General features: G+C 62.7%; 32 protein-coding genes, 11 tRNA genes and 4 other RNA genes (1 of these 47 only partly in view). 32 read left to right on the forward strand and 15 right to left on the reverse strand.

The genetic code is table 11. From position 1 onward, the window contains the following. The 5 genes from ppx to ABB26_RS08060 form a co-directional block, all read right to left on the reverse strand. Positions 1–870: the 5' portion of an exopolyphosphatase gene (gene ppx, locus ABB26_RS08040; RefSeq protein WP_057633154.1), read on the reverse strand. It extends 657 nt beyond the left edge of the window; 870 of the gene's 1527 nt are visible here — the first part of the coding sequence; it begins with the start codon at positions 868–870; its stop codon lies off the left edge, out of view. 343 nt (positions 871–1213) lie between these two features. Then, positions 1214–3295 (reverse strand): polyphosphate kinase 1, encoded by a 2082-nt coding sequence (gene ppk1, locus ABB26_RS08045; protein ID WP_057633155.1) that lies wholly within the window; start codon positions 3293–3295, stop codon positions 1214–1216. After that, entirely contained in the window at positions 3292–4632 is a 1341-nt protein-coding gene (gene phoR / locus ABB26_RS08050) for a phosphate regulon sensor histidine kinase PhoR (RefSeq protein WP_057633156.1), read from the reverse strand. The genes ppk1 and phoR overlap by 4 nt, the downstream gene beginning before the upstream one ends. 79 nt (positions 4633–4711) lie before the next feature. Further along, positions 4712–5401 carry a phosphate regulon transcriptional regulator PhoB gene (gene phoB / locus ABB26_RS08055; protein WP_057633157.1) on the reverse strand — a complete coding sequence of 230 codons (690 nt, stop codon included), beginning with the start codon at positions 5399–5401 and terminating at the stop codon, positions 4712–4714. Positions 5402–5515: 114 nt separating this feature from the next. Continuing rightward, positions 5516–7171 (reverse strand): M48 family metalloprotease, encoded by a 1656-nt coding sequence (locus ABB26_RS08060; protein WP_057633158.1) that lies wholly within the window; start codon positions 7169–7171, stop codon positions 5516–5518. A 152-nt stretch (positions 7172–7323) separates the two neighbouring features. Between ABB26_RS08060 and grxC the strand changes: the two genes are divergently transcribed. The 3 genes from grxC to ABB26_RS08075 all read left to right on the forward strand — a co-directional run bounded on the left by grxC (position 7324) and on the right by ABB26_RS08075 (position 9148). Next, complete coding sequence (gene grxC, locus ABB26_RS08065; RefSeq protein WP_057633159.1) at positions 7324–7617, forward strand: glutaredoxin 3; 294 nt, start codon at positions 7324–7326, stop codon at positions 7615–7617. Continuing rightward, the gene (locus ABB26_RS08070) at positions 7614–8006 is read left to right on the forward strand and encodes a carboxymuconolactone decarboxylase family protein (RefSeq protein ID WP_057633160.1); all 393 of its coding nucleotides are present in this window, start codon (positions 7614–7616) and stop codon (positions 8004–8006) included. Before grxC ends, ABB26_RS08070 begins: the two co-directional genes overlap by 4 nt. Before the next feature lie 137 nt (positions 8007–8143). After that, complete coding sequence (locus ABB26_RS08075; RefSeq protein WP_057633161.1) at positions 8144–9148, forward strand: isocitrate dehydrogenase; 1005 nt, start codon at positions 8144–8146, stop codon at positions 9146–9148. 211 nt (positions 9149–9359) lie between these two features. Here the strand turns inward: ABB26_RS08075 and ABB26_RS08080 are convergent, their stop codons facing one another. Then, on the reverse strand, positions 9360–10121 hold the full coding sequence (locus ABB26_RS08080; RefSeq protein ID WP_057633199.1) for a Bax inhibitor-1/YccA family protein: 762 nt from the start codon (positions 10119–10121) through the stop codon (positions 9360–9362). A gap of 139 nt (positions 10122–10260) precedes the next feature. On the opposite strand from ABB26_RS08080, the gene ABB26_RS08085 reads away from it, so the two are divergent. From ABB26_RS08085 to ABB26_RS08160, 16 genes are all read left to right on the forward strand, one after another. After that, positions 10261–10337, forward strand: a tRNA-Pro gene (locus ABB26_RS08085). Positions 10338–10382: 45 nt separating this feature from the next. Next, a tRNA-Arg gene (locus ABB26_RS08090) sits at positions 10383–10459 on the forward strand. A gap of 35 nt (positions 10460–10494) precedes the next feature. Continuing rightward, positions 10495–10571, forward strand: a tRNA-His gene (locus ABB26_RS08095). Positions 10572–10652: 81 nt separating this feature from the next. Further along, a tRNA-Lys gene (locus ABB26_RS08100) sits at positions 10653–10728 on the forward strand. Between the two features lie 112 nt (positions 10729–10840). Continuing rightward, positions 10841–10916: transfer RNA gene (locus ABB26_RS08105), tRNA-Lys, on the forward strand. 103 nt (positions 10917–11019) lie between these two features. Beyond that, a tRNA-Leu gene (locus ABB26_RS08110) sits at positions 11020–11104 on the forward strand. Between the two features lie 178 nt (positions 11105–11282). Beyond that, positions 11283–12578 (forward strand): trigger factor, encoded by a 1296-nt coding sequence (gene tig / locus ABB26_RS08115; protein ID WP_057633162.1) that lies wholly within the window; start codon positions 11283–11285, stop codon positions 12576–12578. A 67-nt stretch (positions 12579–12645) separates the two neighbouring features. Next, a complete protein-coding gene (clpP, locus tag ABB26_RS08120; RefSeq protein WP_057633163.1) occupies positions 12646–13272 on the forward strand; it encodes an ATP-dependent Clp endopeptidase proteolytic subunit ClpP in 627 nt (208 codons plus the stop codon). Between the two features lie 126 nt (positions 13273–13398). Further along, complete coding sequence (gene clpX, locus ABB26_RS08125) at positions 13399–14688, forward strand: ATP-dependent Clp protease ATP-binding subunit ClpX (RefSeq protein ID WP_057633164.1); 1290 nt, start codon at positions 13399–13401, stop codon at positions 14686–14688. A 144-nt stretch (positions 14689–14832) separates the two neighbouring features. Next, positions 14833–17289 carry an endopeptidase La gene (gene lon / locus ABB26_RS08130; protein WP_057633165.1) on the forward strand — a complete coding sequence of 819 codons (2457 nt, stop codon included), beginning with the start codon at positions 14833–14835 and terminating at the stop codon, positions 17287–17289. A gap of 210 nt (positions 17290–17499) precedes the next feature. Beyond that, positions 17500–17772 carry an HU family DNA-binding protein gene (locus ABB26_RS08135; RefSeq protein ID WP_057633166.1) on the forward strand — a complete coding sequence of 91 codons (273 nt, stop codon included), beginning with the start codon at positions 17500–17502 and terminating at the stop codon, positions 17770–17772. 12 nt (positions 17773–17784) lie between these two features. After that, positions 17785–17859 (forward strand) — tRNA-Val (locus tag ABB26_RS08140). Positions 17860–17886: 27 nt separating this feature from the next. Beyond that, positions 17887–17963: transfer RNA gene (locus ABB26_RS08145), tRNA-Asp, on the forward strand. A gap of 79 nt (positions 17964–18042) precedes the next feature. Next, positions 18043–18119, forward strand: a tRNA-Asp gene (locus tag ABB26_RS08150). Positions 18120–18182: 63 nt separating this feature from the next. After that, a tRNA-Asp gene (locus ABB26_RS08155) sits at positions 18183–18259 on the forward strand. 129 nt (positions 18260–18388) lie between these two features. After that, the gene (locus ABB26_RS08160; RefSeq protein WP_057633167.1) at positions 18389–20362 is read left to right on the forward strand and encodes a peptidyl-prolyl cis-trans isomerase; all 1974 of its coding nucleotides are present in this window, start codon (positions 18389–18391) and stop codon (positions 20360–20362) included. Between the two features lie 340 nt (positions 20363–20702). Here ABB26_RS08160 and ABB26_RS08165 read toward each other — a convergent pair whose 3' ends face one another. Together ABB26_RS08165 and gloB are read right to left on the reverse strand one after the other, a co-directional pair. Continuing rightward, on the reverse strand, positions 20703–21878 hold the full coding sequence (locus ABB26_RS08165; protein WP_161809021.1) for a lytic transglycosylase domain-containing protein: 1176 nt from the start codon (positions 21876–21878) through the stop codon (positions 20703–20705). 29 nt (positions 21879–21907) lie between these two features. Continuing rightward, positions 21908–22672, reverse strand: a complete 765-nt coding sequence (gene gloB, locus ABB26_RS08170) for a hydroxyacylglutathione hydrolase (RefSeq protein ID WP_057633169.1) — start codon at positions 22670–22672, stop codon at positions 21908–21910. Between the two features lie 62 nt (positions 22673–22734). On the opposite strand from gloB, the gene ABB26_RS08175 reads away from it, so the two are divergent. Genes ABB26_RS08175 through dnaQ form a run of 3 tightly spaced genes read left to right on the forward strand, consistent with a single transcriptional unit; the run spans position 22735 to position 24545 of the window. Continuing rightward, positions 22735–23337, forward strand: coding sequence for a class I SAM-dependent methyltransferase (locus ABB26_RS08175; protein ID WP_245626166.1), 603 nt, complete (start codon positions 22735–22737; stop codon positions 23335–23337). Between the two features lie 17 nt (positions 23338–23354). Next, the gene (gene rnhA, locus ABB26_RS08180; protein ID WP_057633171.1) at positions 23355–23807 is read left to right on the forward strand and encodes a ribonuclease HI; all 453 of its coding nucleotides are present in this window, start codon (positions 23355–23357) and stop codon (positions 23805–23807) included. A 9-nt stretch (positions 23808–23816) separates the two neighbouring features. Continuing rightward, the gene (gene dnaQ, locus ABB26_RS08185) at positions 23817–24545 is read left to right on the forward strand and encodes a DNA polymerase III subunit epsilon (protein ID WP_057633172.1); all 729 of its coding nucleotides are present in this window, start codon (positions 23817–23819) and stop codon (positions 24543–24545) included. Positions 24546–24715: 170 nt separating this feature from the next. Here dnaQ and ABB26_RS08190 read toward each other — a convergent pair whose 3' ends face one another. Next, positions 24716–25420, reverse strand: a complete 705-nt coding sequence (locus tag ABB26_RS08190; protein WP_057633200.1) for a PP2C family protein-serine/threonine phosphatase — start codon at positions 25418–25420, stop codon at positions 24716–24718. A gap of 202 nt (positions 25421–25622) precedes the next feature. Here ABB26_RS08190 and ABB26_RS08195 point away from each other — a divergent pair. From ABB26_RS08195 to ABB26_RS18600, 4 genes are all read left to right on the forward strand, one after another. Further along, positions 25623–25713 (forward strand) — tRNA-Ser (locus ABB26_RS08195). A 78-nt stretch (positions 25714–25791) separates the two neighbouring features. Beyond that, positions 25792–25917: non-coding RNA, RtT sRNA (locus ABB26_RS18590), on the forward strand. Positions 25918–26010: 93 nt separating this feature from the next. Next, a non-coding RNA gene (locus ABB26_RS18595) (RtT sRNA) lies at positions 26011–26119 on the forward strand. Between the two features lie 81 nt (positions 26120–26200). Continuing rightward, positions 26201–26325: non-coding RNA, RtT sRNA (locus ABB26_RS18600), on the forward strand. Positions 26326–26395: 70 nt separating this feature from the next. Here ABB26_RS18600 and ABB26_RS08200 read toward each other — a convergent pair. Next, on the reverse strand, positions 26396–26773 hold the full coding sequence (locus tag ABB26_RS08200; RefSeq protein WP_057633173.1) for a hypothetical protein: 378 nt from the start codon (positions 26771–26773) through the stop codon (positions 26396–26398). A 180-nt stretch (positions 26774–26953) separates the two neighbouring features. On the opposite strand from ABB26_RS08200, the gene ABB26_RS08205 reads away from it, so the two are divergent. Next, on the forward strand, positions 26954–27352 hold the full coding sequence (locus ABB26_RS08205; protein WP_057633174.1) for a DUF6165 family protein: 399 nt from the start codon (positions 26954–26956) through the stop codon (positions 27350–27352). A gap of 72 nt (positions 27353–27424) precedes the next feature. Here the strand turns inward: ABB26_RS08205 and ABB26_RS08210 are convergent, their stop codons facing one another. Then, positions 27425–28471, reverse strand: a complete 1047-nt coding sequence (locus tag ABB26_RS08210; protein WP_057633175.1) for a glycosyltransferase family 9 protein — start codon at positions 28469–28471, stop codon at positions 27425–27427. A gap of 21 nt (positions 28472–28492) precedes the next feature. Between ABB26_RS08210 and ABB26_RS08215 the strand changes: the two genes are divergently transcribed. Genes ABB26_RS08215 through ABB26_RS08225 form a run of 3 tightly spaced genes read left to right on the forward strand, consistent with a single transcriptional unit; the run spans position 28493 to position 30392 of the window. Next, entirely contained in the window at positions 28493–29242 is a 750-nt protein-coding gene (locus ABB26_RS08215; RefSeq protein WP_057633176.1) for a 3-deoxy-D-manno-octulosonic acid kinase, read from the forward strand. Then, entirely contained in the window at positions 29242–30009 is a 768-nt protein-coding gene (locus ABB26_RS08220) for an MBL fold metallo-hydrolase (protein ID WP_057633177.1), read from the forward strand. The genes ABB26_RS08215 and ABB26_RS08220 overlap by 1 nt, the downstream gene beginning before the upstream one ends. Before the next feature lie 35 nt (positions 30010–30044). Next, positions 30045–30392: a nuclear transport factor 2 family protein gene (locus ABB26_RS08225; RefSeq protein ID WP_245626167.1), complete on the forward strand. Its 348-nt coding sequence runs from the start codon at positions 30045–30047 to the stop codon at positions 30390–30392. A gap of 26 nt (positions 30393–30418) precedes the next feature. Here ABB26_RS08225 and ffs read toward each other — a convergent pair. After that, positions 30419–30515: signal recognition particle sRNA small type (gene ffs / locus ABB26_RS18605), an RNA gene on the reverse strand. A gap of 311 nt (positions 30516–30826) precedes the next feature. Between ffs and ABB26_RS08230 the strand changes: the two genes are divergently transcribed. Further along, the gene (locus ABB26_RS08230) at positions 30827–31144 is read left to right on the forward strand and encodes a DMT family transporter (RefSeq protein ID WP_057633178.1); all 318 of its coding nucleotides are present in this window, start codon (positions 30827–30829) and stop codon (positions 31142–31144) included. On the opposite strand, the gene ABB26_RS18610 is transcribed toward ABB26_RS08230, so the two are convergent. The 3 genes from ABB26_RS18610 to ABB26_RS08245 all read right to left on the reverse strand — a co-directional run bounded on the left by ABB26_RS18610 (position 31107) and on the right by ABB26_RS08245 (position 34868). After that, positions 31107–31604, reverse strand: a complete 498-nt coding sequence (locus ABB26_RS18610) for a GNAT family N-acetyltransferase (protein WP_083490730.1) — start codon at positions 31602–31604, stop codon at positions 31107–31109. The two genes, ABB26_RS08230 and ABB26_RS18610, sit on opposite strands and share 38 nt — an antisense overlap. Before the next feature lie 39 nt (positions 31605–31643). Then, positions 31644–33995: a GH92 family glycosyl hydrolase gene (locus ABB26_RS08240; protein ID WP_083490731.1), complete on the reverse strand. Its 2352-nt coding sequence runs from the start codon at positions 33993–33995 to the stop codon at positions 31644–31646. An 81-nt stretch (positions 33996–34076) separates the two neighbouring features. Further along, the gene (locus ABB26_RS08245) at positions 34077–34868 is read right to left on the reverse strand and encodes an abortive infection family protein (RefSeq protein WP_057633180.1); all 792 of its coding nucleotides are present in this window, start codon (positions 34866–34868) and stop codon (positions 34077–34079) included. A 138-nt stretch (positions 34869–35006) separates the two neighbouring features. Here ABB26_RS08245 and ABB26_RS08250 point away from each other — a divergent pair, with 138 nt between their 5' ends. Further along, complete coding sequence (locus ABB26_RS08250; RefSeq protein WP_057633181.1) at positions 35007–40586, forward strand: DUF3320 domain-containing protein; 5580 nt, start codon at positions 35007–35009, stop codon at positions 40584–40586. Positions 40587–40624: the final 38 nt, after the last annotated feature.

Here is a 40624-nt window from a genome sequence, read left to right on the forward strand (position 1 = left end):
TGCCTGGAATGCGGCCTCCAGTACCAGCACGCCACCGGCGATGATCGGGCGACGCTCGTTGGACAGCGTGGGCAGAGTGATGTCGTCGATGTGCTTGGCGCGCAGCAGCTCTTCGCGCAGCTGTGGCAGTGCCTCTGCGGTGATCGCGCCCTTGCTCAGCTTCATCGCCGCGCAGATTTCGCTGATCGCCTTGTGCGTACCGGATGAACCCAGCGCTTCCTGCCAGCCCAGCGCCTTGTACTTGTTGGCGAAAGGCTGGAACTCGGCGCCGATCTCGGTCAGTGCATCCTTCCAGCGCTTCTTGCTCAGCTTGCCGCCGGGGAAGAAACGCCGCGTGCTGGCGATGCAGCCGGCCTGCAGGCTTTCGCGTTCCAGCGTCTGCATGCCCTGGCCGATGATGAATTCAGTGGAGCCGCCGCCGATGTCGATCACCAGTCGGCGTTGGCCCGGCTTGGGCGGCTGCGCGTGGGCAACGCCGAGATAGATCAGACGGGCCTCTTCGCGGCCACTGACCACTTCGATGGCGTGGCCCAGCGCGGTTTCGGCCGGCATCAGGAACGACAGCGGAGAGCGCAGCTGGCGCACGGTGTTGGTGGCCAAGGCACGCACGCGATACGGCGGGATGTTGCGGATGCGCTGGCCGAAACGGGCCAGGCATTCGAGCGCGCGCTGGCGGGCCTCCGGCGACAGGCCGCCCTTGCCATCCAGGCCATCGGCCATGCGCACGGTCTCGCGCAGACGGTCGACCACTCGCAACTGCCCGAGCAGATAGCGCGCGATGACCATGTGGAAGCTGTTGGAACCCAGATCGATGGCGGCAAGCAGGTCGCCGTCCTGCAGGGGCGGTGGGGTCATTGAGGACTGGGGCATGGCGGAATGGTACTGGCAGGAGTACGTGAAGGGACAGTAGCGAGTGCAACGGAATGAGGCGTGAGGAGCGGCAGTGGCCACGGCAACCGCGCCGTTGTTTCAGCTCCGTTGGCGCATTGCCGCAGCTTCGGGGGTGTTCACCGGATGGCACGCCTATGGCGTGCCGTCGATCTGCCTAGCCTCTGCGAGGTGAAAGGGGGCGGTGCTTGCATGGCCCGCCCTGCGGTTTCCTCAGGCGGGCCCATTCGCATGGCGCGAGCGGGAAAGGCGGCAGGAGTGGGGATGCGGCGTCGCTCACGCCTCACCCTTCTTCACTCACTCCTGCCTTTTCTCACTGCTGCTTTCACAATCCTTCGAGCAACGTCTGCTGGGCCGAATGCGGGGGCTGGCCCGGGGCCGGCTCGCATTGGCGATAGCGGCCGTCGGCCTGCAGCTCCCAGGCATTGAGGTTGTCGTCCAGGTAGTTCTGCAGCACGTCGCGGTAGATGCGTCGGGCCAGGTCGTTGTCCAGGATCGGGAAGCAGGTTTCCACCCGGCGCAGCAGGTTGCGTTCCAGCCAGTCGGCGCTGGCACAGTACAGTTCCGGCGCACCGTTGTTGCCGAACCAATAGACGCGGCTGTGCTCCAGGAAGCGACCGACGATGGAGCGCACGCGGATGTTGTCCGAGACGCCTTCCACGCCCGGGCGCAGGGTGCAGGCGCCGCGCACGATCAAATCGATCTGCACGCCGGCCTGCGAGGCCGCATAGAGCGCGCGGATCACCTGCGCCTCGTTGAGGGCGTTCATCTTGGCGATGATGCGGCCCGGCTTGCCGGCGAGTGCCAGTTTGGTCTCGCGCTCGATGCGCTTGATCAGGCCCGGATGCAGAGTGAAAGGTGACTGCAGCAGGCACTTGAGCTTCATCTTCGGCGCCAGCCCGGACAGCTGCTGGAACAGCAGATGCACATCGTTGCCGATGTCGGCATCGGCGGTGATCAGGCTCAGGTCGGTATAGGCGCGCGCGGTGCCGCTGTGATAATTGCCGGTGCCCAGATGCACATAGCGACGCAGCTTGCGGCCCTCGCGGCGCACGATCAGCAGCATCTTGGCGTGGGTTTTGAAACCGACCACGCCATAGACCACCTGCACGCCGGCATCCTGCAGGCGGTCGGCCAGGCCGAGGTTCGCTTCTTCGTCAAAACGCGCGCGCAGCTCGACCACCACGGTCACGTCCTTGCCGTTGCGTGCGGCCAGGATCAGCGCCTCCACAATTCCGGAGTCCTTGCCGGTGCGATACAGGGTCTGCTTGATCGCCAGTACGTTCGGGTCAACCGCCGCTTCACGGATCAGCTCCAGCACGGTGCTGAACGAGTCGAACGGGTGGTGCATCAGGATGTCGTTGCGCGCGGCCATCTCGAAGATGCCTTCGGGCGTCTTGAGCACGCGCGGCACCATCGGCGGGTACTTCAGGTCCGGCCGTTGCAGCAGGTCGTAGACCTGGATCACCCGGTTGAGATTGACCGGCCCGTTGATGCGATACGCGGCGTTCTCCGGCAGGCCGAAATTCTGCAGCAGCGTCTGCATGATCGGCTTGGGGCAGTCATGCGCGATTTCCAGCCGGACTGCCGGCCGGTAGCCGCGGTCGACCAGCTCATCACGCAGTGCCAGCGCCAGGTTCTCGACTTCTTCCTCGTCGACCACCAGCTCGGAGTTGCGGGTGACACGGAACTGATACGCGCCCTGGACTTCCATGCCCGGGAACAGCTCGTCGACGAAGGTCGACAACACTGCCGACAGCAGCACGAAGTTCTGCGGGCCGCCCAGTGATTCGGGCAACTGGATGATGCGCGGCAACGAGCGCGGTGCGCGCACCAGCGCCAGATGGCCGGTGCGGCCGAAGGCGTCGGTGCCCTTGAGCACGACGACGATGTTCAGGGATTTGTTGAGGATCTTCGGGAATGGATGCGACGGGTCCAGTCCCAGGGGCGACAGCACCGGCATGATGTCGTTGCGGAAATAGGCTCGCAGCCAGCGGCGCTGGCGCGGTGTCCACGAGCGCTGCGCGAGGATGCCGACGCCTGCATCGGCCAGTGCCGGGCGAAGTACTTCGTTCCAGCAGCTGTACTGCTGGTCGACCAGCTCGGCCGCACGATCATGGATGGCGTTGAGAATCGCCTGCGGGCTCATGCCGTCCGGCGCTGGCGGCAGGCCGAACTCCTGCGCGTGGCGTACCGCGGCGGCGCGAATCTCGAAAAATTCGTCCAGATTGGTGCAGGAAATGCACAGGAAGCGCAGGCGCTCCAGCAGCGGCACCTGTTCGTCCATCGCCTGTGCCAGCACGCGGAAGTTGAAGTCCAGCTGTGACAGTTCCCGGTTGATGTACAGCGCCGGGTCCCGCAGTGGATCGGAAGCGATGGCAACGGGGGCAGGGGCGGGAGGGTTCATGCCGGGAAGTCTTCCGTGGGGGCAGTCGTGGAGGTGGAACTACGCGGGCGTACGTGTTCGGCGTCGAAGTGGCAGGCAAACGTGCTGCCCTTGCCCACTTCGCTGCGGATGTCCAGCCGCGCCTGGTGCAGGCCAAGGATGTGCTTGACGATGGACAAGCCCAGCCCGGTGCCGCCGCTTTCGCGCGAGCGGCTGCTGGACACGCGATAGAAGCGCTCGGTCAGACGCGGCAGGTGATTGGCGGGAATGCCGTAACCGGTGTCGGTCACCGACAGCACGGCGCCTTCGCCTTCACGGGTGAACGTGAGCGAGATGCGGCCGCCGGCCGGGGTATAGCGCACCGCGTTGGTCAGCAGGTTGGAGAACGCGCTGTGCAGCTCCTTGTTGGAGCCGGCCAGGTCCACGCCAGCCTTGTCTTCAACGGTGATGGTGTGGCGGCCCTGGCTGTGCGCCTCGGCTTCACGCCGCAGTGACGCGAGCATCGAGGTCATCGCCACGGTTTCCAGTTCGGTGTGCTGTTGTGATTCCAATCGCGACAAGGTGAGCAGGTCCTCGACCAGCTGTGCCATGCGTTGCGATTGCTTGCGCATTTCCGACAGCATCGGGCCGGTATCGGGGAAATCCTCCGGCTCCATCATGTCCAGGTAGCCATGCACCACGGTCAACGGCGTGCGCAGTTCGTGCGAGACATTGGCAACGAAGTCGCGGCGCACCTGTTCCAGATGCAGCAGCTTGGTGACGTCACGCGCCACCAGCAGCCAATGGTGATCGGAGTAGGGAATCAGCCGCAGGTGCAGGCGGATGCCGGGGTCAACCGGCGAATTCGCATCGAGGATGGGTTCGGCATTGCGGCCACCGGCCAGCCAGTGCGCCAGTGGCAGCGGCTGCAGCCGTTCAACCAGCGCGGCTTCCATGTCGGCCGGATGCTGCAGGCCGAGCAGGCTGGTGGCGGCCTCGTTGAACCACTGCACACGTTGCGTGTTGCGGTCCACCACCACCACTGCATCGGGCAGGGCGGCGGCCGCGGCGCGGTAGCTGCGCAGCATGTCGATCAGGCGTCGCTTGCGCGTACGCATTTCCTGCTGGTTGCGGTACAGCAGCCGGTCCAGTTCATTCCAGACACCGGTGCCTTCGGAGGTTTCCCAGCGTTGGCGTGCGGTGAGCCGCAGCAACACCTGCCGCAATCGCCAGTAGTGCCACGTGAGTACCGCCAGTGCCGTCACTGCCACCGCCAGCGCCGGATGTCCGATCAGCAACCCCACCAGTCCAGCCAACAGCAACAGCACGGCCACGGTGGCCAGTGTCTTCAACCAGGCGGATCGGAATTGACGGGGCATTGCGCTCTCGGGGTATTGCAGGTGGAACTGGCAGGAGGAACCCGGGTTATAGCATCAAGCAGGAAGCGAAGCTGGCCGGTCAGGTGGAAGCGGAGAAGCGATAGCCGGCACCGCGCACGGTCTGCACCATGTCTTCGGCGGCAAACGGTTCCAGCGTTTTGCGCAGGCGACGGATGTGCACGTCGATCGTGCGTTCTTCCACATAGACGCTGCCGCCCCACACGTGGTCGAGCAACTGCGAGCGTGTATAGACCCGCTCCGGGTGCGTCATGAAGAAATGCAGCAGGCGGTATTCGGTCGGCCCGATCGGCACCGGCACGTCACCGGCGAACACGCGGTGCGCGGCGCCGTCGATGCGGATGCTGCCGACGGCAACGCTGCCGTCTTCGTCATCATCGCGGGTGCGGCGCATCACCGCGCGGATGCGCGCCAGCAGTTCACGCGCCGAGAACGGCTTGACCACATAGTCGTCGACGCCGGCTTCCAGGCCGCCGACACGATCATTCTCTTCGCCACGGGCGGTGAGCATGATGATCGGCACATCGCGGGTCAGTGCCTCCTTGCGCCAGCGCCGGGCCAGTTCCAGGCCGCTGGTACCGGGCAGCATCCAGTCCAGCAGGATCATGTCCGGCACGCGGTCGGCAATGGCGGTCTGGGCCTCCAGTGCGTCGCCGGCATGCACCGGCTCGTACTCGCCCTTGCGCAGGGCGAACGCGACCATGTCACGGATCGCGGGTTCGTCATCGACAATCAGGATGCGTTTCTGCACGTCGTGGCTACCGTAAAGCCCATCAAGCGGGGGAATGCGCTCAGTAGACTACGGTTTGATGACCGGTTTGTGACATCGGCTGAACATGGCCGTTGCCGGCCATGCAGGATGCGGTCAGTTGCGTGACATGTCCGGGTCACGCACACCCAGCCGGCGCATTTCCAGCACCGTGGGCATGATCGATTCGATCCTTGCATCCACCCGTGCGCGGCTTACGTAATCCAGCCCCGGCTGCTTGAGCAATGCCTGGAACTGGATCAGGGCCTGTTCCGGACGCCCGTTCAGATAGGCCGCCTCGGCATAGGCCTCGCTGGCGCGGGTGGGGTCACCGGCAAGTTCGCTGGCGCGGCCGAAACTGCTCTGCAGCACCGGGTCGTCACTGTTCCTGGCCAGCAGCGGCCGCAGCATCGCCTGGGCGCGCTTGCCGGCGGCTTCGCCGCCCTGCTCATTGAGAACGTTGGCGTAGGTCAATGCCACCGGCCGGCTCTGCGGCAGGCGTTTGAGCAGGGCATCGAAGCGGCGGTTGGCCTCGGCATGCTGGCCGCTGCGGGATTCGGCCTCGCCCAGTGCCAGCGCGACCCAGAGGTTGTCGGGGTACTCGGACTGCAGCTGCCGCAGCTCCTGCGCGGCCTGTGCGGTGGCCACGCCGCCGTCGCGCAGGCGGGCGATCGCCACGCCATAGCGCTGTGGGTCGGTCAGGCCGTTCTTCTGGCTGCGCTTGAGGTTTTCGTACTCGCGCACCAGCTCCGACGGGGTCGGCGCGCTGAGCACGCGCAGGCGTTCACGGGCCCAGTCGAACAGCCCGGTCACGCCACGCGGCAAGCCGGCATCGGGCAGGGTCAACTGCAGCCCGGCCGGCAGCAGCGGGTTGCCCTGGTTGCCGAGCGGGTCGCGGCTGGTGTCGGGCTCGGACGGGTTGACCCGCTCCTGGCGGACACCGGTCGGGGTTTGCGTGGTCAGCAGCACCGTATCCTTCTTCATCTGCTCGGCGCGGGCCTTGGCTTCGCTGATGCGGGTGATGTTGACCGGGTGGGTGCGCAGGAAATCCGGGGTCGAGTAGCCGCCCTGGTTGCCGCGCATGGCGGCGGACATGCGTTCGAAGAAACCTGCCATGGCATCCACGTCATAACCACTGCGGGCCAGCGTGCGGATGCCCAGGCGGTCGGCTTCGGATTCGTTGGAGCGGGTGTAGTTGATCTGGCGTTGCTGCATCAGCCCCATGCCGGAGGTGATGGCGGCCATCGTGGCATCGCCGGAGGAGTTGCCGCCGGCCTGCTGCGCGGCGACCACCGCTGCCAGCATCCCCAGCAGGATCGGAATCTGGTCACGCTGCGCGCGTTCCACGCCGCGCAGCACGTGCTGCTGGGTGACGTGGGCGATTTCGTGGGACAGCACGGCCGCCACTTCGTCCTCGCGTTCGGCCGTCAGCACCAGCCCGGCGTTCATGCCGATATAGCCGCCCAGCGTGGCGAAGGCGTTGATCTGCCGGTCCTTCATCATGAAGAAGGTGTACTTCTGCTGCGGCTGGGCGCTGTTGGAGCCCAGTCGTGTGCCCATGGTGCCGAGCCAGTCATTGACCAGCGGGTCGTCCAGCAGGTAGCCGTAGTTGCGCAGCTCACGCAGCATCATGCCGCCGTACTCGGCCTGCCGGGCCGGGGTCAGCAGCTCGCCCGCCGACGAACCGATGTCTGGCAGTTTGGTGTCGTCGGCGAAGGACGGCGGGACGGCCAGGGCCAGGGTGACGGCGGTGGCGAGCAGAAGCGTGCGCAAGCGGTGGCTCCGAAGAAGGCTGGGCGGAGAATGACGGGGAACACAGTAAGCGATGTGAAGCACAGGTTAATCCGCAGTGTTCTGTTGGTAGCGTCGAAAATCCAGTCGGCCGCTACCATATACAGACATTGTTTCCAGTCAGGAGTTTCCTTGTGAGCAACGAAACCAATGGCGCCGCCGGCGCGCCGGAGATCACCATCTACTCGACCGCCGTCTGCCCGTATTGTGTGGCGGCCAAGAACTTCCTGAAGAGCAAGGGGCAATCGTGGACCGAGGTGCGCATCGACCTGGACCCGGTCGCGCGCGAAAAGATGATGGCCAGCACCCGCCGCACCAGCGTGCCGCAGATCTTCGTCGGCGACGTCCACGTGGGTGGCTATGACGACATGATGGCCCTGCATCGTGAAGGCAAGCTGGAGCCGCTGCTGGCCGGGCAGGGCGCATGAGCGAGTCGACCGACAAGGATCGCCTGGCCGAATTCACCGAATTCCGCCAGCGCATGAACCAGCGCATCCTGGCCGAGCCCAACCAGGTGGTCCGGCGTTTCTTCGCGCTGGACACCCAGACCTACCAGGCCGGCGCGCTCGACGTGAAGACCAAGGAGCTGCTGGGCCTGGTCGCCTCCATGGTGCTGCGCTGTGACGACTGCATCAGCTATCACGTGGCCCAGTGCAAGGATGCCGGGGTCAGTCGCGAGGAGTTCTTCGAGACCTTCTCGGTCGGTCTGGTGGTCGGTGGGTCGATCGTCATTCCGCACCTGCGCCGGGCCGTGGACTTCCTGGACCAGCTCGAAAGCGGCGCGGCCGAAGCCCCGGCCGGGCACGGCCACGGCTGAACCCAGACCTTGGTCGAGTTTGGGGGCGGGGGCGGGATCAGGCATAATTGACAGTTGAAACTGTTTACAACGCGCCGGAATCCGGGCACCCCGCCGGACGGGCGCTTTCTCTCCTCCCTGTTCGGAACACCAAGAAAATGACGCAGACAATCACCGTCATCCGCGGCGATGGCATCGGCCCGGAAATCATGGACGCAACCCTGTTCGTGCTGGACAAGCTCGGCACCGGGCTGCAGTACGAATACGCCGATGCGGGTCTGGTCGCGCTGGAAAAGCACGGTGAACTGATCCCGGCGACCACGCTGGATTCGATCAAGAAGAACAAGGTCGCCCTGAAGAGCCCGCTGACCACTCCGGTCGGTGGCGGTTTCAGCTCGATCAATGTGGCCCTGCGCCGCCAGTTCGACCTGTACGCCAACGTGCGTCCGGCCATCTCGTTCCCGAACACCAAGTCGCGCTACGAGAACATCGACATGATCACGGTGCGTGAGAACACCGAAGGCGCCTACCTGGCCGAAGGCCAGGAAGTGTCCGCCGACGGCGAGACCGCGTTCTCCGGCACCCGCATCACCCGCAAGGGCTCCGAGCGCATCGTGCGTTACGCCTTCGAGCTGGCCAAGAGCACCGGCCGCAAGAAGGTCACCGCCGTGCACAAGGCCAACATCATCAAGTCGACCTCCGGCCTGTTCCTGGACGTCGCCCGTGAAGTCGCCGCGCGTTACCCGGAAATCGAATTCCAGGAAATGATCGTCGACAACGCCTGCATGCAGCTGGTGATGCGCCCGGAGCAGTTCGACATCCTGGTCACCACCAACCTGTTCGGCGACATCATCTCCGACCTGTGTGCGGGTCTGGTCGGCGGCCTGGGTCTGGCCCCGGGTGCCAACATCGGCGCTGAAGCAGCCATCTTCGAAGCCGTGCACGGCACCGCGCCGGACATCGCTGGCCAGGGCAAGGCCAATCCGGTCGCGCTGATGCTGGCAGCAGCACAGATGCTGGATCACGTTGAGCAGCCGCAGAACGCCGAGCGCCTGCGCAAGGCCATCGTTGCCACGATGGAAGCCAAGGATTCGCTGACCGGCGATCTCGGCGGCACCGGCACCACCATGAGCTTCGCCCAGGCCATTGCCAGCCGCATCTGATCGCGCCTGTCACCGCCAGAAGCACACGAAACGGAGCGCGCAGGCGCTCCGTTTTTTTGCGCCTCTGCATCATCCCTTTGGGTGCGCCACGATGTTGCTCCCTGCCTTCTGCCACGCAAAGGGGAGGGCGGGGCTGTTCGAGCTGAGTTCTCGACGCCATAAGTAGAAAGGGCGCCTGACGGCGCCCTTTCTTTCCGGCATCACATCAACCTCAGTTGCGCGACTGCAACTTCGACAGCAGGCGCAGGAACTCGAGGTACAGCCACACCAGCGTGACCATCAGGCCGAACGCGCCGTACCACTCCATGTACTTCGGTGCGCCGGCTTCCACGCCGCTTTCGATGAAGTCGAAATCCAGCACCAGGTTCAGTGCCGCGATCACCACCACGAACAGGCTGAAGCCAATGCCGATCAGGCCTGATTCGTGGATGAAGGGGATCTGGATGTTGAACATGCCCAGTACGATGGTCGCCAGGTACACCAGCGCGATGCCGCCGGTTGCAGCCACAACGCCAAGCTTGAAGTTCTCGGTGGCTTTGATCAGCCCGCTGCGGTAGGCGAACAGCAGTGCGAACAGCGTGCCGAAGGTCAGGATCACCGCCTGGAACACGATGCCGTTGAAGCGGGCTTCGTAGATGGCCGAGATCGAACCCAGGAAAAAACCTTCAGCCAGCGCATACAGCGGCGCGCTGACCGGGGCCCAGGTCTTCTTGAAGATGGTCACCAGCGACAGGATGAAGCCGACGATCAAGCCGCCCCACAGATACAGGCGGCCGGCGGCGGCCAGCTCACCGCTGTCGGTGAGCGTGTTGTTCCAGGCGAAAGCGGCCGTGATCACCGCAAGCAGCAACAGGATGCTGGTCTTGCTGACGGTGCCGTTGATGGTCATTGCATCGGCGCCGCGTGAGACCACGCTGCCGCTGCCAAGATCGAGGAAGGTAGATTCGGAAAGGGCTGGATTGCCGCTGCGCATGCCGTGCTCCATGGCGGGTTGTGAAGAGGTACAGCGCAAAAGCATACCCGCATCCATCGAAGTGAAAATTGTCGTTGACAGATTCGGCCGCAGTTCCGACAATAGTCGACTTCGCGGGGTAACCCGAGAGATTCACCGCCGGGGTATAGCGCAGTCTGGTAGCGCGCCTGCTTTGGGAGCAGGATGTCGGGGGTTCGAATCCCTCTACCCCGACCATCCGATGCACTCAATGCGCGTTGGATTGCGACAATCCGGTTCAGAGCGCCCGTAGCTCAACTGGATAGAGCACCGGCCTTCTAAGCCGGCGGTTACAGGTTCGATTCCTGTCGGGCGCGCCAATTGGTGCAAGCGGTAGGTAAGTTGTTTTTCAGTGGTGGCTGTAGCTCAGTTGGTTAGAGTACCGGATTGTGATTCCGGTGGTCGGGGGTTCGAATCCCCTCAGCCACCCCACTGAACAAAAAGAAACAACGGTGTGAAATCCGGGGTTTCAAAAAAAAGAAGGGTGCGGTAAGATTCGCCTCCTGATTTTCAGGGCTGTTAGCTCAGTTGGTAGAGCAGTTGACTCTTAATCAATAGGTCCAAGGTTCGAATCCTTGACAGCCCACCAAATCAAAAAGCCAGCAAAGCAATTTGCTGGCTTTTTCCTTTTTATGTAAGCCCGGTGTTTTGGGGCTGGTGCGGAAATCGCCTCACGGGTAGAATCCGAACCCAGAGTTTCAGGGCTGTTAGCTCAGTTGGTAGAGCAGTTGACTCTTAATCAATAGGTCCAAGGTTCGAATCCTTGACAGCCCACCAGTTTGAAGCCATCGGAGCGATCCGGTGGCTTTTCTTTATCCGCCATGCTGTCGGCTTCCGCTTTGCGGACGTGCCTGCAACAATGGCGACCTGAACCGGCTTTGCGAAAGTGGCGGAATTGGTAGACGCCCTGGATTTAGGTTCCAGTGCCGCAAGGCGTGGGGGTTCGAGTCCCCCCTTTCGCACCATTGCCCGGTCCTCTCTGCCCGCCCTGGGCGTTCCTTGATGTCATTGCCTGCCCGCCACTGCTGGCGGTGACGGGCGATATCGGCCAAACTAAAGGGCTGCGGCGCAGACCCGCTTACTCACAACCGTTTCAACCATCACATCGTGCCGGGGCAGATGCCTCCGGTGGCAGGAGTCCACATGCAAGCTTCGATCGAATCCACCGGCAACCTGGAACGCCGCCTGAGCTTCTCGCTGCCGGAAGACCGTCTGCAGAGCCACATCAATGGCCGTCTGGGCGAAATCTCGCGTACCGCACGGATCAAGGGCTTCCGCCCTGGCAAGGTGCCGGCCAAGGTGATCGAACAGCGTTTCGGGCCGCAGGTGCGCGCCGAGGCGATGGACGGCCTGCTGCGTGAAACCTTCGATGCCGCCCTGCGCGAGCATGAGCTGCGTATTGCCGGCAACCCGCGCATCGACAAGGCCGGCGAAGGCGAATTCGACTTCGTGGCCACCGTCGAACTGATCCCGGACTTCGGCGACGTCGACGTCACCAAGCTGACCGTGGTGCGCCACACCGCTGAAATCAGCGATGCCGACATCGATCAGATGATCACCAACCTGCGCCAGCAGCGTCGCACCTGGAAGCCGGTCACCCGTGGCGCCCAGGAAGGCGATCTGGTTGGCCTGGAGACCTGGTCGCAGGCCGGCGATGAGCGTCTGCCGCCGGAAGGCAGCGAGAAGGGCACCATCATCATCGGCCAGGGCATGATGTTCGAGCAGATCGAGCAGGGCCTGATCGGCCTGGCCAAGGGCGAGGAAAAGACGCTGGACGTCGAGTTCCCGGCTGACTGGCGCGTGCCGGCGCTGGCCGGCAAGACGGTCCAGGTGACGGTCAAGGTCACCGAGGTTTCCGAAGAGGAAATCCCGGAAGTGGACGCTGCCTTCATCAAGAGCTTCGGCGTGAAGAACGGTGATGTGGAGCAGTTCCGTGCCGACATCCGTTCCAACCTGGAGCGCGAGCTCAAGGGCGCGCTGATGAACCGCCTGCGCCGCGAAGTGGGTGAGCAGCTGATCGCCGCCTATTCCTCGGTCGAACTGCCGCCGCGTCTGGTCGAGAACGAAGCCCGTTCGATGCTGGCCCAGCAGGTGGAAGCCATCCGCCGCCAGGGTGGCAACCCGGGCCAGGTCCCGGCCGATGCCCATGAAGGCTTCAAGGACGCCGCTGCCAAGCGCGTGCTGGTCGGCCTGCTGGTCGGTGAAGTGGCCCGCAAGAACGAGCTGCGCCTGGATCCCAAGCGTCTGAACGAAACCATGCGCCTGATCGCTTCCACCTACGAAGAGCCGGACCAGGTCATTGAGATGTACCGCAATGATCCCCAGCTTATGGCTGGCCTGCAGAACCGCGTGATGGAAGAGCAGGTCATCGACTGGATCGCCGAGCGTGCACAGCACACCGAGCAGGCGCTGTCGTTCCAGGAAGCCATCCGCCAGTAATCGGCGGGCGTTACGTCCCCGCGCTTCGGCGCGGGGTGTGTCCTCCCAAGAATAGGTGCCTCACGAAATGGACAACCGAACCAAAGCATTGAACATGGTTCCGATGGTGGTCGAGCAGACCAGCCGCGGCGAGCGCGCCTATGACATCTATTCGCGCCTGCTCAAGGAGCGCCTGATTTTCCTCGTCGGTCCCATCGACGATCACATGGCGAACCTGGTGGTGGCGCAGCTGTTGTTCCTTGAGTCGGAAAATCCGGAAAAGGAAATCAGCATCTACATCAACTCGCCTGGTGGCGTGGTCACCGCTGGCATGGCGATCTACGACACCATGCAGTACATCAAGCCGGACGTGAGCACCACCTGCATCGGCCAGGCTGCCTCGATGGGCGCACTGCTGCTGTCTGCCGGTGCGCCGGGCAAGCGTTATGCGCTGCCGAACTCGCGGGTGATGATCCACCAGCCGCTGGGCGGCTACCAGGGCCAGGCCACGGATATCGACATCCATGCCCGTGAAATCCTCACCCTGCGTTCGCGCCTGAATGAGGTGATGGCCAAGCACACCGGCCAGCCGTTGGAGGTCATCGCGCGCGATACCGAGCGTGACAACTTCAAGAGCGCAGCCGAGGCCGTGGCTTATGGTCTGGTGGACCAGGTGCTGGAGCGCCGTCCGGAAGAGTCGATCCAGCCGTCCTGATGGCGCAAGTGGCCGAAAGTACGGCATTTTTTGCAGGGTCGGAACGGGACTGATGTCCCTCCGGCCCTGTGCTATTCTCGAATTCGAACCCCCTGATCAGAGGGGGAGCAACTGGGTAAGCGAAGCATGAGCGAAGACCGGCAAGGTCGTTCCGGGGACAGCAGCGGCAAGATTCTGTACTGCTCGTTCTGCGGCAAGAGTCAGCATGAGGTACGCAAGCTGATCGCGGGCCCGAGCGTGTTCATCTGTGATGAATGCGTGGAGCTGTGCAACGACATCATCCGTGAGGAGCTTGAGGAAAAGGCGCAGTCGGCACGCAGTTCGCTGCCCAAGCCGCGCGAGATCCTCGAGGTCCTGGATCAGTACGTGATTGGCCAGAATCGCGCCAAGCGTACGCTGGCGGTTGCTGTCTACAACCATTACAAGCGCATCGAGAGCCGTCAGAAGAGCGACGACGTCGAGCTGTCCAAGTCCAACATCCTGCTGGTCGGACCGACCGGTTCGGGCAAGACGCTGCTGGCCGAAACGCTGGCGCGCCTGCTCAACGTGCCGTTCACCATGGCCGATGCCACCACGCTGACCGAAGCCGGTTACGTCGGTGAGGACGTGGAAAACATCATCCAGAAGCTGCTGCAGAAGTGCGATTACGACGTCGAGAAGGCGCAGCAGGGCATCGTCTACATCGATGAAATCGACAAGATCTCGCGCAAGAGCGAGAACCCGTCGATCACCCGTGACGTGTCCGGCGAAGGTGTGCAGCAGGCGTTGTTGAAGCTGATCGAAGGCACCGTGGCCAGCGTGCCGCCGCAGGGCGGTCGCAAGCATCCGCAGCAGGAATTCCTGCAGGTGGACACCAAGAACATCCTGTTCATCTGCGGCGGCGCGTTCGCTGGCCTGGACAAGGTGATCCAGCAGCGCTCCTCGGACACCAGCAGCATCGGTTTCGGTGCCAAGGTGAAGAGCGCCGAACGCAAGCAGGAAATCGGCAAGGTGCTGGCTGAAGTCGAGCCGGAAGATCTGATCAAGTTCGGCCTGATCCCGGAGTTCGTTGGCCGCCTGCCGGTGGTGGCGACGCTGGAAGAGCTGGATGAGCCGGCGCTGATCCAGATCCTGACCGAGCCCAAGAACGCCATCACCAAGCAGTTCAAGAAGCTGTTCGAGATGGAGAACGTGGAGCTGGAATTCCGTCCGGACGCGTTGTCGGCCATCGCCAAGAAGGCGCTCAAGCGCAAGACCGGCGCCCGTGGCCTGCGCACCATCGTTGAATCGGTGCTGCTGGACACGATGTACGAGCTGCCGTCACAGGAAAACGTGAGCAAGGTAGTGGTGGACGAGTCGGTCATCGAGAACAAATCCGAGCCGTACATCATCTACGAAACACCACCGGCACCGGCCAAGGCCGCATCCGGGGACTGAGCCTGCAGCAGCCGGGCATGAATTGGGCTGTTGCCTGTTCACGTTCAGCTTCCAGCGCCTCTTGCAACACCTCGCCGATGGCCCCATAACGGGGCCATCGGCTTTTTTATTTGGCCCTTCCTGATACCTGCGGAGCCCGCCCCCATGGCCCAGTCCCAACTCGAAGTTCTCGACCTGCCGGTCCTGCCACTACGCGACGTGGTGGTGTTCCCGCACATGGTCATCCCCTTGTTCGTGGGACGTGACAAGTCCATGCAGGCGCTGGAGCGCGCCATGGAAGCGGACAAGCGCATCCTGCTGGTGGCCCAGAAGTCCGCCGAGACCGACGACCCGACCGCCGAGGATCTGTACACGGTTGGTACGCTGGCCCAGGTGCTGCAGTTGCTGAAGCTGCCCGACGGCACCATCAAGGTGCTGGTCGAAGGCCTGTCGCGTGTGAGCGTGGACAAGGTCTACGAGCAGGACGGCGCGCTGCAGGGCCACGGTACCGAAATCGAAGCGAACGAGTCGCGTGAATCACGCGAAATCGAGGCGATTGCCCGTTCGCTGATGTCGTTGTTCGAGCAGTACGTCAAAACCAATCGCAAGCTGCCGCCGGAGCTGCTGCAGACCTTGGCCGGTATCGAAGAGCCGGCGCGCTTGGCCGACACCATCTCCGCGCATATCGGTGTGCGACTGGCCGACAAGCAGAAGCTGCTGGAAACACTGTTGGTCGGCGACCGCCTGGAAATGCTGGTCGGCTTGGTTGATGGCGAAATCGACGTGCAGCAGCTGGAAAAGCGCATCCGCGGCCGCGTCAAGTCGCAGATGGAAAAGAGCCAGCGCGAGTACTACCTCAACGAACAGATGAAGGCCATCCAGAAAGAACTGGGTGATCTTGATGATGCCCCGGGTGAGCTGGACGAACTGGCGCGCAAGATCGCCGAAGCCGGCATGCCCAAGGCGGTGGAAACCAAGGCCAAATCCGAGCTCAACAAGCTCAAGCAGATGTCGCCGATGTCGGCCGAAGCGGCCGTGGTGCGCAACTATCTGGAATGGCTGCTGGGCGTGCCGTGGAAGAAGCGCACCAAGGTGCGCAAGGACCTGAAGGCCGCGCAGGACACCCTCGACGCGGATCACTACGGTCTGGACAAGGTCAAGGACCGCATCCTTGAATACCTCGCGGTGCAGTCGCGGGTGAAGCAGATGAAGGGGCCGATCCTGTGCCTGGTCGGGCCGCCGGGCGTGGGCAAGACCTCGCTCGGTCAATCCATCGCCAAGGCCACCAACCGCAAGTTCGTGCGCATGTCGCTGGGCGGCGTGCGTGACGAGGCCGAGATCCGTGGTCATCGCCGTACCTATGTCGGCTCGATGCCGGGCCGCATCGTGCAGAACCTCAACAAGGTCGGCAGCAAGAACCCGCTGTTCGTGCTGGATGAGATCGACAAGATGTCGATGGATTTCCGTGGCGATCCGTCTTCAGCGCTGCTGGAGGTGCTCGACCCGGAGCAGAACAACGCATTCAACGATCACTACCTGGAAGTGGACCTGGACCTGAGCGAGGTGATGTTCGTTGCGACATCGAATTCGCTGAACATTCCCGGTCCGCTGCTGGACCGCATGGAAGTGATCCGCATCCCCGGTTACACCGAGGACGAGAAGCTCAACATCGCCACGCGTTACCTGGCGGCCAAGCAGCTCAAGGCCAACGGTTTGAAGGCTGAAGAACTGGTCATCGAGGAAGATGCCATCCGTGACATCGTGCGCTACTACACGCGCGAATCGGGTGTGCGCAACCTTGAGCGCGAAGTGGCCAAGATCTGCCGCAAGGTGGTCAAGGAGCTCGCTCTGGCCGGCCCGCAGCCGGTGAAGAAGGCAACCAGGAAGGGCGCCAAGAAGCCCAAGGCGCTGGTGGTGGTCGATGCCACGAACCTGGACAAGTATCTGGGTGTGCGTCGCTTCGACTTCGGCCGTGCCGAGGACGAGAACGAGATCGGCCTGGTCACCGGCCTGGCCTGGACCGAAGTGGGCGGTGAGCTGCTGCAGGTCGAATCAACGTTAATTCCGGGCAAGGGCGCGGTGACGTTGACCGGCCAGCTGGGCAACGTGATGAAGGAATCGGCAACCGCTGCATTGTCGGTGGTGCGTGCGCGTGCGGAAGCCCTTGGCATCGACGTGGACTTCCTGCAGAAGCACGACGTGCATCTGCATGTGCCCGATGGTGCTACTCCCAAGGACGGGCCGAGTGCCGGTATCGCGATGGTGACCTCGCTGGTTTCCACCTTGACCAAGGTGCCGGTGAAGGCGGACGTGGCAATGACCGGTGAAATCACCCTGCGTGGCCGCGTCACTGCAATCGGCGGGTTGAAGGAAAAGCTGCTGGCCGCGCTGCGCGGTGGCATCCGGACCGTCGTCATTCCCGATGAGAACCGCAAGGATCTGGTCGACATCCCGGCCAATGTCACGCGCGACCTCAAGATCGTTCCCGTGAAATGGATCGACGAGGTGTTGGACATCGCACTGGAGTCGCCGCTGGCGCCGAAGAAAGCGCGCAAGAATGCGCAGCGTGTCACGGTGCGAGGCAAGGCCAAGGCAGCTCCCACTACGCGCGTCAAGCACTGAAGTGTGAACGCAAAATGCCTTGAAACCCGCGTCATTGCTGGCTTTTCAGCTTGCGCGGGTAGGGAGGCGCTGGTATAAAAGTGCGACTCACGTACCTGCTGATTCATGGCTGACGTGTTTGCATGATCTTCCGGTCATCGTTGTCTTTCCAAAGACCTGCGGTGACCACCAAACTATTCCGCGGATGTACCGCAAAGGGAGTTTTACAGAATGAACAAGACCGAATTGATCGACGGCGTCGCCGGCGCTGCTGACCTGTCCAAGGCTGAAGCTGGCCGTGCGGTTGACGCAGTCATCGCCGAGATCACCAAGGCCCTGAAGAAGGGTGAGACGGTGACTCTGGTTGGCTTCGGTACGTTCCAGGTTCGCGAGCGCGCAGAGCGCACCGGTCGCAACCCGAAGACCGGCGAAGAGATCAAGATCGCCGCTGCAAAAAATCCTGCGTTCAAGGCTGGTAAAGCCCTTAAGGACGCTGTAAACTAAGCGGCTCACCGGGGGTGCTTAGCTCAGTGGTAGAGCGTCTCCCTTACACGGAGAGGGTCGGGGGTTCGAAACCCTCAGCACCCACCAAGCATCACCAGTAAGAGCGTTAGAAGTGGAGCGGTAGTTCAGTTGGTTAGAATGCTGGCCTGTCACGCCGGAGGTCGCGGGTTCGAGTCCCGTCCGCTCCGCCACTTCATACACGCCCCTGAGCAATCGGGGGCGTTGTTTTCTCAAGCCCTCGGGTGAGAGAAAACAAACCAGGTTAAATGCGGAGCGGTAGTTCAGTTGGTTAGAATGCTGGCCTGTCACGCCGGAGGTCGCGGGTTCGAGTCCCGTCCGCTCCGCCATTTATCCAGTCATTCCTCGGAATGCGCATCATCGGTTTACCGGTGGTGGACGAGTCAAAACTCGGAGCGGTAGTTCAGTTGGTTAGAATGCTGGCCTGTCACGCCGGAGGTCGCGGGTTCGAGTCCCGTCCGCTCCGCCAGTTGTCTCAAAAGCCCTCGGCGCAAGCCGGGGGCTTTTTCTTTGCGCCGCACCTGGCCGTGGCCCAGTTGGGACTCGGGCGGGAAGCGGGTTACACTGCCCGGCTCGCCAATAGGCCCTGATTTTTCCCATGCTGCAGAAACTTCGCGACAAGACCTCAGGCTGGATCGTTACGGTGATCATGGGCCTGCTGATGATTCCGTTCCTGTTCGTGATCGACAACAGCTACCTCGGTGGTGTCGGCGCGCAGAACGTGGCCAAGGTTTCGGCACCGCCGTCGTGGTGGCGCTCGGCACCTTCGTGGTGGCCGATGTCCTTCCTGTGGAGCCATCACGAAGTAAGCGTGGATGATTTCCGCACGCGCTTCGAGCAGGCGCGCATGGATGCCCGGGAACAGCAGGGTGAAAACTTCGATCCGCGCGAGTTTGAAAGCACCGAGAACAAGCGTGTCGTGCTGGATCAGCTGATCGACGAGCAGGTGGTTCGCCTGGCTGCCGAAGACGCGCACATCGTGATTGGTGATGCGGCCGTGCGTGAGTACATTGCCGGTATTCCTGCTTTCCAGCGCGACGGCAAGTTCAACCCGGATCAATACAAGATGGCGCTGGCGCAGAGCATGCCGCCGCGTACGCCGGCGATGTTCGAGCAGCTGGTGCGCACCAGCCTGCAGCAGTCGATCATTCCCACCGCGCTGGCGCAGTCGGGTTTCGCCACCAAGGGCGAGGCCGAGCGCCTGCTGAAACTGCTGGGCGAGACGCGTGACGTGGAGTTCGCCCTGCTGCCGGTGGCCGAAGCCGATACCGCGGCGGTCAGCGATGCGGATATCAAGCAGTGGTACGACACCCACCCGAAAGACTTCCTGCAGCGCGAAGCAGTGTCCATCGAGTACGTCGAGCTCAATGCGGCGAACATGCCTGCTGTTGCCGCAGCCAATGAGGCTACGCTGCGCAGCCGTTATGAAGAAGAGAAGGCGCGCTTCGTCAGTGCCGACGAGCGTCTGGCGTCGCACATCCTGATCTCCGCCGGTAGCGATGAGACATCGCAGAAGGCGGCGGAAGCCAAGGCCGCCAAGCTGGCTGCCGACGCCAAGTTGCCGGGTGCCGATTTCGCCGCGCTGGCCAAGGCCAACTCGGATGACGCCGGTTCCAAGGCCGGTGGTGGCGACCTGGGCTGGGTACAGAAGGGCGTGATGGTCAAGCCGTTCGAAGACGCCCTGTTCGCGATGAAGGCCGGTGAGATTGTTGGCCCGATCAAGACCGAATTCGGTTACCACGTGCTGCAGCTGCGTGAGATCAAGGGCGGCGAAGGCCGTTCGTTCGAGGAAGTGCGCGACCAGCTGGCTGCCGAGCAGCTGCAGGCGGACACCGAGCGTGCTTTCAATGATCTGAGCGGCCGTCTGGTCGACCTGGTCTACAAGAATCCGACCGCACTGGAGCCGGCAGCCAAGGAAGTGGGCCTGCCCGTGCAGACGCTGGGGCCGTTCACCGAGGCGACCGCCAATGGCATCGCTTCCAACCCGGCGGTGCTGAAGGCAGCATTCTCTGAGACGCTGGTGGAAGATGGCACGGTGAGTGATCCGATCGAGATCGCACCGAACCACAGCGTGATGATCCGCGTTACCTCGCATACGCCGGAGCAGGCTACGCCGCTGGCTCAGGCACGCGAGCAGGTGATTGCTGCCGTGCGTGCCAACCGCGCCAAGGAAGCACAGAACAAGGCGGCTGACGCGCTTCTGGCCAAATTGAAGGAAGGCCAGACCCTGCAGGCGCTGGCACCGGCGGAGAAGCTGCAGCTGTTGCCGGTCCCGGGCCTGCCGCGCGGTGCACCCATGCCGACGGCGGCTGCCAACCAGGCGGTATTTGCCGCGGCGCCCCCGGCCGCTGCCGACAAGCCCACATACGGCAAGGTCGCGATGGAAGACGGGCGTTATGCCGTATTCGCCGTGACTAAGGTGACGCCGGGCAACATCGCCGAAGTGCCGGAACCGCAGCAGGCCATGCTCAAGCAGCAGCTCAGCCAGATTGACGGCGCCGCTGCGGCCAAGGCTTATGTCGATGGCATGCGCAAGCACTTCAAGGTGCAGGTGCAGGAATCCCAGCTCTGATCCGTCAGCGCTGATTGAAACGAGGAACCCGGCCATTGGCCGGGTTTTTTGTTGGATGAATGTTCTGCGTGGAATGGATGCGGAGCGGGTGCCGCTGGAATTCCATCACCGCACGATTCCATGGCAACCGCACGAACCCCTTTCATGCGTGATCCCGCAGTACGGGCAGCCTCGGCCGCAAAGCACCGCAGACGCCGTTTGCAACGGCAGGATATGGACGGCCGGCTGTGGGATTGTCGACTCTGACAGTTAGGCAGAGCGCGCTAGGGCCTTGCAAAGCAGAAAACGAAAAAGCCCGGCACATGGCCGGGCTTTCCAAGGTGCATGCTGACGGCTGAAATCAGCGCACGTCTTCAAACCTCAACACCATGCCCGGGCGAAGAATCGCGCTGGCTTCAAGGTCGTTGAACGACAGCAGCGTCTTGACCGAAATGCCGTAGCGACGGGCAATCGTCCAGGCCGATTCGCCGTTGCGGACGGTGTGGCGGCGTGCGCTGCTGCTGGTCGATGCAACCGTGCGTACCCGCGCTGGTGCTGCTGCGGCCGGGCTCGTCGCCGGAGCGACAGCGCTTTCAGTCACGCCGGCCACCATTTCGGTTGCTGGCGCGCTGCCGTCATCGATCAGGGTGGGTGCCAGCACGCGACTGCCGGCGCGTGCGCTGGTCAAAGCCGGGTTGAGGCGTGCGATGCGCGACGGATCCAGTGCGTTCTGTGCCGACCAGCTTGCCAGCGAGGTGTTGGCCGGCAGCGTGTGGCCCTTGAGGATCGGCACCGGTCGATTGAGCGAGGCCATCAGGTCCGGCTCTTTCTCCGCCTGCTCCAGTACGCAGGCCAGTGCATGCAGCTTTTCCACGTACGCATAGGTGATCGGAGACAGGCCGGGCAGCTCGGCTGCGCGCGCGTTCTGCGCGTTCATGCCGCCGCGGCGCAGGGCCTGCAGGATGCGGTATTCGCCCGCGTTGTAGGCCATCACCGCCAGTTGCCAGTCACCGGCGAACATGCCGTGCAGGGTCTTGAGGTAACGCACCGCAGCGCGGGTGGAATCCACCGCCGAGAGGCGGCCGTCGTAACCTTTTTCCATCGGCACGCGGTGGTTGCGCGCGGTGGTGGCGATGAACTGCCAGAGGCCTGCGGGTCCGCTGGCATTCCGTGCGCCCGGGCGATAGCCGCTTTCGACGAACGGGATCAGCGCGAACTCGGTGGGCAGGTTGGCGGCGCGAAGCTCGTCGACGACGTAGCCGAACAGCGGCAGGGCATCGTCTTCGACATTGCCCAGACGGGCGGGGGCATGCGCGAACTGCTTGCGCCAGCGTGGGCTGGTGGCATCGGCATCGCACTGCGGCGCGGCCAGGCCTTCACGGAAGTTGGCGAAGATCTCGCGGCCATTGCGGGTGGTGGCCGGGGGCAATGAGGCGGGGTCGATCGGCAGCGCGCCGAGTGCTGCGACGTTCTGGGTCAGCCCGGCGGTGGCAGGTAACGACTGGGCGCTGGAGGCGCTGCTGACGCCGAGCAGCATTCCCAGCGCCAGGCAGAGATTGGCCCGCCTCACGCGCGGAAACCGTCTTTCCACCGCCGCAATTCGGCGAAGACTTCCACCTCGTCGGCGGGCGCCTGCCCAAGCCGCGTGGTGACTGCGTCGCGGATGTGGGCATCGGCGGTACGCAGGAATGGATTGCATTGCAGTTCACTGGCCAATACGGCGGGAACAGTGGGACGAGAACGGCTGCGCATGTCCTGAACTTCCTTCTGGCGGCGTTGCAATGCCGCGTTGGTGGGATCGACATGCCGCGCGAACACGGCATTGGCCAGCGTGTATTCGTGCCCGCAGCAGACCAGTGTCTCCGGGGGCAGGGCGGCCATTCGCTTGAGCGAAGCCAGCATCTGGGCGGGCGTACCTTCGAACATGCGTCCACAGCCCAGGCTGAACAGCATGTCGCCACAGAACAAATGACCGTGGCCGAGGTAGGCAATGTGGCTCCGGGTGTGACCGGGAACCGCCATCACTGAAAAATCGAAGCCGGAGGATTGTACCCGGTCGCCCTCGGCGACCCGTTCACAATCCAAAGCGATGCGTTCATCCACGGGGGCGAACACCCGCAGCCGCGGCCAGCGCTGGCGCAGTTCGGCCACGCCGCCGATGTGGTCGTCGTGGTGGTGGGTGAGCAGCACGGCGGCGGGCTGCATGCCTTGGGCGGCCGCTTCGAATACCGGCCCGGCTTGGCCCGGATCGACGAATATCGTGCGCTCATCGGGCGTTTGCAGCGCCCAGATGTAATTGTCCTGGAATGCAGGCAGGGCGGTCAGTCGCATAGAATTGGAAAATGCCTGCCGCCCCGTCCCCCCGTCAAGCGTCAGTCTCGCCATGGTTTGAGATGCCTGCTGCGTGGGCGATACGGGATTGGGAGCATCAGTACCTGCTGGGCAGGTTGCGCAGCGTGCCGGCGCAACCCTGGTTGTGGTTGGCGCCCAGCGCGGGTTGGGTGCCCGATCAACCGCCTGCCGGACGCGGCATACGTCTGCACCGGAGGGGGCAGGGTAGTGGCTGGCAGGGCGAACTGCGCTGCGGGTTGCCGCTGCCGTTGCCGGGCGAGGCCGTCAATGCCATCGTCATCCAGCACGCAGCACCGGCCGACCTGGACGTTCTGCTGGCCGAATGCGCCCGGGTGTTGATGCCGGGGGGGCGCCTGTGGATGACCGTGCTCAACCGCTACAGCCCGTATCGGGCGCATTGGCAGTGGCAGGGCGCGCAGCCGGCTTCGGTGGCGCGTACCCGCGTACTGTTGAAGCGACAGGGGCTGCGTTGCCAGTCGATTGGCCACCACGGGCCGTTGTGGAGCCAGACGGGTGCGACGGCAGGGACGAGCTTGCCGGCATTGCGCGCGTTGTGCGTGCTGGAGGCAGAAAAGAGAACCGAGGCGCTCATCGGGCCGATGAAAGCCAGCCAAGTGGGCTGGCGCCGGCCGATGGCGACCTGAATCAGCAACGAGATCACATGAAGTCAATTGAAGTACATACCGACGGCGCCTGCCTCGGCAATCCGGGACCGGGCGGCTGGGCAGCGCTGCTGCGCTACAAAGGGCATGAGCGCGAGGTCACCGGTGGTGAAGAGCACACCACCAACAACCGCATGGAGTTGATGGCGGCGATCGCGGGCCTGGAAACACTCAGCGAGCCATGCGACATCGTGCTGTCCACCGATTCGCAGTATGTGCGTCAGGGCATCACCGAGTGGATGCCGGGCTGGGTGCGCCGCAACTGGAAGACGTCCGGCGGCGACCCGGTCAAGAATCGCGACCTGTGGGAGCGCCTGCATGCAGCGACCCTGCGCCACAAGATCGACTGGCGCTGGGTGAAGGGCCATGCCGGCAATCCGGACAACGAGCGGGTGGACCAATTGGCCCGTGATGCAGCAATCCGTGCGCGCGAAGGCGCCGCAAGCAACTGAAGGTAAGCCATGCGCCAGATCGTCCTTGATACCGAAACCACCGGCCTGGAGTGGAAGAAGGGCAACCGCGTGGTCGAAATCGGCTGCGTGGAGCTGCTGGAACGTCGTCCCAGCGGCAATAACTTCCACCGCTATCTCAAGCCGGATTGCGAGTTTGAACCCGGTGCGCAGGAAGTCACCGGGCTGACCCTGGATTTCCTCGCCGACAAGCCGCGCTTCGAGGAAGTGGTCGAAGAATTCCTGGCCTATGTGGACGGCGCCGAGCTGATCATCCACAACGCCTCGTTCGACATGGGCTTCCTCGAGAACGAGATGTCGTTGCTGGGCAGGGGGCGCCTGGCCGAGCGGGTGACGGTGACCGATACCCTGGCGATGGCGCGTGAGCGTTTCCCGGGCCAACGCAATTCACTGGACGCGCTGTGCCGACGCCTGGGCGTGGACAACTCGCACCGGCAGCTGCATGGCGGCCTGCTCGATGCGCAGATCCTGGCTGACGTCTATATCGCCTTGACCTCCGGGCAGGAGGAGATCGGTTTTGGTCAGCCGGAGTCGAACACGACGAATGCGGCCGGCAAGGTGCAGACGTTTGATGTGTCGGTGCTGCTGCCGCGACCGCGCGTGGTGGTGACCGCATCGGAGCAGGAAGCGCACGAGGCCCGGTTGGCGCGGCTGCGCAAGAAGAGCGGCCACGCCTGGTGGGATGGTGAGCGCGCACCGGAGCCGTCAGAGACGGCGTGAATGATGTCAGCCGCGGCTGGCGTAGGAGCGGCCACGGCCGCGAAGCTCATGGCGGTTGAGGCGTCAGCCAGACAACAAGTGCAACGAGCCGGCCGCGATGGCGGTTGCCACGTCGATCGTGAACATTGGTGGCTTCGCGCCCGAAGGCGCTCCTGCAACGCCGCTGTACCTCAGTGGCAGCGCACGAGGATGGCGGTGACGTTGTCGGAGCCACCGCCATCGAGTGCGGCGGCCACCAGTGCATCCACGCATTCCTGCGCGCTGCAGTCGGCATGTGCCAGCGCTTCGGAAAGGCTGTTGTCGTCCACTTCCTCGGTCAGGCCGTCGCTGCACAGCAGCAGTTGCATGCCAGGGCGTAGTTCGCCGGTCATCGTGGCCACGTTGAGGTGCGCCGGGTCGGTGACGCCCAATGCCTGGGTGACGACATTGCGGTGAGGATGCGCGCGGGCCTGCTCGGCGGTGAGGCTGCCCTGTGCAATCAGTTCCTGCACGTAGCTGTGGTCCTGGCTGAGCTGGGCCAGCTTGCCGTCGCGCCACAGGTAGGCGCGGCTGTCTCCTACCCAGGCCACTTCGAAGCGGTTGCCCTGGACCCGTGCGGCGACCACGGTGGTGCCCATCGGCAGGCTGTCGTTGCGCCGCCGCGAAGTGCGGATGATTTCTTCGTCGGCGATGCGGATGGCTTGCGTCAGCGCGGTGCCGTTGCGGATCTCGCGCACGATGGTTTCCCGCGCCAATGCGCTGGCAACTTCGCCGCAGGCATGGCCACCCATGCCGTCTGCAACCAGCCACAGGCTCAACTCACCGTCACCGTAGTAGGTGTCTTCATTGAGCTGGCGACGCAGGCCGACGTGGCTGAGGTGTCCGAATTCGATCATGGATGCCCAGGTGGGCCAGGGTTCGGCGGGATGGCAACGCATCATCGCGTTCATGGACGTGCACGGCAAGCGTCGCAGCGGGGCGGAGTCGGCGACTGGAAAGGTTGCGTGCAACGGCGGTTGGGAGCGTGGCTGTGAAAAAGCCCTTGTCGGCATTGCCAATGCCCCTTATCATTCGCACCCCGGTTCGCCGGGACCATCTGGAGAGGTGGCAGAGCGGTTGAATGTACCTGACTCGAAATCAGGCAGGCGTTTATAGCGCCTCGGGGGTTCGAATCCCCCCCTCTCCGCCAGATACATGAAAACAGCCGCCTCCGGGCGGCTTTTTTCATGGGCCAACGTTCGCAGCGCTTCCGTTCGCAAGATGGCCAGCGAAGCGAGGCGGCGGGGGGATGAGAAGCACCGGTGGGGTTCGACCGCCGGCGCAGCCGGTGGGACGGCGTAGCCGCCCGAAGGGTGAGGCGCGTAGCGCCGAATCAATCCCCCCCTCTCCGCCAGATACATGAAAACAGCCGCCTCCGGGCGGCTTTTTTCATGGGCCAACGTTCGCAGCGCTTCCGTTCGCAAGATGGCCAGCGAAGCGAGGCGGCGGGGGGATGAGAAGCACCGGTGGGGTTCGACCGCCGGCGCAGCCGGTGGGACGGCGTAGCCGCCCGAAGGGTGAGGCGCGTAGCGCCGAATCAATCCCCCCCCCTCTCCGCCAGATACATGAAAAAAGCCGCCTTCGGGCGGCTTTTTTCATGGGCCAACGTTCGCAGCGCTTCCGTTCGCAAAATGGCCAGCGAAGCGAGGCGGCGGGGGATGAGAAGCACCGGTGGGGTTCGACCGCCGGCGCAGCCGGTAGGACGGCGTAGCCGCCCGAAGGGTGAGGCGCGTAGCGCCGAATCAATCCCCCCTCTCCGCCAGGTACATGAAAAAAGCCGCCTTCGGGCGGCTTTTTTCATTTCAGTACGTCAGTGCGCTGGCACGCAGGGTTCAGCGCAGGAGCTCGCTGGCCTTGGCTTCGGCCTCGGCGGTATTGCTGACGATCAGCATCGGGTAGCCCCAGAAATTCTCGAAGAATCTGCTGAATGCTTCGGCGTTGCGCTGCTCTTCGTCGTTGGCGGTGATATGCAGGTGGGCCTTGATCAGTTTGACGATGGCCGGCTTGTTCGCCTTCATCCAACTGGCGACCAGGCGTCGCTCGTCGATGTCAGGTTCCCCCTGGTCGAATCCGCCGCTGGCGATATAGACGAAGGGTTGCTCGCGCGCCAGAAGCGCGGACATGTCGGCAAGCACGGTTTCAGTGTTGTCAGCATTCTCCGGGGCATGGTCCAGCCGGACCAGCGGGAAGTGGGTGGAGTCAACGCGCATTGTCGGGAGTCCTTTTTTTGGAAATGAGACTCATTATCGTTTAAAAGCGGGCTGATACAACATCGCAACGGACGAAGGTTGGCGCGCTATCGGCCGTGGCCATCGCTGACGCGATGCAGGTGCGGTGGGTTGGTTGCGGCGACGGGCTAAACTGTGCGGCACGTTCCCCAGGTTTCTCCCATGTCCGAAATCCTTGTCCCCGTTTCCTTTGGCGAGCTGCTCGACAAGATCTCGATCCTGCAGATCAAGTCCGAGCGCATGAGTGATGCCGCCAAGCTGACCAACGTACGCAACGAGCTGTCGGCGCTGGACCGTACCTGGGCCGCGCACCCGGCCGCAGCGCAGGACATCCGCGCGCTGCGCGATGACCTCAAGGCGGTCAACGAACGGCTGTGGGACATTGAGGACGACATCCGCCTGAAGGAGAAGGCGCAGGCTTTCGACGATGCCTTCGTGCAGTTGGCGCGCAGCGTCTACATCCAGAACGATGAGCGTGCGCGCATCAAGAAGGCCATCAATCTGGCGCTGGGTTCCAGCTACGTGGAAGAGAAGTCCTATCAGGACTACCGCGTCGGCTGAGCGGGGTGTGCAGGCTGTGATGCGCGAAGGCCGCCCGATGGGCGGCCTTTCACGTTGCGGTGCGAACGGGGCTCAGCGAGGGTGATCGGCGCGATAGCGCTCGAACGCGGCGATGCCGTCGTCCACGGTGATCAACGACATCACATCGTCGAATTCGATCTTGGTGCCCCATTTCAGCTGGCTGGCCGGCTTGTCTAGATAACGGCGTGCAGCGTCGTCGTAGCGGTCCACGCAGTAGCGGCGATCCGAATACGGCCCGCTGCGTTCGGGATTGCTGGCCGCATGCAGGCCCAGCACCTTGGTGCCCACCGCATTGGCGATGTGCATCGGCCCGGAGTCGGGGGTGACCAGCAGCGCGGCGCGGGCCAACAGCGCCGGTAACTGCTTGAGTGTGTCCTTGCCAACCAGGTCAAGCACCGGGTGCTGCATCGCCGCGATGATCGCGTCGCTGGTGTTGCGTTCCAACTCGCTGCGGCCGCCGCACAGCACCACCCGCCAGCCCTGCGCGGCAGCATGGTCGGCCAGCGCTGCGTAGCGGTCGGCATACCAGTTGCGGCGTTGGTGGCTGGAGCACGGCGAGATCATCAGCACCGGGCGGCTATCGTCCTGCCACTGGGCATTGGCCCATTCGTGGGCTTCCGGCGGCGTGGCCAGGTTCCAGCGGACCTCGGTCTGCTTCATGCCCAGCGGTTCGCAGAAGCTGCCGATGGCATCGAGCACATGGATGCCGGGACGGTCAGGGATGCGCTCATTGATGAAGAGGCCGTGCAGATCCTTCGAGCGTGCCTTGTCGTAGCCGATGCGGCGCCGGGCCGGGATGAAAGCCGAAAGCACATTGGCGCGGAACGCCACTTGCATCTGCAGCAGCGCCTCGAACGGTGCCGCGGGCAGTTCGCCGCGCAGCGCGCGCATGCCGGCCAGGCCGGTCTTCTTGTCGTAGACATGGAAGGTGACGCCGGGCAGGCCGTCGAGCAGTTTGTGGCCGGCCTTGTCGATCACCCAATGCAGCTCGAGCCCCGGCCGCGCGTGCTGCAGGGTGTGAACCAACGGTACGACGTGGGTCACATCGCCCAGCGCCGAGAGGCGCAAGAGGCACAGCGGGGAGGACGATGCAGGCATGTGTTGTTAGACTCGCTGAGAATGGTCGCATTCGACGCCAATGAAGCTCTGACGCCGTGCCGCGAAGGTCGTGGATACGGTGCCATTCTGTTCGACCGCCAGCGCTTGCGGCAAGCCGACCCCGGGTTGTTCTCGCCCGCGCAGTGGGACGGCAAGGCGCGCCCGGTGGGCGAGGGCGGCCGTGGTGGCGCCTGGTTCGTCGACGCGCCGTTTGGCCAATGTGTGCTGCGGCAGTACCTGCGCGGCGGCGTTGCCGCCAAGCTCAGCCGTGACCGCTACCTGTGGCGTGGCCCGGATCGGGCGCGCAGCTTTGCCGAGTTCCGCCTCATGCGCAAACTCATCGAGCACAAATTGCCGGTGCCGCGCCCATTGGCTGCGTTCTACATGCGCGACGGCATGACCTATCGTGCCGCGATCCTGATGGAGCGCCTGGAGAACGTACGCTCGTTGGCTGATCGCGCGCTGGTGACCGGCCGTGGCGCGCCGTGGGAGGAAACCGGCCGCTTGATCGCCCGCTTCCATCGCGCGGGGCTGGATCACGCCGACCTCAACGCACACAACATCCTGTTTGACGCAACGGGCCACGGCTGGCTGATCGACTTCGATCGCGGCGTGATGCGCATTCCCGCTACCCGCTGGCGCGAAAGCAACCTCAAGCGCCTGCTGCGCTCGCTGCTCAAGCTGCGCGGCGAACGCAGCCGCGAGGATGTGGAGAAGGATTTCGCACGGTTGCGCCGTGCCTACGATCTGGCCTGGAACCGGGGCACGTAATGAACTGGGCGTTGCGTTTTCTGGGCGTCGGCAATGCTTCGGCCGTCGAGTTGGGGTCGCCGATGTCGGTGATCGAGCGCGATGGTCGGCCGTGGCTGACCATCGATTGTGGCGGCGAAGGACTGACTGCCTACCGTGCCCAGTACGGCGCGATGCCCGATGCGCTGTTCGTCACCCATGTGCATCTGGACCATGTGGCTGGTTTCGAGCGGTTGTTCGTCGATGCGTTCTTCAACCGGCAGCGGCGCGGCAAGGTGCGGTTGTACGTGCCGGCCACGGTGGTGCCGCTGCTGCACAAGCGGGTTGGCGACTATCCGAACGTGCTGGCCGAAGGTGGCGCCAACTTCTGGGATGCGTTCCAGCTGATCGTCGTTGGCGATGCGTTCTGGCATGAAGGCGTGCGCCTGGAAGTGTTTCCGGTACGCCACCATTGGCCGGAGACCGCTTACGGCCTGCGTCTGCAAGGCTCGGTGATGTGGAGCGGCGATACCCGACCGATTCCGGAAATGCTCGCGCGATACGCCAGCGACAACGAGCTGATCGCGCACGACTGCGGCCTGCACGGCAATCCCTCGCACACCGGTGTGGACGACCTGGAGCGCGAGTACGACGCCGCCACGCAGGCGCGGATGATGCTCTATCACTACGCCAGCGCCGCCGATGGGCGGGCGCTGCGCGCGCGCGGCCATCGCGTGGCGATGCCTGGCGAGTGCGTCGTCCTGGCCGATCCGACGGCCCCGCAGGTCGCGCTGGAAGACTTGCCCTGAAGAGGGGCGGCCCGTCCGTCCCGGAGGCAGTGGCCGTGGAGCTGGTCGCATTGGAGCGCGCCTTGCACGACCCGGCGGTGCGCGCTGATCTGAAACGTCTGGATGCCCTGCTCGACGAAGCGTTCAGCGAGATCGGCCGTTCCGGGCGCTGTTACACGCGCGCGCAGATGCTGCAGCACCTGCCTGCCGAAGCGGCGGGAGTGCAGATCGAAGCAGAGAGATTTGCCGTGGCGCTGCTGGCGCCGGATATCGCACAGGTGCGCTATCGCAGCCGCTATCTCGATGCGGGACGGGCAGGGGAGTGGGCTGAACGCAGTTCGCTGTGGCGGCGGCAAGGCCCGACGTGGCGGCTGCTGTTCCATCAGGCAACGCCTGCACGGTAGCAAGGGGCATCGCCGAAAAGGCGGTGGCCCCGCCGGCTGACCTCGGCGCCCGCGTCGATCGATACCGTTGCTGCCTTCCGGCCCTGGCGGGATTTTCGACCTAGCGTCGCGAGGGGCCGACGGGGCCACCATAGAGACGGTTTGGCCGCGCAGTGCGCGGCCATTCTCGATCTGGGGAAGCAGGGGCGATGGGTTCATCAGCCGCCGTGGATCACAGACCGGACACAAACCGGAGCAGATCCTGTCGTGTGCGGCGATTGTAGCGTATGCGTGCGGCATACGGCCAGATCCGCGGTTTGAACCTCATGTAACCCGGCAGCGGCTGCGATAGGCCATTGCCGGCCCCGTTGGCTAGAATGCCGGCCCATCGGAGGACGACCTCCCCCAGCACGGGAACGTATCCAGGACGGCCTGGCCCCCTCAAGGAGGCTTTCATGGCTTGGATCTATCTGTTGATTGCGGGTTTGCTGGAAATCGTCTGGGCATTGGCGATGAAACAGTCCCATGGTTTCACCAAGCTGGTCCCCAGCATCGTCACCATCGTTGGCATGATCGCCAGCTTCTGGCTGCTGGCTGTGGCCATGCGCACCCTGCCGCTGGGCACCGCGTACACCATCTGGACCGGCATCGGCGCGGTGGGTGCGTTCCTGATCGGCATCTTCTTCCTCGGTGAGCACGTCAGCGCGATGCGTATCGGCGCCGCCGTGCTGATCGTCAGCGGGTTGGTGTTGATGAAGTTGTCGAGCAGCTGAGAGCGGCGCGGTTGTCGTCCACCGACAACCGCATTTCCACCGCATCCAGGCCCGGACCGTGTCCATCGGGCACGATCCGGGTCACCGCAAAACCCAGGCGTTCGTAAAAGGCCTGGGTGTGCTGGCTGGTGCTCAGTGCGATGTGTTTGATGTCCGGGTGCTGCAAGGCCTGTTGCAGGCGGGCGTTGGCCAGTTGCCGGCCCAGTCCCTGGCGATGGTGGCTGCGCAGCACCATTCCCCAACAGAAGCCGGCGATGCCCGTGGCATTGACGGAAAGGCCGCCGCAGGCAAGGATGCGCCCGTGTTCTTCGATGACCTGGTAAGCGCACTGCATGGCCTGGTCATCGAGAAACCGCTGGAAATCAATGCGCTCGCCGCTCGCAAAATACCCCGGCACATTGCTGTCGAATACCGACAGGCAGCCAGCGGCATCAGCAGGTTGATAAGCGCGTAGCGTCATGCGCGTGAATGTAGCGCATGACGCTGGGCCCGCTGCGGATCATCGCGACATGGAATACGGCAGCTTCGTCGCATCCGTCGCCCACTCCCGGTTGGGCTCGGCCTGCATGCTGAAGTGCAGTTCGCCGCCGGCAAGAATTTCTTCGTGTGTCAGATAGGCGCGATCCAATGGCCTGCCGTTGAGGGTGACGCTGCCCACATAGGCGTGCGCGTCATCCAGCCCGTTTGCGACGATGCTGAAGTGCTTGCCGTTGGGCAGGTTCAGCGTCGCGCGCGGCAGGAACGGGCGGCCGATGATGTATTGGTTGCTGCCCGGCGTGACCGGGTAGAAGCCCAGTGCAGTGAACACGTACCAGGCCGACATCTGCCCGAGGTCATCATTGCCGGCGAGGCCGTCGGGGCGCGCGGCGTACTGCGTGTCCATGATCTGCTTCAGCCGCGCCTGGGTGCGCCACGGCTGCCCGGCATGCGCATACAGATAGGCGACGTGATGGCTGGGCTCGTTGCCATGCGCGTACCAGCCGATCAGGCCGGTGATGTCTTCCATGTGCGCGAAGATCGATGGATCCACTTTGGCCTCGAACACCGCGTCCAACCGTGCCATCAGTTTCTCGTTGCCACCATGTGCTGCGGCGAGGCCGGCAACATCCTGCGGCACGTACCAGGAGTACTGCCACGCATTGCCTTCGGTGTAGTCACTGCCGTAGCCGCTGGCGCTGGGATCGAACGGCTCGCGGAAACTGCCATCGCGCTTGCGTGCGCGCATGAAGCCGGTGGCCGGGTCGAATGCATGCTTCCAGTTGCCGGCACGCTTGTTGAACTCTGCAGCGACGTCGCTCTTGCCCATCGACCGCGCCATCTGCGCGATGGTCCAGTCGTCGTAGGCATATTCGAGCGTCTTGCTGGCTGCTTCGCCTTCCTCGTCGATGGGCACGTAGCCCAACTCGCGGTACTGGGCGATGCCGTCGTAAGGGCCGTAGTTGGCGCTGGCCACCATCGCCTGCAGGGCTTCGTCAGCGTCATAGCCGCGAATGCCCTTCATGTAGGCGTCGGCGATGACCGGTACCGCGTGGTAGCCGATCATGCACCACGTTTCCAGGCCGTGGAATGACCACACAGGCAGCACGCCGTGCGCGCTTTCGCGGCGTGAGGCGAGCAGTGAATTGACGAAATCGTTGGTGCGTTGCGGTGGCTGCACCAGCGTCGCCAAGGGATGCAAGGCGCGGTAGGTGTCCCACAGTGAGAAGGTGGAATAGTTGGTCCAGCCCTTGGCCTGATGCACGGCGTTGTCCGGGCCGCGATAGCGCCCGTCGCTGTCCATGAACAAGGTCGGCCCCAGCAGCGTGTGATAAAGCGCGGTGTAGAAACGCGTGCGTTGCGCCTCACTACCCTGTGCATCCACCGCGCTCAGCGCCTCGCTCCATTGCTGCTTGGCGGCGGCGCGCATGCCATCAAAATCCCAGCCCGGTGCTTCCGCATCCAGATTGGCGATCGCGCCTTCTTCGCTCACCGGCGAAATGGCGACCTTCACCAGCAGCGGCGTGCCTGCGGCCGGTGCCACATCGAATGCGGCAACGAGCTGGCGGCCTTCGATCTGCGCGCGTTGCTCCGGGTTCTTCTCGCCCGGCGGCGGGAAGCCCTTGTAGGGGACGTCCTGCTCGGTGTCGTGCAACTGATGGCCGCTGAGCGGCTGCGAAAAACGCAGGGCGAAATACAGCTGGCGCCCCGGCGCCCAGCCGCGCGTCTCGCGGAAGCCGGTGATCGTGCCGTCCGGGCGCACGCGGATGCGCGACCAGAGGATCTTGCCCGGGTAGTCGTACATGCTGGTACGCAGGTCCAGCACGACATGCGCCGGCTTGCCGGCAGGGAAGGTATAGCGGTGCATGCCGACCCGTGCACTCGCGGTGAGTTCGGCGCGGACGTTGGAGTCATCCAGCGTCACCGCGTAGTAGCCGGGCTGCGCGCTTTCGGTGGCATGACGGAAGCGCGAGGTGTAACCGCTCAAGGGCTGATCCGGATTGCCGCGCTCCAGTTTCAGTTCGCCGGTGGTGGGCATCAGCAGCAGGTCGCCAAGGTCCGAATGACCGGTGCCGGAAAAGTGCGTGTGCGAGAAACCAACGATGGTGCTGTCGTCATGGCGGTAACCCGCCGCCCAGCCATAGCCATCCTTGCGTGACTGGATGCGCGTATCGGGCGACAGCTGGACCATGCCGTACGGCACGGTGGCGCCGGGATAGGTGTGGCCTTCGCCACCGGTGCCGATGAACGGGTCGACGGCGGAGTAGGCCGCCTCATTGGCCGCGGCTGATGCGGCCAATGCCGAAGAAGGTGCTGCGGTGGAAGTTCCTACAGCTGCTGCGAGTACCAGCAGGGTCGCGCCAAGCTTCTTCATCCCGCACCTTTTGGATCGGTCTAATACGGGGAAATTAGCATGTACCTTCGCGCTCAGGCAGTGTCCTGCCTCGCTATGCTGTTACTGGCTTATGTCAGCAGGCCTTGTTTCGTTGGATCCCGTGCCAGCCGGGATGAGCTTGGCATCAAGGTATTGGAATATCGTTCTTGCTGAGTTGATTACCAGGACGGCCTCCTCGCGCCCTAGCAATTCCTCGTTGGCGTGAGCCAAGCTCCCGCGGTTGCGGGCCGGATTGAGCGAATCAATGACTGTGCTCAATGCTTGCAGTATTCGGGTCATCGTGGCCTCGTGTGGTCCTTTGGAAAGATTGGGGTGGTTCTGGCGGAGCAGTTTGAAGAGTTGGGTGACGCCACAATCATCAGGAAGGGGTAGCCCCCGCTCATCGCAGGCTGCTTTCAGATAGGCATGAAGGGCTGTATGGATGCGGTCAACAGCACTGGTTGGTCCTTGGGTACCCAATAGAGTCGAAGCATCCTTTAGGAGTTGCTGTAGCAGCTCACTGGTAATTCGGGTGCTGGGATGGGCAACCAAGGTGCCACTGACGCATCGGTCTGCGAGTCCCATCAGCTCTTGAAAGATTCTGGGGGTGCGTTGAACAGCTGACCCTACTGGGTATTTTTTACTCACACCCCGAAGGACGGCTGCTTGGCCCATGGGCGGTAAAGACGCCAATACCTTGATGAAGCGCTCTCGAGTTGTCCCCGGAAACGCCTCTGGATCGATTTCCAGGTCGCAGAAGGCCGGGTAGAACTCTTTATGACTTCTATAAGTAAAGTCGCCTAAAAATCCCTCTGAGACACCGATGTATGCGTTGACCACCCAGTGGATGTCGCTGCTCTTGAGACCGCTCATGTGCTTCTCCCCTATAGCTCAATCTGTGGAAGGCCTATCCGGATGCGTGCAATATAGACGGGTGCCAAGGGGGCGACATCCTAGGAAGGACTGGCAGCACGCCAAGAACTGTCCCCATTTAGCCAAGGGAAGTGGACGATGGATCAGGCTGATTGCGGATCGACGGCGGTGGCTTTGGAGGCTGCGGCGCTGCATGGTGCGGGGAGTTTGGCAGACCGGATCAATCGGGCTCGGCTCGAATTGCTCGATCTTTCGACTCGCAATCGGCTGCTGAACACTCCACGCAGCGGACGTGCTCGCACTGTGGAAGTGGTCCACGAATTGACAACGGCGATTTACCAGACCTTGGTCTTAGAAGGTAGGCGCTTCACTTTCGAGCCGGGTCGAGTTGATCCTTCTGAAGCAGGAGGAATACCGCACGTCGATGACGAGGCACTCCTTTCTGGGCCGGTGGAAGATCAGGCGCTTATTGAACAGCCCGACTTCGAGCTGGATGAGCAAGGCAGGGTGGCAAAGCACTGGGATCAGCATCTCTCGACTCGGATGACGTCGGCGGGGCTGCAGAAGCGGCTCGTTGACCTTCACATCGATGCCCGGACACTGCAAGAGGATCAGGGCGTCAACGTCCTCTACTTGGCTGTTGGTTATTTGAAGTGGCGTGCAACCTCGACTCCGCAGGTCGATCGCTATGCTCCCTTGATCCTCATCCCTGTGTTGCTTGAGCGAAGCAACGCGGGGGACAAGTTCCACCTCAAATGGACCGGTGAGGACATTGAAGCCAACCTATCCCTTCAGCTTTTCTTGCGCCGCGAACACGAGCTCAAACTACCTGACATAGTTGAATTCGAAGCGTTGGATGTAGATGGCTACTTGGGTTCCGTTGCCGAAATGGTGGAGGGCAAGGATGGGTGGGGGGTGTTGCCCAACGATGCCGTCCTTGGGCTCTTCTCTTTCGCGAAATTCATGATGTATCGCGACCTGGACCCGAACCTCTGGAAGGGCCTTGGCGGAATGGAGAACATTCCCACCTTGCGGGGTGTGGTATCGGATGGTTTTCCGGGAGCATCGCTATCCGACGAGGATGCGAACATCGATGAGATCATTTCACCGAGGGAAATGATCCACGTTGTCGACTGTGACAGCTCGCAGTCACTAGTTGTCCACGACGTGCGTCAAGGCAATAGCATTGTTGTCCAGGGGCCGCCCGGGACTGGTAAGTCACAGACCATCGCCAACATCATCTCCGCAGCAGTGGCTGACGGGAAAAAGGTGCTCTTTGTCGCAGAGAAAATGGCGGCGCTAGAGGTGGTCAAGCGTCGATTGGACTTTGTGGGTGTTGGCGTTGCTTGCTTGGAACTACATAGCAACAAAGCGAACAAACGTGCTGTTCTTGAAGAGCTTAAATCGACATGGCAGCTGGGTAACCCAAGCGATGGCGAAATCGGCCCTTTGATTGACCAGCTCCGGGATCGACGGGATGCGTTGAACGGGCATGCCGCTCGCCTTCACGAGCCGCTAAGTCCAGCTGGCTTGACGCCCTATCAAGTCTTAGGCCAGTTGGTTCGTCTGCGCAGACAGGGCTTCAGCACTCAGCGGGTGGCCCTTGAGGGGGCGAAGGTCTGGACGCACCATGACAAGGGGATCCGGGATGCTCTTGTCCACGATCTGGTTGCACGTGTTGAGGTGATGGGAATCCCAGATCAACACGCTTGGAGCGGCGTTGGTATCGACGGGCTCCTACCCAACGATCGTGACCGTCTGGTAGGTGAGGTTGAGAGTATTAGAACCGTGCTGGTCGCGTGGATCAGCGCGGCCGGAGAACACCACCGAGCGTTGGATCTACAAGGCCCTCAAAAATTCGCTGATCTTGCCTTCACTGAACAAAGGTCACGAGCGCTTGTGGATGCACCTGAAATCGGCCGCGAAGGTCTCTTGGCCCAAGAGTGGAAGCGACCGTCCGATTTGCAAGGCTTAGTGTCGGCTCTTGAAGCTGCTCAGGAGGCGGTCGCGCAAGCGGCGGAGGTTGCTGACTCGGAGGCCTTGGGACTTGATTGGTCTACCACGGTCGAAGCGTTTCGAACGCTGCTGTCGAGCTTCACAGTGGGAGGGGAGGTTTACACGCTTGCCCAAGCATTCGAGGCACTGAAGCGTTCAAAGCAGGACCTTCATAGATTGGCTCATGCTCTATCCGAGACGGCGCCGCTGACGTTGGATTTGGCGTTTAAGCTGATCGCCATCGCAGAGCGGGCTACTTCAATTCCCGAGATGGAGCGGGATGCTTTGGTTGCCCATGTATGGGATAGGGGCGTAGACGCCATCCAAGAGATAGTGGACGCGGTAGATAAGTATCAAGGCGCGCGGACCCATCTCGCCCAAACATTCCGTGAAGCGGTTTGGGATAAAAACCTAGAGGATGCCCGTCTGCATATCGCCACGCGCGGAGGAAGCTGGCTCCGTGTGCTAAGCGGTGATTGGCGGCGTTCAAATCGCGAAGTCAGAGCCCAATTGGTGACGCCGAAACTTCCCGCGGAAGAGATGTTGGATGCACTCGATACATTGCTGGATGCTCAGCTAGCAAAGAAGAAGATTGCTGAGTGGGATTCTCAGGCACTGGAAGCTTTTGGGACGAATTGGCAGGGCGAGCGCTCGAACGTTCCCTTTCTCAGAGGGGTAGTCGCTTGGATGCGCAATCTGCGGCCTCTGGGGGCCGGAGTGCGTGAGCGCTTGGCCGACATTGGCGATCGTCCGATGGTTGCTGAACTTGCAAAGCGACTGAAACCGATTTTGACCAGCTTGCAGCAGGATTTGATACCTGTTCACGGTGCCATGTCTTCCCAAGGGCTCCAGCCTTGGGGAGAGGAGATGATCCTAGGAAGGGTGCAGCTTCAGGTGCTGGAAGAGAAACTTGCGCCATGGAAAGCTGCGTTTGACCGCAGCCACCCGCTGAAGAATGCCGCGCAGCTGACGGTGAAAGCGGCATTAGAGGCAATACAACATGTAGAAGTGGCTCAACGTTTGTTGGCCACTCTCGAACAGACTCCTGGGGCGCATGCGTTCGGGCTTTGCTGGAAGGGCGCGGTCACGGAGATTGGATCGCTCCGTGCCGTGCTTACATGGATGGAGAGCCACGGGGATCTGCGGGAGCTGGCAGCGCGGATTGATGATCCGGAGGTTTTGCTGATCCGCAGCCAGAAACTTATTGCTGAAGCGGTTGAGGTTTCCAAACGAATCCAGTCGTTGTTTGACTTCCTCCAGTTCCGTGGGACCGAGGCGATCGCAGATCAGGCAGGGGAAGTCCAGGTTGGGGCGCTGGCTGACCATCTCACAAACTGGAGGGAAAATTCGGAAGGCCTGCCGCAATGGGTAGCTTATGTGGCAGTTGCCAAGGAAGCTCGTAGGAGAGGGCTGGCAGCCTTCGTCGATTTGATCGCTATCGGGGAGCTAAAGCCAGCCTCAGCCAAGAATACGTTTGAGCTCGCCTATCACGAGACCATTCTGGAAGAGATGGTCAAGCGGCAACCGGCACTTGCTGCTTTTGACGGTCAACAGCAATCCCAGCTGGTAGAGAACTTCGTTCAGCTGGATAGAGATCGTTTGAAGCTGGCTCGATTGGAGGCGATCAAGTTCCATCATGGGCAAATCCCGCGGCGCGGAGGAGCGACCGGTCCTACAGCGGTTTTGATGGGCGAGATGGAGAAAAAACGAGCTCACTTGCCCATTAGGCAGCTCATGCAGCGGTGTGGGCCTGCTATTCAGGCGCTCAAGCCAGTATTCATGATGAGCCCACTGTCCGTGGCTCAGTTCCTGCCTCCAGATGCCCTGAGCTTTGATATGTTGGTGGTGGACGAAGCCAGTCAGGTACAGCCGGTAGATGCGCTCGGTGCGATAGCACGTGCCAAGCAACTCGTAGTAGTTGGTGATGAGCGGCAGCTTCCACCCACTCGTTTCTTCGCAAAGATGCTCGGTGATGCGGGCGATAACGAGGAGGACGGCGCACAGGCAGCGGATGTGGAGAGCATCCTTGGGCTTTGTCGCGCTAGAGGCTTGCCTGAGCGGATGCTACGGTGGCATTACCGCAGCAGGCATCAGTCACTGATCGCTGTTTCCAACAGTCAGTTCTATGAGAATAAACTGTTCATCGTTCCCAGCCCATATACCAGTGATGCTGGGGTGGGGTTGCGCTTCAAGCACTTGCCAAGTGCGATTTACGACAGGGGTAATACGCGAACCAACCCGTTGGAAGCGAAGGCAGTGGCCCAAGCTGTGATTGATCATGCGCGCGCTACTCCTAACCTCTCGTTGGGTATCGCCACGTTTTCGACCCAGCAACGGCGCGCCATCTGGGATGAGGTCGAGCTACTTCGTCGGCAGCACCCCGAGACCGAAGGGTTCTTCGGAGCGCATCCTTCCGAGCCGTTCTTTGTCAAAAGCTTGGAGAACATCCAAGGTGATGAGCGAGACGTCATTTACATCTCCATTGGCTATGGTCGGGATGCGCAGAACAACGTGACCATGAACTTTGGCCCGGTTGGTAGGGACGGAGGTGAGCGTCGGCTTAACGTGCTCATCAGTAGGGCAAAGTCTCGCTGCGAGGTGTTCTCTTCCATCACCGATGAGGATATCGACTTGGAGCGTGCGAGGGGAAAGGGCACAGCGGCACTCAAGCTCTTCATGCGTTATGCGCGCACGGGGCAACTCAATGCGATAGCTGGTCAAGAATCCAGCCGCCAAAGTGTTTTTGAGGAAGAGGTCGCCGCAGCGCTGCGCGAACACGGCTATGACCTGCATACCCACGTTGGTATCGCCGGTTTCTTCGTCGATATCGCTGTGGCGGATCCGGAACACCCTGGGCGTTACGTTCTCGGCATTGAGTGCGACGGAGAAAGTTACCGAGCTGCTAAGAGTGCGCGAGACCGCGACCGGTTGCGTGAAAGCGCACTTCGGGACAAGGGCTGGAACGTCTATCGGCTTTGGAGTGCGGATTGGTTCCAACGTCCCGAGGCAGAGCTTGCAAAACTCGTGGCAGCCATTGAAGCTGCCAAAGCCGAGCCGGATCCGTTCGCTGGCACAGAGACCATCAAAGGGAGAGCTGTACCGGTCGAGTTTACCGCGGTGGAGCGTGGTGACTTCGTGGAAGTGGGGCTGGTTCGTTCCGAGCCGCTCGGGAGTGCTATCGCTTATACGGAAGCGAACTTCCCTGTTCCCTCCCAGCAGTTCGAATTGCATGCATTGCCAACGGACAAGCTGGCCGCCATCGTCCAGCAAGTAGTTGAGGCGGAGGGGCCGATTCATCGCGGGGAAGTTGTTACGCGTGTCAGGACGCTTTGGGGCCTCCAGCGATCCGGCGGGCGCATCCAAGCCGCCGTCGAGGCAGCCATTGCTCGTGCTGTGGCAGTGGGTGGAATTGAAGCTGGTGGGGGCGAATTCGTATCGATCCCGGGCCAAGTTCCGGTTATCAGAGATAGGAGTGAAGTCCTATCCGCCACGCTTCGGCGGCCGGATTACTTGCCTCCTAGTGAGCTTGATGCAGGCCTCATGGCCATCGTCGAAGAGAATCTCGGAGCTTCTGTCGACGAGTTGGTCGGATATTTGGCTCGTCAGTTGGGTTATCGGAGTACCAGTGCGCAGCTTCGTGGTGCAATCGTGGATCGGTGTGACGCATTGGTGCTGCAGGGGCGGCTATTGGTCAAAGAAGGGGTTTTGATGGGGGGGGGCTGACGGCGGTCTCTTATACACATCGCACGTGGCGGTGGATA

Origin of the sequence: Stenotrophomonas humi (assembly GCF_001431415.1) — a bacterium.
GTDB lineage: Bacteria > Pseudomonadota > Gammaproteobacteria > Xanthomonadales > Xanthomonadaceae > Stenotrophomonas > Stenotrophomonas humi.

What these genes read in the sequence shown, in the direction of transcription:
- ppk1 (WP_057633155.1), bottom strand. Translation starts at nt 3,295, where the DNA reads ATGAACCCTCCCGCCCCTGCCCCCGTTGCCATCGCTTCCGATCCACTG.
- phoR (WP_057633156.1), bottom strand. Translation starts at nt 4,632, where the DNA reads ATGCCCCGTCAATTCCGATCCGCCTGGTTGAAGACACTGGCCACCGTG.
- ABB26_RS08070 (WP_057633160.1), top strand. Translation starts at nt 7,614, where the DNA reads ATGAGCGAGTCGACCGACAAGGATCGCCTGGCCGAATTCACCGAATTC.
- ABB26_RS08075 (WP_057633161.1), top strand. Translation starts at nt 8,144, where the DNA reads ATGACGCAGACAATCACCGTCATCCGCGGCGATGGCATCGGCCCGGAA.
- ABB26_RS08080 (WP_057633199.1), bottom strand. Translation starts at nt 10,121, where the DNA reads ATGCGCAGCGGCAATCCAGCCCTTTCCGAATCTACCTTCCTCGATCTT.
- tig (WP_057633162.1), top strand. Translation starts at nt 11,283, where the DNA reads ATGCAAGCTTCGATCGAATCCACCGGCAACCTGGAACGCCGCCTGAGC.
- clpP (WP_057633163.1), top strand. Translation starts at nt 12,646, where the DNA reads ATGGACAACCGAACCAAAGCATTGAACATGGTTCCGATGGTGGTCGAG.
- clpX (WP_057633164.1), top strand. Translation starts at nt 13,399, where the DNA reads ATGAGCGAAGACCGGCAAGGTCGTTCCGGGGACAGCAGCGGCAAGATT.
- lon (WP_057633165.1), top strand. Translation starts at nt 14,833, where the DNA reads ATGGCCCAGTCCCAACTCGAAGTTCTCGACCTGCCGGTCCTGCCACTA.
- ABB26_RS08135 (WP_057633166.1), top strand. Translation starts at nt 17,500, where the DNA reads ATGAACAAGACCGAATTGATCGACGGCGTCGCCGGCGCTGCTGACCTG.
- ABB26_RS08160 (WP_057633167.1), top strand. Translation starts at nt 18,389, where the DNA reads ATGCTGCAGAAACTTCGCGACAAGACCTCAGGCTGGATCGTTACGGTG.
- ABB26_RS08165 (WP_161809021.1), bottom strand. Translation starts at nt 21,878, where the DNA reads ATGCTGCTCGGCGTCAGCAGCGCCTCCAGCGCCCAGTCGTTACCTGCC.
- gloB (WP_057633169.1), bottom strand. Translation starts at nt 22,672, where the DNA reads ATGCGACTGACCGCCCTGCCTGCATTCCAGGACAATTACATCTGGGCG.
- ABB26_RS08175 (WP_245626166.1), top strand. Translation starts at nt 22,735, where the DNA reads ATGCCTGCTGCGTGGGCGATACGGGATTGGGAGCATCAGTACCTGCTG.
- rnhA (WP_057633171.1), top strand. Translation starts at nt 23,355, where the DNA reads ATGAAGTCAATTGAAGTACATACCGACGGCGCCTGCCTCGGCAATCCG.
- dnaQ (WP_057633172.1), top strand. Translation starts at nt 23,817, where the DNA reads ATGCGCCAGATCGTCCTTGATACCGAAACCACCGGCCTGGAGTGGAAG.
- ABB26_RS08190 (WP_057633200.1), bottom strand. Translation starts at nt 25,420, where the DNA reads ATGATCGAATTCGGACACCTCAGCCACGTCGGCCTGCGTCGCCAGCTC.
- ABB26_RS08200 (WP_057633173.1), bottom strand. Translation starts at nt 26,773, where the DNA reads ATGCGCGTTGACTCCACCCACTTCCCGCTGGTCCGGCTGGACCATGCC.
- ABB26_RS08205 (WP_057633174.1), top strand. Translation starts at nt 26,954, where the DNA reads ATGTCCGAAATCCTTGTCCCCGTTTCCTTTGGCGAGCTGCTCGACAAG.
- ABB26_RS08210 (WP_057633175.1), bottom strand. Translation starts at nt 28,471, where the DNA reads ATGCCTGCATCGTCCTCCCCGCTGTGCCTCTTGCGCCTCTCGGCGCTG.
- ABB26_RS08215 (WP_057633176.1), top strand. Translation starts at nt 28,493, where the DNA reads ATGGTCGCATTCGACGCCAATGAAGCTCTGACGCCGTGCCGCGAAGGT.
- ABB26_RS08220 (WP_057633177.1), top strand. Translation starts at nt 29,242, where the DNA reads ATGAACTGGGCGTTGCGTTTTCTGGGCGTCGGCAATGCTTCGGCCGTC.
- ABB26_RS08230 (WP_057633178.1), top strand. Translation starts at nt 30,827, where the DNA reads ATGGCTTGGATCTATCTGTTGATTGCGGGTTTGCTGGAAATCGTCTGG.
- ABB26_RS18610 (WP_083490730.1), bottom strand. Translation starts at nt 31,604, where the DNA reads ATGACGCTACGCGCTTATCAACCTGCTGATGCCGCTGGCTGCCTGTCG.
- ABB26_RS08240 (WP_083490731.1), bottom strand. Translation starts at nt 33,995, where the DNA reads ATGAAGAAGCTTGGCGCGACCCTGCTGGTACTCGCAGCAGCTGTAGGA.
- ABB26_RS08245 (WP_057633180.1), bottom strand. Translation starts at nt 34,868, where the DNA reads ATGAGCGGTCTCAAGAGCAGCGACATCCACTGGGTGGTCAACGCATAC.
- ABB26_RS08250 (WP_057633181.1), top strand. Translation starts at nt 35,007, where the DNA reads ATGGATCAGGCTGATTGCGGATCGACGGCGGTGGCTTTGGAGGCTGCG.